This window comes from Agarivorans sp. Alg241-V36 (assembly GCF_900537085.1).
GTDB lineage: Bacteria > Pseudomonadota > Gammaproteobacteria > Enterobacterales > Celerinatantimonadaceae > Agarivorans.
Genome location: NZ_UNRE01000008.1, coordinates 1 through 57,671 on the forward strand (window position 1 = coordinate 1; position 57,671 = coordinate 57,671).

The 57,671-nt window shown below is 43.4% G+C and carries 50 protein-coding genes (1 of these 50 running past the window's edge); 33 read left to right on the top strand and 17 right to left on the bottom strand.

What is annotated here, in order from left to right; translation table 11 throughout:
• A protein-coding gene (locus tag G6R11_RS17400; RefSeq protein ID WP_163134348.1) for an IS3 family transposase occupies positions 1-1,147 on the bottom strand; the annotation gives its coding sequence in 2 pieces (ribosomal slippage) (positions 1-796 and positions 796-1,147; 1,148 coding nt annotated over the 2 pieces). This gene is flagged as partial in the annotation.
• A 103-nt stretch (positions 1,148-1,250) separates the two neighbouring features.
• Positions 1,251-4,181 (bottom strand): ribonuclease E, encoded by a 2,931-nt coding sequence (gene rne / locus G6R11_RS17405; protein ID WP_163134349.1) that lies wholly within the window; start codon positions 4,179-4,181, stop codon positions 1,251-1,253.
• A gap of 413 nt (positions 4,182-4,594) precedes the next feature.
• Between rne and rluC the strand changes: the two genes are divergently transcribed.
• Positions 4,595-5,545: a 23S rRNA pseudouridine(955/2504/2580) synthase RluC gene (gene rluC / locus G6R11_RS17410; protein WP_163134350.1), complete on the top strand. Its 951-nt coding sequence runs from the start codon at positions 4,595-4,597 to the stop codon at positions 5,543-5,545.
• 42 nt (positions 5,546-5,587) lie between these two features.
• On the opposite strand, the gene G6R11_RS17415 is transcribed toward rluC, so the two are convergent.
• Complete coding sequence (locus tag G6R11_RS17415) at positions 5,588-6,172, bottom strand: nucleoside triphosphate pyrophosphatase (RefSeq protein WP_163134351.1); 585 nt, start codon at positions 6,170-6,172, stop codon at positions 5,588-5,590.
• Between the two features lie 130 nt (positions 6,173-6,302).
• Here G6R11_RS17415 and yceD point away from each other — a divergent pair, with 130 nt between their 5' ends.
• The 13 genes from yceD (at position 6,303) to G6R11_RS17480 (ending at position 16,647) form a co-directional block, all read left to right on the top strand.
• Positions 6,303-6,833: a 23S rRNA accumulation protein YceD gene (yceD, locus tag G6R11_RS17420; protein ID WP_163134352.1), complete on the top strand. Its 531-nt coding sequence runs from the start codon at positions 6,303-6,305 to the stop codon at positions 6,831-6,833.
• A 12-nt stretch (positions 6,834-6,845) separates the two neighbouring features.
• A complete protein-coding gene (gene rpmF / locus G6R11_RS17425; protein WP_016403344.1) occupies positions 6,846-7,019 on the top strand; it encodes a 50S ribosomal protein L32 in 174 nt (57 codons plus the stop codon).
• Positions 7,020-7,030: 11 nt separating this feature from the next.
• On the top strand, positions 7,031-8,056 hold the full coding sequence (gene plsX / locus G6R11_RS17430; RefSeq protein WP_163134353.1) for a phosphate acyltransferase PlsX: 1,026 nt from the start codon (positions 7,031-7,033) through the stop codon (positions 8,054-8,056).
• Between the two features lie 7 nt (positions 8,057-8,063).
• Positions 8,064-9,023, top strand: coding sequence for a beta-ketoacyl-ACP synthase III (locus tag G6R11_RS17435; RefSeq protein WP_163134354.1), 960 nt, complete (start codon positions 8,064-8,066; stop codon positions 9,021-9,023).
• A 15-nt stretch (positions 9,024-9,038) separates the two neighbouring features.
• Positions 9,039-9,971: an ACP S-malonyltransferase gene (gene fabD, locus G6R11_RS17440; protein WP_163134355.1), complete on the top strand. Its 933-nt coding sequence runs from the start codon at positions 9,039-9,041 to the stop codon at positions 9,969-9,971.
• 13 nt (positions 9,972-9,984) lie between these two features.
• Entirely contained in the window at positions 9,985-10,719 is a 735-nt protein-coding gene (fabG, locus tag G6R11_RS17445; protein ID WP_163134356.1) for a 3-oxoacyl-ACP reductase FabG, read from the top strand.
• A gap of 165 nt (positions 10,720-10,884) precedes the next feature.
• Positions 10,885-11,121 carry an acyl carrier protein gene (acpP, locus tag G6R11_RS17450; RefSeq protein ID WP_016403339.1) on the top strand — a complete coding sequence of 79 codons (237 nt, stop codon included), beginning with the start codon at positions 10,885-10,887 and terminating at the stop codon, positions 11,119-11,121.
• A 75-nt stretch (positions 11,122-11,196) separates the two neighbouring features.
• Complete coding sequence (gene fabF, locus G6R11_RS17455) at positions 11,197-12,441, top strand: beta-ketoacyl-ACP synthase II (protein WP_163134357.1); 1,245 nt, start codon at positions 11,197-11,199, stop codon at positions 12,439-12,441.
• A gap of 73 nt (positions 12,442-12,514) precedes the next feature.
• Positions 12,515-13,306: an aminodeoxychorismate lyase gene (pabC, locus tag G6R11_RS17460; RefSeq protein ID WP_163134358.1), complete on the top strand. Its 792-nt coding sequence runs from the start codon at positions 12,515-12,517 to the stop codon at positions 13,304-13,306.
• Positions 13,296-14,291 carry an endolytic transglycosylase MltG gene (gene mltG, locus G6R11_RS17465; RefSeq protein WP_163134359.1) on the top strand — a complete coding sequence of 332 codons (996 nt, stop codon included), beginning with the start codon at positions 13,296-13,298 and terminating at the stop codon, positions 14,289-14,291. The genes pabC and mltG overlap by 11 nt, the downstream gene beginning before the upstream one ends.
• A 5-nt stretch (positions 14,292-14,296) precedes the next feature.
• A complete protein-coding gene (gene tmk / locus G6R11_RS17470; protein ID WP_163134360.1) occupies positions 14,297-14,926 on the top strand; it encodes a dTMP kinase in 630 nt (209 codons plus the stop codon).
• A 12-nt stretch (positions 14,927-14,938) separates the two neighbouring features.
• Positions 14,939-15,862, top strand: a complete 924-nt coding sequence (locus G6R11_RS17475) for a hypothetical protein (RefSeq protein WP_163134361.1) — start codon at positions 14,939-14,941, stop codon at positions 15,860-15,862.
• Between the two features lie 5 nt (positions 15,863-15,867).
• The gene (locus G6R11_RS17480; protein ID WP_163134362.1) at positions 15,868-16,647 is read left to right on the top strand and encodes a TatD family hydrolase; all 780 of its coding nucleotides are present in this window, start codon (positions 15,868-15,870) and stop codon (positions 16,645-16,647) included.
• 108 nt (positions 16,648-16,755) lie between these two features.
• On the opposite strand, the gene rsmF is transcribed toward G6R11_RS17480, so the two are convergent.
• The 4 genes from rsmF to G6R11_RS17500 are packed head-to-tail and all read right to left on the bottom strand — an operon-like array spanning position 16,756 to position 21,815.
• Positions 16,756-18,183, bottom strand: coding sequence for a 16S rRNA (cytosine(1407)-C(5))-methyltransferase RsmF (gene rsmF, locus G6R11_RS17485; RefSeq protein WP_163134363.1), 1,428 nt, complete (start codon positions 18,181-18,183; stop codon positions 16,756-16,758).
• Between the two features lie 12 nt (positions 18,184-18,195).
• Positions 18,196-20,796: an MlaD family protein gene (locus G6R11_RS17490; RefSeq protein WP_163134364.1), complete on the bottom strand. Its 2,601-nt coding sequence runs from the start codon at positions 20,794-20,796 to the stop codon at positions 18,196-18,198.
• Positions 20,786-21,391, bottom strand: a complete 606-nt coding sequence (locus G6R11_RS17495; protein ID WP_163134365.1) for a paraquat-inducible protein A — start codon at positions 21,389-21,391, stop codon at positions 20,786-20,788. Before G6R11_RS17495 ends, G6R11_RS17490 begins: the two co-directional genes overlap by 11 nt.
• Positions 21,375-21,815: a paraquat-inducible protein A gene (locus tag G6R11_RS17500; RefSeq protein ID WP_040307540.1), complete on the bottom strand. Its 441-nt coding sequence runs from the start codon at positions 21,813-21,815 to the stop codon at positions 21,375-21,377. The genes G6R11_RS17495 and G6R11_RS17500 overlap by 17 nt, the downstream gene beginning before the upstream one ends.
• A 293-nt stretch (positions 21,816-22,108) precedes the next feature.
• Here G6R11_RS17500 and G6R11_RS17505 point away from each other — a divergent pair, with 293 nt between their 5' ends.
• The 4 genes from G6R11_RS17505 to prc all read left to right on the top strand — a co-directional run bounded on the left by G6R11_RS17505 (position 22,109) and on the right by prc (position 25,603).
• The gene (locus G6R11_RS17505) at positions 22,109-22,369 is read left to right on the top strand and encodes a YebG family protein (RefSeq protein ID WP_163134366.1); all 261 of its coding nucleotides are present in this window, start codon (positions 22,109-22,111) and stop codon (positions 22,367-22,369) included.
• A gap of 4 nt (positions 22,370-22,373) precedes the next feature.
• On the top strand, positions 22,374-22,853 hold the full coding sequence (locus G6R11_RS17510; protein ID WP_163134367.1) for a GAF domain-containing protein: 480 nt from the start codon (positions 22,374-22,376) through the stop codon (positions 22,851-22,853).
• Between the two features lie 81 nt (positions 22,854-22,934).
• Positions 22,935-23,564, top strand: a complete 630-nt coding sequence (proQ, locus tag G6R11_RS17515; protein WP_163134368.1) for an RNA chaperone ProQ — start codon at positions 22,935-22,937, stop codon at positions 23,562-23,564.
• Between the two features lie 26 nt (positions 23,565-23,590).
• Positions 23,591-25,603, top strand: a complete 2,013-nt coding sequence (gene prc / locus G6R11_RS17520; protein WP_163134369.1) for a carboxy terminal-processing peptidase — start codon at positions 23,591-23,593, stop codon at positions 25,601-25,603.
• Positions 25,604-25,670: 67 nt separating this feature from the next.
• Here prc and G6R11_RS17525 read toward each other — a convergent pair whose 3' ends face one another.
• On the bottom strand, positions 25,671-27,596 hold the full coding sequence (locus G6R11_RS17525) for an exoribonuclease II (protein ID WP_163134370.1): 1,926 nt from the start codon (positions 27,594-27,596) through the stop codon (positions 25,671-25,673).
• A gap of 131 nt (positions 27,597-27,727) precedes the next feature.
• Here G6R11_RS17525 and cobO point away from each other — a divergent pair, with 131 nt between their 5' ends.
• The 3 genes from cobO to G6R11_RS17540 all read left to right on the top strand — a co-directional run bounded on the left by cobO (position 27,728) and on the right by G6R11_RS17540 (position 30,242).
• The gene (gene cobO / locus G6R11_RS17530) at positions 27,728-28,324 is read left to right on the top strand and encodes a cob(I)yrinic acid a,c-diamide adenosyltransferase (RefSeq protein WP_163134371.1); all 597 of its coding nucleotides are present in this window, start codon (positions 27,728-27,730) and stop codon (positions 28,322-28,324) included.
• A 181-nt stretch (positions 28,325-28,505) separates the two neighbouring features.
• Positions 28,506-29,789, top strand: coding sequence for a serine dehydratase subunit alpha family protein (locus tag G6R11_RS17535; protein ID WP_163134372.1), 1,284 nt, complete (start codon positions 28,506-28,508; stop codon positions 29,787-29,789).
• Between the two features lie 204 nt (positions 29,790-29,993).
• On the top strand, positions 29,994-30,242 hold the full coding sequence (locus tag G6R11_RS17540) for a hypothetical protein (RefSeq protein ID WP_163134373.1): 249 nt from the start codon (positions 29,994-29,996) through the stop codon (positions 30,240-30,242).
• Here G6R11_RS17540 and G6R11_RS17545 read toward each other — a convergent pair.
• Positions 30,239-31,162 (bottom strand): LysR family transcriptional regulator, encoded by a 924-nt coding sequence (locus G6R11_RS17545; protein WP_163134374.1) that lies wholly within the window; start codon positions 31,160-31,162, stop codon positions 30,239-30,241. The two genes, G6R11_RS17540 and G6R11_RS17545, sit on opposite strands and share 4 nt — an antisense overlap.
• A 103-nt stretch (positions 31,163-31,265) precedes the next feature.
• Here G6R11_RS17545 and G6R11_RS17550 point away from each other — a divergent pair, with 103 nt between their 5' ends.
• The 4 genes from G6R11_RS17550 (at position 31,266) to G6R11_RS17565 (ending at position 35,915) form a co-directional block, all read left to right on the top strand.
• Positions 31,266-32,723 (top strand): NAD-dependent succinate-semialdehyde dehydrogenase, encoded by a 1,458-nt coding sequence (locus G6R11_RS17550; protein WP_163134375.1) that lies wholly within the window; start codon positions 31,266-31,268, stop codon positions 32,721-32,723.
• Positions 32,724-32,738: 15 nt separating this feature from the next.
• Positions 32,739-34,016 carry a 4-aminobutyrate--2-oxoglutarate transaminase gene (gene gabT / locus G6R11_RS17555; RefSeq protein ID WP_163134376.1) on the top strand — a complete coding sequence of 426 codons (1,278 nt, stop codon included), beginning with the start codon at positions 32,739-32,741 and terminating at the stop codon, positions 34,014-34,016.
• 186 nt (positions 34,017-34,202) lie between these two features.
• Positions 34,203-35,561, top strand: coding sequence for a voltage-gated chloride channel family protein (locus tag G6R11_RS17560; RefSeq protein ID WP_163134377.1), 1,359 nt, complete (start codon positions 34,203-34,205; stop codon positions 35,559-35,561).
• Positions 35,562-35,915 carry a hypothetical protein gene (locus tag G6R11_RS17565; protein ID WP_163134378.1) on the top strand — a complete coding sequence of 118 codons (354 nt, stop codon included), beginning with the start codon at positions 35,562-35,564 and terminating at the stop codon, positions 35,913-35,915.
• Positions 35,916-35,926: 11 nt separating this feature from the next.
• Here the strand turns inward: G6R11_RS17565 and G6R11_RS17570 are convergent, their stop codons facing one another.
• Complete coding sequence (locus G6R11_RS17570; RefSeq protein ID WP_163134379.1) at positions 35,927-36,661, bottom strand: TetR/AcrR family transcriptional regulator; 735 nt, start codon at positions 36,659-36,661, stop codon at positions 35,927-35,929.
• 165 nt (positions 36,662-36,826) lie between these two features.
• Between G6R11_RS17570 and G6R11_RS17575 the strand changes: the two genes are divergently transcribed.
• The 3 genes from G6R11_RS17575 to G6R11_RS17585 are packed head-to-tail and all read left to right on the top strand — an operon-like array spanning position 36,827 to position 42,034.
• Complete coding sequence (locus G6R11_RS17575) at positions 36,827-37,906, top strand: efflux RND transporter periplasmic adaptor subunit (protein WP_163134380.1); 1,080 nt, start codon at positions 36,827-36,829, stop codon at positions 37,904-37,906.
• 1 nt (position 37,907) lies between these two features.
• Positions 37,908-38,972 (top strand): efflux RND transporter periplasmic adaptor subunit, encoded by a 1,065-nt coding sequence (locus G6R11_RS17580; protein WP_163134381.1) that lies wholly within the window; start codon positions 37,908-37,910, stop codon positions 38,970-38,972.
• Between the two features lie 2 nt (positions 38,973-38,974).
• Complete coding sequence (locus G6R11_RS17585; RefSeq protein WP_163134382.1) at positions 38,975-42,034, top strand: efflux RND transporter permease subunit; 3,060 nt, start codon at positions 38,975-38,977, stop codon at positions 42,032-42,034.
• Positions 42,035-42,077: 43 nt separating this feature from the next.
• Here the strand turns inward: G6R11_RS17585 and G6R11_RS17590 are convergent, their stop codons facing one another.
• Positions 42,078-42,845, bottom strand: a complete 768-nt coding sequence (locus G6R11_RS17590; RefSeq protein WP_163134383.1) for a DeoR family transcriptional regulator — start codon at positions 42,843-42,845, stop codon at positions 42,078-42,080.
• A gap of 241 nt (positions 42,846-43,086) precedes the next feature.
• On the opposite strand from G6R11_RS17590, the gene G6R11_RS17595 reads away from it, so the two are divergent.
• The 5 genes from G6R11_RS17595 to pfkB all read left to right on the top strand — a co-directional run bounded on the left by G6R11_RS17595 (position 43,087) and on the right by pfkB (position 50,451).
• Positions 43,087-43,587 carry a PTS sugar transporter subunit IIA gene (locus G6R11_RS17595; protein WP_163134384.1) on the top strand — a complete coding sequence of 167 codons (501 nt, stop codon included), beginning with the start codon at positions 43,087-43,089 and terminating at the stop codon, positions 43,585-43,587.
• 12 nt (positions 43,588-43,599) lie between these two features.
• The gene (locus G6R11_RS17600; protein ID WP_163134385.1) at positions 43,600-45,000 is read left to right on the top strand and encodes a PTS mannitol transporter subunit IICB; all 1,401 of its coding nucleotides are present in this window, start codon (positions 43,600-43,602) and stop codon (positions 44,998-45,000) included.
• Positions 45,001-45,136: 136 nt separating this feature from the next.
• Positions 45,137-47,761, top strand: coding sequence for a phosphoenolpyruvate--protein phosphotransferase (gene ptsP, locus G6R11_RS17605; RefSeq protein ID WP_163134386.1), 2,625 nt, complete (start codon positions 45,137-45,139; stop codon positions 47,759-47,761).
• A gap of 32 nt (positions 47,762-47,793) precedes the next feature.
• Positions 47,794-49,524, top strand: coding sequence for an alcohol dehydrogenase catalytic domain-containing protein (locus G6R11_RS17610; protein WP_163134387.1), 1,731 nt, complete (start codon positions 47,794-47,796; stop codon positions 49,522-49,524).
• A gap of 9 nt (positions 49,525-49,533) precedes the next feature.
• A complete protein-coding gene (gene pfkB, locus G6R11_RS17615) occupies positions 49,534-50,451 on the top strand; it encodes a 1-phosphofructokinase (RefSeq protein ID WP_163134388.1) in 918 nt (305 codons plus the stop codon).
• An 88-nt stretch (positions 50,452-50,539) separates the two neighbouring features.
• On the opposite strand, the gene G6R11_RS17620 is transcribed toward pfkB, so the two are convergent.
• The 6 genes in view from G6R11_RS17620 to G6R11_RS17645 are tightly spaced (at most 16 nt apart) and all read right to left on the bottom strand, a layout consistent with a single transcriptional unit that may run on beyond the window.
• Positions 50,540-51,451: a PstS family phosphate ABC transporter substrate-binding protein gene (locus G6R11_RS17620; RefSeq protein WP_163134389.1), complete on the bottom strand. Its 912-nt coding sequence runs from the start codon at positions 51,449-51,451 to the stop codon at positions 50,540-50,542.
• Positions 51,448-52,053, bottom strand: a complete 606-nt coding sequence (locus tag G6R11_RS17625; RefSeq protein ID WP_163134390.1) for an OmpA family protein — start codon at positions 52,051-52,053, stop codon at positions 51,448-51,450. Before G6R11_RS17625 ends, G6R11_RS17620 begins: the two co-directional genes overlap by 4 nt.
• Positions 52,050-53,366, bottom strand: coding sequence for a TolC family outer membrane protein (locus tag G6R11_RS17630; protein WP_163134391.1), 1,317 nt, complete (start codon positions 53,364-53,366; stop codon positions 52,050-52,052). Before G6R11_RS17630 ends, G6R11_RS17625 begins: the two co-directional genes overlap by 4 nt.
• Positions 53,367-53,382: 16 nt before the next feature.
• A complete protein-coding gene (locus G6R11_RS17635) occupies positions 53,383-54,702 on the bottom strand; it encodes an HlyD family type I secretion periplasmic adaptor subunit (RefSeq protein WP_163134392.1) in 1,320 nt (439 codons plus the stop codon).
• On the bottom strand, positions 54,695-56,818 hold the full coding sequence (locus G6R11_RS17640) for a type I secretion system permease/ATPase (RefSeq protein ID WP_163134393.1): 2,124 nt from the start codon (positions 56,816-56,818) through the stop codon (positions 54,695-54,697). Before G6R11_RS17640 ends, G6R11_RS17635 begins: the two co-directional genes overlap by 8 nt.
• A gap of 7 nt (positions 56,819-56,825) precedes the next feature.
• Positions 56,826-57,671, bottom strand: the final stretch of a protein-coding gene (locus G6R11_RS17645) for an RTX toxin (protein ID WP_163134394.1). 8,880 nt of this gene lie beyond the right edge of the window; the window shows 846 of its 9,726 coding nt (coding positions 8,881-9,726); its start codon lies beyond the right edge, outside the window; its stop codon occupies positions 56,826-56,828.

Here is a 57,671-nt window from a genome sequence, read left to right on the forward strand (position 1 = left end):
GCGTTGTATATCGCTATCGATTCTTTTACAAGTATCTTCATTTCTTTAAGCGTTTTACATCGGTACAGTAAAAACTCCTGCTTCAGTATTCCGTTTATCCTTTCCGCCAACGCATTTTGGTAGCAATCATAACCGTCTGTCATCGAGGGTCGAATTTGGTTTATCAACAGYTCATCCTGATAAACTGCCGAGCAGTATTGTGAGCCTCGGTCTGAGTGGTGTACCGTGTTAGCGATATAGCGCTTATCTTTAACCGCCATTTTCAGGGCCTTCACTACGCTGTCAGCTTTCATGTCCTCACTCAAGTGATGACCGACTATTTTACGAGAAGCAGCATCGGTCACCAGCGACAGATAGTGTACACCTTGGTCTGATTCAAGATAGGTTATGTCGCTAACCAGTACATGCTCTGCATCATGTAACCCTTCCTCTTTCAGCAGGTTAGGATGTTTCTTCATCCAGTGCTTGCTGAATGTCGTTTTGGTGAAGCTTCTCTTTGGTTTAACCAGCAAACCATCACGTCTCAAATAGGCAAAGAGCCCATCTCGTCCAAGTTTAATGTCGTGCTCAAGGAGTTTAGGCTTTATCAACACGTAGAGCTTGCGTACACCCAATCGCGGCATATATTTACGCCAGTACTGTACCCAGTCTTTGATGACCGATAACGTCGCTCTACGGTTTTCCATTCGGGCGACCGCCTGATAAATAGATTGCCGTGAAATACCCGCCGCGCGACATGCAGCAGCTAGGTTTATTTCGCTGTCGGTTTTCGCTTGCCAGATGTACCGGATAAGTACTTTTTTCTAAGGCCCGCTCCGTATTCATTGTCCATGATATCGACCATACCATTGAGGATTTGGTTACGTAGCTTCTCTTCGGCTAACTCACGCTCAAGGCGCTTGATTGTTTCGGCTGGCGTTTCTTTTGAATTAGGCATAAGGGGATGCTGAAATGGTTTTGACCAATCAAGCCTACCATGTTTTCTGAGCCAAACCAGTACTGTTGAACGCCCCTGAATGCCAAATCGGGCTTGAGCTTGTTTGTAAGTCATTTCGCCTTTTTCGACGCGCTCTACGACACCTAATTTAAAGGCTAAGGTGTAATCTCGTTGTGTGCGCTTAGGGCTTGAGTTAATGGGTGTTGTCATAAAGAAGTCCTCTTTATGTCAACCTATTTCCGGACGGGACAAAGAGCATTAAAAAGGCCAGCATGTTGCTGGCCTTTTTAGTTATTTATCTGTCAAAGGTCTATTAGTTTGGTTTACTCATAGGGCTTTGTGCAGAAGTACTAGAGCTGCTTGATTGCACGCGACGAGAACCAACAGTAATCGGCTTACGTACATAAGGCTTTTTAACGACTTCTTCGGTCTGTTCTGATTTAGGTGCAGGCACTACAGCAGCAGGTTTTGCCATTACTGCAGAAGCATTACCTTTACCTTCTACTTTGCTAGGCTTTAATTTGCCGCGGTTGCTACGCTTTGGCTTAACTTCAGCTTTAACCGCATCAACTTTAACTTCATCAGCTTTCGCTTCAACAACAGGCGCTTCAGCTTTGGCTTCAACTTTTGCTTCAACTGCAGGTGCTTCAGCTTTTGCTTCAACTACAGGAGCTTCAGCTTTTGCTTCAACTGCAGGTGCTTCAGCTTTCGCTTCAACTGCAGGTGCTTCAGCTTTCGCTTCAACAACAGGAGCTTCAGCTTTCGCTTCAACAACAGGAGCTTCAGCTTTTGCTTCAACTGCAGGTGCTTCAGCTTTTGCTTCAACAACAGGAGCTTCAGCTTCAACAACAGGAGCTTCAGCTTTCGCTTCAACAACAGTTGCTTCGGCTTTTGCTTCAACTGCAGGTGCTTCAGTTTTTGCTTCTACAATTGGTGCACTGGCTTCGTTTTCAGGGTAGCGAGTATCAACTGCTGATTCTTGAGCGTTAGTCTCTGCTTTTGGTAGGTCATTAAAACGCTTACGGCCAGCATTACTTGAAGAGCGACGGCGGCGCTTAGGCTTCGGCGCTTCAGCATTGTCGTTAGTTTGCGCTACAGGAGCTTCAGCTTTTGGTGAAGCCTGCTCGGCTTTCTTAGCTACTGGCTTCTCTACAATTGCTTGATCAGCTTTTTGCTCACTAGCTTCATTGTTAGGCTTTTCTGCATTTACGCGAACCTTTTTACGCAAGTTGCGACGCTCACGGCGTTCTTTAACTTGACGTTCTTTCTGCTCTTTCTGCTCTTTTGGCGCGCGTTGCTTAGTAGGCTTAGCTTCTTGTGGAGTTTCATTTTCAGCCTTGTCTCTCGCAGGCTTATTGCGTTGATCTTTACGGCGACGGTTACTGTTTGAACCTTCGTTTCGATCATTTCGCTCTTTGCGCTCAGGACGTTCTTGATTTTTGTTATTACGCTTATCACCACGTTGATTGTTGCGACGACTATTGCGTTTGTCTCGTTGGGTATTTTTGCTACGAGTTTGCTTCTTCGGAGCAGGCTTCTCTTCGCTTGCAAACATGGCACTAAAGAATGCGATGATACGGGTTAACAGCGAAGGCTCAGCAGCTTTGTTAGCTGGTTTGCTAGTTTTAGCTGGAGCACTAGGTGCCGCTGGTGAACTAAAACCTTGCAGCACAGGTTGTTCAGCCTCAATTTTCTCTTTAGCTACTTGGTTTGGTTGATAAACAGGAGAGGGGTTTTCAGCGGTAAGCTGATAGCTAGTCTCTTGAGTTTCTTCACCAGAACGAACTCGGGTTACGTCGTAGTGAGGCGTTTCCATGTGTTGATTAGGAATAATCACTAATCGAACGTTATGGCGTTTTTCAAGCTTGTTAATAGCAACGCGTTTTTCGTTAAGCAAGTAAGCTGCTACAGGCACTGGCACTTGAGCATGTACTTCTGAGGTGTTCTCTTTGAGCGCTTCTTCTTCAAACAAACGAAGAATAGATAATGCTAAAGACTCGTTGTCTCGAATTGTTCCTTGGCCGTTACAGCGAGGACAAATATGCGTGCTTGATTCACCTAGTGATGGACGTAGGCGTTGGCGAGACATTTCTAATAAACCGAAGCGTGAAATACGACCAACTTGAACACGAGCTCGGTCTTGGCGTACTGCTTCACGGAAGCGATTTTCTACTTCACGTTGGTTTTTAACCGGCGTCATATCGATAAAATCGATAACGACTAGGCCGCCTAAGTCACGCAAGCGAAGTTGGCGAGCAATTTCGTCTGATGCTTCCAAGTTGGTTTGCAGTGCTGTTTCTTCAATATCTCCGCCCTTAGTTGCACGAGCAGAGTTGATATCAATTGAGGTTAAGGCTTCAGTTGGATCAATGACAATCGAGCCGCCTGATGGAAGGCGCACTTCGCGTTGGAAAGCTGATTCGATTTGCGATTCAATCTGGTAATGATTGAACATTGGTACTTCGCCTTCGTAACGCTTTACACGGCTTACGAAGTCTGGGCGAACCAACTCAATGTGCTTTTTGGCTTGATCAAAGATGGTTTTATTATCGATGAGAATTTCGCCAACATCACGACGTAAGTAATCACGGATTGCGCGAACAATTACATTGCTTTCTTGGTGTATAAGGAAAGGAGCTGACTTAGACTCTGAAGCATCTGTAATAGCGCCCCAGTGATTAAGCAGTACTTTTAGATCCCATTGAAGCTCTTCAGCAGATTTACCAACGCCAGCAGTACGAACGATAAGTCCCATGCCATTTGGTAATTCAAGACCATTCATTGCTTCTTTAAGCTGAGTGCGTTCATCACCTTCGATACGGCGAGAAATACCACCTGCACGAGGGTTATTTGGCATTAATACTAAGTAGCTACCCGCTAAGCTTATAAAAGTAGTTAAAGCTGCGCCTTTGTTGCCACGTTCTTCTTTATCGATTTGAACGATGACTTCTTGGCCTTCTTTAACTACTTCCTTGATGCTTGGGCGTCCTTGATAGACGTAGCCTTCTGGGAAGTATTCGCGAGCAATTTCCTTCATTGGAAGGAAACCATGACGCTCTGCGCCGTAGTCAACAAATGCAGCTTCTAAACTTGGCTCTACGCGGGTAATTTTGCCTTTGTAAATATTCGCTTTTTTCTGTTCGTGACCAGGACTTTCTATGTCTAGATCGTATAGCCGTTGGCCATCGACCAATGCAACGCGCATCTCTTCTAGCTGCATTGCATTAATTAACATTCTTTTCATTTATGTTGCCTTGGGGTTTGTTTGATTTAAACAACCTCATGGACAGCAATTAACCTGCCTTAAATGGCCAGACCCTGTGTTTAATGTAAGAGCGTATAGGTAACCTCCCGGTTAGCTTCTCTAGTCCTTAGGGCGCATTTTGGCGCTTGTATAAATATGAGTCCCGCAAACTTAGCTTGCCGAACTTTACAATCTATTCTATATAGCTTTGATTTAAGGCAAATAATTGTGATTGCCTATCAGGTTGCTATGAAAATTCTTAGTTTCGACAGCGTCATAATTTACAAAATAATGCGCTTCGAATACGGTGCCAAATAAGGAAAACCTTTAAAAACGGGCACTTTAAGCCTTACAAATATAGCAAAGCTATATTTTTCCATCAAATTATTTATGAGCATGTTACAATTTTTGCTATGAATACCGAAAATAAAGCAGTTCAGATGGTCACGGTTAGTGACGACGAGGCTGGACAAAGAATAGATAACTTCCTATTAAAACGGCTAAAAGGGGTACCTAAAAGTCGTATTTATCGCATTTTGCGTAAAGGGGAGGTTAGGGTTAACAAAAAACGCGTTAAACCCGAATATAAGATAGTGGCAGAAGATATCGTCAGAATCCCGCCTATCCGTGTTTCTGAGGAAACAGGCTTACCATCTAACAAGCTCAATCAGGTTGTTCAGTTAGAACAACAAATTGTTTATGAAGATGACAGTTTACTGGTACTTAATAAGCCTTCTGGAATGGCTGTACATGGTGGCAGTGGTTTAAGCTTCGGCGTTATCGAAGCTTTGCGCTCATTACGCCAAGATTGTCGCTATTTAGAGCTGGTTCATCGAATAGACCGTGATACTTCTGGTTTGTTGGTGATTGCCAAAAAACGCAGTGCCCTGCGCGAGATGCATCGCCAGTTAAGAGAAAAGGTTGTTCAAAAAGACTATCTAACCTTAGTGCATGGTCAATGGCCAAAATCAGTAAGAACAGTAGATGCGCCATTACGTAAAAACGCAGTGGCATCGGGTGAGCGAATTGTTATTGTTGATCAAGCGGAAGGAAAGCCTTCGTTTACTCGCTATCGTATTGAGCGCAGGTTTGCCGATATGACGCTCATGAAAGCAAGCCCGGTGACTGGCAGAACGCATCAAATACGCGTGCACAGCTTATATGAAGGGCATAGCATTGCCGGAGACGATAAGTATACCGATAAGGCTTTGCTGGCCGCGACAGAGGCAAAAGGATTGAATCGTTTGTTTTTGCACGCCTGGCAAATACGCTTTGAGCACCCGGCAACCCAAAAAGAAATGCATTTAACCGCGCCTTTAGAGCCAAGTTTAAAACGCTTTTGTGATCAGCTTGATCCTTTGTAGTGGGTTTTAAAGAAAAAGGAGCTTAGCTCCTTTTTCTTTTCACTAAGCTAGTAATCTAAAACCTTGGCTTTCTAATAAACTACAAAGCTTAATTAAAGGAAGGCCAATTAAGGTATTTGGGTCGTCACCCCTTAAATGCTTGAATAACACTATTCCAGCTCCTTCACTTTTAAAGCTTCCGGCACAGTTATAGGGTTGCTCTACGTTTAAGTAATGCTCTATGAGGTTGTCGGAGAGTTCTCTAAAGCCTACTTCAAAGGTATCCACTAGGCTTTGCATTTGCTGAGTATCACTATTGTAAAGTGCTAAGCCGGTATAAAAGGTGATCGCTTGACCACTGGCTGCTTTTAATTGTGCAACCGCATTTTGATGATTACCCGGTTTACCTACAATTTCACCATTAATGCAGCAAACTTGATCAGAGCCTATAATCAGATGCTTGGGAAAGAGAGTTTGACCAGCAAGCGCTTTTTGTTCAGCTAAACGTAAAACTAATTGTTCAGGTGTTTCGCCATGCTGCGGCGATTCATCAATATCAGGATTGAAGCAATCAAATGTAGGGCAAACTTTTTGTAAGAGTTGTTTTCTGTAAGCAGAGCTTGAGGCAAGAATTAGTCGATTATCCATCGTTTTTTAACCAAAATTAACAGTCTGCTGATTTTAAACGCAATCTTTAGCGATAGCGATACTTTAAAGGCAGTAAAAAAGCACAAATTGTTTTGACTATCACTGAGTGTAACTATATTATGCGCGCCTTATGCAAAAAGTGAAATTACCAGTAGAGATTGACCCGTTTAAGACGGCTAAGCGAAAGTTAGATTATGAGGGCTTCCTCGAGATCAAACGATTGCCTCGTTTTAGCGATGCAACCTTGAAAGTGAATAGTGATGTAGACGTCTGGTTGCGCTTTGGAACTGATCCGCAAGGATTGGTTGTCGTTCAAGGCAAAGCGTTAGCTGAGGTGGAGTTAGAGTGCCAACGTTGTAGTGAAACTTTTAGTTACGCTATTGATGTTGAGTTTACTTACTCGCCAGTCTGCGATGAATCGCAAGTGGAAGAGTTACCAGAAGATTACGAACCACTACAATTAAATGAAGACAACTACTTTTTAGTGGCTGAATTGATTGAAGACGAGTTGTTATTAGCGTTGCCAATCATTCCTAAACATCCGATAGAGGATTGCAAGGTACAGCAAAACGAACAAGTATTTGGTGAAATTGACGTTGTAGAGGAAGAATCTAAACCAAATCCGTTTGCAGTGTTACAAAGTTTAAAAAAGAAAGACTAGGAGACTGGGTCAATGGCTGTTCAGAAAAGTAAAGTTACACGTTCAAGACGTGGCATGCGTCGTTCACACGATGCGATCGAAAACAATGTTGCATTAACAACTGACGCTACTTCAGGTGAGCTTCACCGTCGTCACCATGTTACTGCTGACGGTTACTACCGCGGTAACAAGGTAATCAACAAGTAAATTTTTGCATTTTGCAAAAACTTACTATTGCAGTTGATGCAATGGGGGGCGATGTTGGCCCCCATGTTACAGTGCCTGCCGTTGCGCAGGCACTTAACTATTACCCTCATTTGCATGTTACCTTAATCGGCGACAAGCACTTTATTAACTCCCTGTTAATAGAGCAGCAAATCTCTCAGCACCCTCGCTTAGAGTTTGTTCATTCCAGCCAAGTTGTTTCCGCCAACGATAAACCTATTACTGCATTGCGTTCTAGACGCCAATCTTCAATGCGCTTAGCTCTTGATTTAGTTCATCAACAACAAGCTGATGCATGCGTTAGCGCCGGTAACACAGGCGCGTTAATGGCAATGGCCAAAGTAGTTCTTAAGTTGTTACCTGGTATAGAGCGACCAGCTCTAGTGACTCATCTACCCGAAGAGAACGGCCAAGGCAGCCTGTTATTAGATTTAGGCGCTAACTCAAGTTGTGATTCGGAAGTATTAATGCAATTTGCCGTAATGGGTGCGTCATTAGCGGAAAGTGTTTGGGGCCTACCTAAACCACGAGTCGCTTTGTTAAATATTGGTGAAGAACAAATAAAGGGTAATGACGTTGTAAAACAAACCGCGCAACTTCTTGAAAACTCAAGCGCGATTAATTACATTGGCTTTGTTGAGGGGAATCAGATATTTAGTGGTAAAGCAGACGTCATCGTTTGTGATGGTTTTGTAGGCAATGTTGCGCTAAAAACAGCCGAAGGTGTTTCCCAACTGATACTGGCTAAATTAAAGAAACAATTTGACGTAAACTGGTTCGCGAGGTTTATACTCAAGTTGTTTTTGCCGAGCTTAAAATCTCAATTAAAACAGCTGAACCCCGACCAGTATAATGGAGCGAGTCTGTTAGGATTGCGCGGCATTGTAATTAAGAGTCATGGGCATGCCGATGAAAAGGCATTTTTGCAAGCTATTCACCAAGCCGTCGCCGAGATACAACAGCAAGTTCCAAGCCGTATTACCGACAAACTTGAATCTTTATTAATTGATAAGCATTAAGTCTTTTATGTACTCAAAAATATTATCTACAGGTAGTTATCTGCCAACGAATGTTAGAACTAACTCAGATCTTGAGCAAATGGTAGAAACCAGTGATCAATGGATTACTGACCGTACCGGTATTAAAGAACGCCGAATTGCTGGTAATAATGAGTCAGTTGCTGATATGGGCGCATTCGCTGCTGAATTAGCCATTGAAAGAGCCGGTATAGATAAGAACGACATCGGGCTTATTATCCTTGCCACCACCTCGAGCGAGAATGCATTTCCTGCAGCAGCTTGTGAGGTTCAGGCAAAGCTAGAACTTCCAGGAGTACCTGCTTTTGATATTGCTGCGGCATGTGCAGGATTTACTTATGCCTTAAGTGTTGCCGACCAGTACATAAAAAGTGGTTTGGTGAAAAAGGCACTGGTTATTGGTGCCGACAAGTTGTCGCACATGTGTAATCCAGAAGACCGTTCTACCATTATTTTATTTGGTGATGGTGCTGGGGCTGTGTTACTTGGTGCAAGTGAAGAGCCTGGGCTATTGTCTACACATATTCATGCAGATGGCCGTTACGGCGATTTGCTTAAACTTCCACACCCGCAACGTGGTATGTCAGGCACCGAAATGGAGTCGTATATGACCATGAGCGGTAACGAAGTCTTCAAAGTTGCGGTAACTCGCTTAAGCGAAATTGTGACAGAAACGCTTGCTGCCAACGGCATCGAAAAAGCCGAATTAGATTGGTTGGTGCCACACCAAGCCAATTTCAGAATTATTAAAGCTACCGCTAAAAAGCTTGCTATGCCGTTAGATAAAGTGGTGCTTACTTTAGACCGACATGGCAATACATCAGCGGCCTCTGTACCCATTGCTTTAGATGAAGCCGTAACCGACGGGCGTATTCAACGAGGCCAGCTAGTATTACTAGAAGCATTTGGTGGTGGTTTTGCGTGGGGCAGTGCCCTAGTTAGATTTTAATTATTAGGATAGATGATGAGTAAATTAGCATTTGTATTTCCAGGACAAGGCTCACAAAGCGTTGGCATGTTAGCCGAGCTTATTAGTGAGTATCCGGTAGTTGCTGATACCTTTAAACAAGCATCAGACGTGCTTGGTTATGATTTAGCAGGATTAATCGCCAATGGCCCTGCAGAAGATTTGAACGAAACCAGTCGCACTCAACCTGCTTTGTTAACTGCTTCTGTTGCCTTGTGGCGTTTATGGAATGAGTTAGGCGGCACCAAACCTGCCGTTTTAGCTGGCCATAGTTTAGGTGAGTACTCTGCGCTTACTTGTGCCGGTGTACTAGACTTTGCAGACGCCCTTAAGTTAGTTGAATATCGCGGTCAGTTGATGCAAAAAGCGGTTCCAGCCGGTGTTGGTGCTATGTCTGCCATTATTGGTTTAGGTAATCAGGAGATTATCGAAGCCTGTGAGAAAGCCGCTGAGGACCAAGTAGTCACTGCGGTTAACTTCAATTCTCCTGGCCAAGTGGTTATTGCTGGACATAAAGAAGCAGTAGACCGCGCCAATGTATTATGTAAAGAAGCTGGCGCTAAACGAGCATTACCACTGCCAGTAAGCGTGCCTTCGCACTGTGCCTTAATGCAACCTGCTGCAGATGAATTAGCAGGATACATTGAAGGAATTTCATTCTCTGAGCCAAAATTCGATGTGATTAACAACGTCGATGTGGCAATAGAGCGAGATGCAAAAGCAATAAAGCTAGCGCTTATCAAACAACTCTACAGCCCAGTTCGCTGGACCGAAAGTGTAGAAGCAATGGCGGCCCGTGGAATTGAAACTGTATACGAGTGTGGGCCGGGTAAAGTTCTTAGTGGCTTAGTTAAGCGGATCCACAAGCCATTAGTTGCTGCAGCGATTAATGATGTAACTTCTATTAAAACTGCTTTAGATAATAAGTAACGAGGAATATTCAATGTCTCTACAAGGTAAAGTTGCCTTAGTAACTGGCGCAAGCCGTGGTATTGGCCGAGCAACCGCTGAAACGCTGGTAGCTCGAGGCGCAACAGTTATAGGAACTGCTACTTCAGAGAAAGGTGCCGAAGCGATTGCTGCCTACCTAGGCGAAAATGGTACTGGTTTAGCCTTAGATGTAACATCAAGCGACTCAATTGCTCAATTATTTGCTGATATTAAAGCAAAGTATGGCGATATCGACATTTTAGTGAACAACGCTGGTATTACCCGCGACAACCTATTAATGCGTATGAAAGATGATGAGTGGGAAGATATTATTTCTACCAACTTAACCTCTATTTTCCGTTTAAGCAAAGCGGTGTTACGTGCAATGATGAAAAAACGCAATGGCCGTATCATTAGCATTGGTTCAGTAGTAGGTACCATGGGTAACGCTGGCCAAGCTAACTATTCAGCAGCTAAAGCCGGAGTATTAGGTTTCACTCGCTCGTTAGCGCGTGAAGTGGCTTCTCGTGGGATCACAGTAAATGCAATTGCTCCGGGTTTTATTGAAACAGATATGACTCGAGCACTTGACGAGAATCAACGTGGTGCTATCTTGTCGCAGGTGCCTATGGCGCGTTTAGGTGATGCTGAAGAAATCGCCAAAACGGTTGCTTTTTTAGCAAGCGACGATGCTGCCTATATTACTGGTGAAACTATTCACGTTAATGGCGGGATGTACATGGTTTAAGCAGTGGCTTAAAAAATGTGCAAAAAATTGATAGATCGCAAGTTTTTTATAAAAATAACTACGAAAAACGTGGTTAGACCACTACGGTTAGACTTGCAAAGTAATTCGGTTTGAATACACTATCGCAACAACGCAGAAGCGTATTTACTAAGGAAAAATATTGTCATGAGTGCAATTGAAGAACGTGTTAAAAAAATCATCATCGAGCAACTAGGTGTAAGCGAAGACGAAGTTAAAAACGAAGCTTCATTCGTTGACGATTTAGGCGCTGACTCTTTGGATACAGTTGAATTGGTTATGGCTTTAGAAGAAGAATTCGATACTGAAATCCCTGATGAAGAAGCTGAGAAGATCACAACTGTTCAAGCTGCAATTGATTACGTTCTAAATAATCAAGATTAATAAAAAAGTGGGCGGCATCAGTCGCCCATTTTGCATCCCCCTAAGATAAGTAAATCCCCCCTTGGAGGCATTTCAGTGACTAAGCGTAGAGTCGTTGTTACTGGTATTGGTGCACTATCACCAGTAGGTAATACCGCTGAATTAACTTGGCAAGCCCTTAAAGCTGGCCAAAGTGGCATTGGCCCTATCGAACACTTTGATACAGAATCTTTCCCAACCCGTTTTGCAGGTTTGGTAAAAGACTTCAATGTTGAAGAGTTCATGAGTAAGAAAGACGCACGCAAAATGGATGCGTTTATTCAATACGGAATCGCAGCAGGCCTAATGGCGTTTGATGATGCCGGTATTGAAGTTACCGAGGAAAATGCAGACAGCATTGGGGTATCAATTGGATCAGGCATTGGTGGCCTTGGTTTAATTGAACAGAATCATGAAAATTATTTAAAAAATGGACCTCGTAAGATCAGTCCGTTTTTTGTTCCATCAACCATTATTAATATGGTTGCAGGTCACCTTTCAATTATGAAAGGTCTAAAAGGCCCTAACATTGCCGTGACCACCGCTTGTACTACCGGTGCCCATGCGATTGGTCTTGCCGCGCGTATGATTGCCTATGGCGATGCTAGCGTAATGTTAGCCGGCGGTGCAGAAAAAGCCTCTACTCATCTTGGAATGGGTGGCTTTGGCGCAGCAAAAGCTTTGTCTACTCGAAATGATGACCCAACCAAAGCTAGCCGCCCTTGGGATCAAGACCGCGACGGTTTTGTATTAGGTGATGGCGCTGGTGTGGTTGTTTTAGAAGAATACGAAGCCGCTAAAGCACGTGGTGCAAAAATTTATGCCGAACTGGTTGGTTTTGGTATGAGTGGTGATGCTTACCACATGACATCGCCACCAGCAGACGGTGATGGCGCTGCTCGCTCTATGGCTGCTGCAATTAAAGATGCTGGCATCGATGCTTCAGAAATTGATTACATCAATGCTCACGGTACTTCAACGCCAGCCGGTGATGTAGCCGAGACTCAAGCTGTTAAGTCAGTTTTTGGCGAGCATGCAAAAGAAGTATTGGTTAGCTCTACCAAATCTATGACCGGTCACCTATTGGGTGCTGCAGGCGCGGTTGAAGCCATTGTGTCTATCTTGGCGATTCGCGACCAAATTGCTCCTCCAACTATTAACTTGGAAAACCCAAGTGAAGGTTGTGACTTGGATTATGTTGTAGGCAAAGCGCGCGAGGCCAAAATTGAATACGCTCTGTCTAATTCTTTTGGTTTTGGCGGCACTAATGGTTCATTGGTATTCAAGAAAATTGATGCCTAATCAACTTACAGCGCTATAGCAAATGAAAGCCTGATGTTATCATCGGGCTTTTTTATATCTAGGATTGTTGAGTTTGTCAGACGCTTCTTTGTCAAAGTTTGACCGTGGCTTAAACTATGGTGACGGTTTTTTCACTAGTATGCTGGTACAGTCTGGTGAAGTAAAACTGTGGAATTATCACCAACAACGTTTACAAGGTGCCCAGCAGCAGCTTGCTTTTCCTGACCTCGATTTTGTTCAGATTAAACAACAAGCTGATAGGCTTGCCAGTGACAAAAGTCATGCTGTATTAAAAATAGTGGTAACTCGAGGTGAAGGCGGAAGGGGCTACGGACTACCTGAACTCGTACAACCGAATGTTTTGATGACCTTGTCTGACTTTCCAGAAAGTTATTTGAGCCTTAGAGACAAAGGGATTACTCTCGGTATTGCCAAGCAGCGTTTAGCTAGCGGTAGCGCATTTTCGTCGATAAAAACGCTTAATCGTTTAGAACAAGTGCAATTAAAAAGAGAAGCCGATCTAGCAGAACTTTCCGATTTGGTTTGTTGTGATATTTTTGATCGCGTTGTAGAGGGTGTTGCTTCTAACTTATTCTGGATTAAGGGTAAAGTTATATATACCAGTGATCTTGATGGCGCCGGCGTGGCCGGTGTGCAGCGCCAGTTTTTGCTTGATAATGTGGCTGATTCTCCCTATCAAATGAGCGTCGGTAAATTTCAACTAGCAGATTTACAGTCTGCCGATGAAATATTTGTCAGCAACGCTGTACTGCAGTTTGCACCCGTTAATACCTTTAACCAGCGCAACTATCAGCGCTTTCCTGTTTGTCGTTGGTTCCAAAATTTGGTGACACATGCTTCGTAAAGTAATACTTGGTTTTATCAGCTTTTCGCTAATTGCTGGTTTCTTTTCATATAAGTGGTTTGATAATTATTTAGTTGAGCAATGGGAGTTGCCCAGAACTAGCCAAGTTCAACAGATTTCAGTTGGAGCTGGCTCCAATATTTATCGGGCGGCCCAGCAAGTATTCGCTGATGCTGAGCAAGATACCTGGTGGCTACGTGTATGGTTTAAGCTTCATCCTCAGCATAGCGCGATTAAAAAAGGTTTGTACCAGCTAGATGAAGAGCTTAGTTATGCTCAGTTAAGCCAAATACTCGCCAGCGGCAAAGTGGTGCAATTTAAAGTAAGCCTCATTGAAGGTGAAACTTTTCAGCAGTTTTGGGAAAAGTTAAATCAAACCAAAGGCATCACACCTAGCGATAAAACAGAGCAAGAACTATTAGCCTGGCTTGAAGTAGAGCAGGGCAAATTAGAAGGTTTGTTGTTACCCGAAACATACTTCTTTGTTAACAATACCTCCGCCGAAAAGATCGTAAGACGCGCTAAGCTAGCTTTGGATAAAGTATTAGCGGAGCAATGGGATAAACGTAACCAAGAGGTTCCGCTTAAAAATCCCTATGAAGCACTGATTCTGGCATCAATTATCGAAAAAGAAACAGGCGCTAAGTTTGAGCGACCACGAATTGCTTCGGTCTTTGTAAATCGTCTTAATAAAGGCATGCGCTTGCAAACCGACCCTACGGTTATCTACGGCATGGGAGATCGTTACGACGGTAATATTCGTCGCAAAGATTTACGTGAAGCGACGCCTTACAATACCTATGTTATTCGTGCTCTTCCGCCAACGCCTATTGCCATGGCCAGCGAAGACGCGATTATCGCGGCGTTAAATCCCGAGCAATCTAATTACTACTATTTTGTGGCTAAAGGTGGTGGTGAGCATTATTTTTCTAAAAATTTGGCTGAGCATAATCGCGCAGTTAGAAAATACATATTAAAGAAATAACTATTATGACGCGTGGAAAATTTGTAGTAATTGAAGGCTTAGAAGGTGCAGGTAAAAGCACTGCTGTAGCAGCGATTCAAGCTTTGTTAACACAACAGGGTATAGAATTTATTAATACCCGTGAGCCCGGTGGTACTCCTATTGCTGAATCTTTACGCACAATTGTTAAGCAGGGCGTTGATGGTGAGCAGGTGTGCGACTGTACTGAGCTGCTACTAATGTATGCTGCTCGAGCACAGTTGGTTGAAACCCGCATTAAACCTGCTTTAGCGGCAGGGAAATGGGTAGTTGGCGATCGCCATGATTTGAGCTCTCAAGCTTATCAAGGTGGCGGCAGAGAGCTAGGTGTAGACAAGCTTAGCGCCATTAAGCAGATTGCTATTGGTGACTTTGAACCAGACTTAACTTTATATCTAGATATTGAACCTAGTTTGGGACTAAGCCGCGCCAGAAGCCGTGGTGAGTTAGATAGAATTGAGCAGCAAGCCTTGAGCTTTTTTGAACGCAGCCGTGCAGTTTATCTTAGGCAGGCGGAATCAAAAGACAACATCCTTAAGATTGATGCTAGCCAAAGCATAGAGAAAGTCGCAGCAGACATTCATGCTGCACTCAATAACTATCTAGTCGCACTTTAAACGGTTGATATAATGAGTTCACCTTGGTTAGGTCAGGCATGGAAACAGCTATCACATCAGCTTAGTGAAGATAGCTTTCCGCAAAGCCTTTTGCTTCGTGGGGAAAAAGGCTTAGGCAAATTACAGTTAGCAAAGTTTGTAGCTAAAACTATTTTATGCAGTGAGCAAAAGCATCAAGCTTGTAATCAATGTCATAGTTGCCAGTTGGTAGAATCAGGTGCCCACGGAAGTTTGTTTTTGCTAGAGCAGGAAAAACCTAAAGTAGATGACATTCGTGCATTGAGCCTATGGGCTAACCAAACCAGCAGTTTTGGCTCTTCAAAGGTTGCCATCATCAGTGACATTAGTTTGCTAAACAGCGCTTCAAATAATGCCTTGTTAAAAACCTTAGAAGAACCGGTAGCATCAACTCATTTCATTTTAATTAATCATTTACCCTTTAAAGCGATGCCGACCATTTTGAGCCGCTGTCAGGTGTTAAGTATTAGTACTCCAGAGCAGATCTGGGTTAAACAATGGTTGATAAAACAAAAGGTGAGGGTAGATGAAAACTTTGCGCTCATTTATCGTTTTTGTAATGGTTCACCGATTCAAGTTAAAGAGTTTTATCGCGAGCAGCAGTTTTCTCAACTAGAGCAGTTTATTCATCAGTACCAACTTATGGTTGATGCAAAACCCAATAAACTTGCCGATTTGATCCACAAACAAGCTAGTTGTTTACAATGGTTAGGTCACTGTTTAATGCTGTCTTTTAGCCTAGCTAAGGGCTTAGCGGTTAAAGAAGATTTCCCTCAGTTTGCGGTAACCAATACAACAGATAAAACCATTGACTTAGCTTATCAAGATTGGCTTAAGCTAGTTAAACAAATAGAAGAGTATCCAGGCCTAAATGTTGGCCAACAGCTATACCCGCTGTTCGCACGATTTAAGGATTAAAGGACGTGTTAGTAGATTCACATTGCCATTTAGACAGACTTGATTATCAAGGTAAGCATGTAAACGTAGCAGATGCTTTAGCTAAAGCAAAAGATGCTGGCGTGGATTACTGCCTTGCCGTGGCTATCTCACCAGAAAAATTCCCAAGCATGATGGAAAAAGTGCAAGACTTTGATCAAGTTTTTGCTTCTTGCGGTATGCATCCACTTTACGTTCAGGACCAAGAGTTTGATCTTGATAAAATGGAAGCCTATTTATCGCATCCCAAAGTGGTTGCTGTTGGTGAAACAGGCTTAGATTACTTTTATGCTAAAGAACATAAAGAGTTACAGCAGCGAGTTTTTATTGAGCAAATAAAGCTAGCGGTTAAACACAATAAACCGTTAATTATTCATACTCGCGATGCCAGAGAAGATACCTTACGATTGCTTAAGGAACACAAAGCAGAGCAATGTAAGGGCGTTCTTCACTGTTTTACTGAGAGCTTAGAAATGGCTGAAGCAGCCATTGAGATGGGTTTTTATATATCAGCTTCTGGGATTATTAGTTTTAACTCTGCAAAAGAGTTGCAACAAACCTTTAAGCAAATTCCACTAGATAGGATTTTAGTAGAAACCGACAGCCCGTATTTAGCGCCAATCCCTTTTAGAGGTGAAGAAAATCAACCTGCTTATACGCGTCAGGTTGCTGAGTGTTTAGCTAAAATAAAAGGGATCAGTTTAGAAGAAGTGGCGGAGCAAACCACCCAAAACTTTTTTGATTTGTTTAGCTTGGCTAAGCCTTAAAAAAACAGCTCCACTCTAGTCCCTGAGCGGAGCGTAGGGGAATGGCTCTGTGTAGAGCCTTGCGCTAATAGTCTTTTAAGTGTAGACCTAGCGGTGGGCTTTGCAAGTTCAGGCTAGTCCTTTGTCTTTCACCAGCTCTCTTGGGTAAGAGTTTTTAACTTTGTTTCTTACCCATTTACCCAAGCCAATAACATAGCCTTGATAACTTAAGGCTACTTCGCCTTTATTGGTATTGGGGTAAGCTATGTCTTTCCCTTGATAAAAATGATGAGCTTGTTCTGCATCTAATTCCACTCTGTTCTTTGAGACCAAATGCCCAAGTGCAGTTATGGCATAGTGGCTTGTTCTAAAGCCATGTTTAAACTCTTCAGCTAGCTTAAGCCCAACTCGCTCAAATCGCATTTCATCTTTTACTGGTAAAAAGCTATCGGGAAGTAACCAATAATCGTTAGCTTTGGTAAATACACTATAGTTTTCGGGAAAAGTAACTCCAAACTGAGAGCTAAAGTGCTGCGCTATTGTAACTTGTTGTTTTTTAGTTGCTGGTTGGTAGGAAAAAGGCTTAATACGCTTGTTAATCATCGGAGTATCAATGCTGCCTGTATTTTTGCGAAGTGCTGCTACAAAAAAACCTTCACTGTCATAGTATTGCGGCCAAACATGCAAATAGCCCTCGGGGGTAAGTGCTTTGTTGCTATTTTCAAACAGCCCTTCGAGGTTGACTGTTGAAAAACTGTCTGGGTATTTGTCGGCAATATTGTTGATGACTTGCTGATTTTCTTGTTGATTTAAGGTACAGGTTGAATAGACAAGCAAGCCTTCGGGCTTTAAAGCTTGCAGTGCACTTTCTAGTAAGTCGGTTTGAAGCTTCGAAATCTCATCAACATGTTGCTCACTCCAGTTGTCTAAGGCTTGAGGATCTTTTCGTAAAGTTCCTTCGCCAGAGCAGGGGGCGTCGAGCAAAATGGCATCGAATTGCTCACTCATCCAAGTACCAAATACTTCAGCGCTAAAGTGGGTAACAGCTACATTTCTTACCCCGCAGCGCAATAAATTGGCGCTAAGTACTTTTACTCGACTGGCAGAATATTCATTGGCAACAATCGCGCCTCTACCTTGAAGCTCAGCAGCAATTTGTGTGGTTTTTGAACCTGGCGCTGCCGCAGCATCCAGCAATAAGCTATTTTCATCTGCTTGATAACAATGAAATAGCGCGCTTACTGGCAACATGGAACTGGCTTCTTGAATATAGAACAAGCCTGCTTGGTGCTCAGCGGTGTTGCCAAGCGAGAGTGATTCATCCTCTCGGGTGATCCAAAAACCAGTAGAGCACCATGGTATAGGTTCTAGCTGCCATTGATTGCTATTAGCTAACTGCAAAAACTCTTTAACGCTAATTTTTAGAGTATTCACCCTGATGCTTTTACGCATCTCTTGCTGGCAAATTTCTTTGAAGCTAGCCAAGCTTAAATCATCGGGGAGATCTTTCTCGATGCGTTCAATAAACTTGGCAGGAAAATTTATAGATTTAGTCAAAATGCAGGTGTTCTATGGCTCAATGGAAGGGCTCCATTGTAACCATTTTCCATCGTAAATGGCTTGCAGATCGAACTTATCTTGATCCTTAGCCGGCTTGGCAAGCGGCTCTTCGTCGGGAGTTGCAAAAGCAATTCCTCCGGTTAATAGCGTTTCCATTGAATCAAGCCGGATATTTGCTCCACCTAGGCCTAGTTTTACATCAACGCCAGAGGCGTTCCAAAACACACTATTTTCACGTACTAAGTGGCGATAGGCTGAATCAATATTCAAGCGAGCCATAATTTTCGAACCGTCCATGGCCAGTTGGGCATCGTCTACGTAACCCACAGGATATTGTTTATAGAGTACCGGGCTGCCCACTTTTAGAGAACCAAAGTGACTGCTACTTAACCAAATATGCAAAGCTTTAGTGTCAGTATTAGGAGGCTGTTTTTGTAAAGAGAATTGTTGTGCGGGTTTCCCTTTACCGGGCAGGGCGTTAATAAAGTCACCTCTTACTAAGGTATCTAAGTTTTTAACTTCCGATAAACTAATTGACGCCGTTTCTTGCCAATATAAACTGCCGCTTCGGGCGAAGTTTCGATAGTAAGGGAAGTCTAATTCGGCATCAGCTTGTAGCGTTGATAGGTCATCATTAAAACTTAAACCTGTAACCTTACCAATTTGTTGGCCTTTATATTTAATCGGCATATTTTTGTACAGGCCGTGACTATCACTTGTAGACAGCTGAATAGCAAGATGACGCTTAGTCGCATCTTCTTTGGATTTATGAATGGTTCGAACACTTTCTTTCGCTAAGTCTTCAAAATGATCAAAACTAATGCCGCCCATAACCAAAGACTTTAGCGATTCACTGTTTACTGATAAGCCCTCAAAACTGGCTTTTATCTCAAGACCCGAGGCATGCCAGAAGCGACTATTGTCAGTAACCAAGTGCCGGTAATTGCCATGAATGTTTAGTCTAAGGTCAATACTGCCATCTTTTAATAATGTGTAATGTTCAACTTCACCCACGGGTACTCGTCTAAATAGAACTGGCGCACCTTCTGCTAAAGAGCCTAAATACTGGGTATTCAAACGAAGTGTTAACGGTTTTTCGACCTTAGATTTAGATAATAAGGCCGCTTGTTTATTTTGATGTAGGGCATACTGAGTTTGACTACTTTGTTTATTGCTATGTCCGGGCATCAAAATGATTGGTGAACTAATAAAGCCGCTAAGCCCACTGCTTTCAACACTTATACCGTTTAAATCTGCTTCTAGTGCTAAGGGACTTTGATTGTAAAAACGACTACCTTGAGTAAGTAATTTGCTGTATTCAGGGTTGATGAATGCTGTTAACTCAAAGCTTCTATCAACTAAGTTTATTTCCGTTAACCTACCAATGGTGAGCCCACTGTATACGATGGGGCTATTAGTGCTCAAGCCTTTTACATTGTCGCTGGTAAAGCTTATAGCTTTGCTTCCAAGGGGAGGCTTAGGCGATGTGGTAAGCGTAAACTCTGTTTGAAGCTCACCTTGTTCTGCAATCACTTCTATTTGTTTAGCGCCGATTAACGCACCTAGATTTTTAACCCCATTTAGTCCTATTTCGGGCCTTATTAGAACTAATTGAGTGGTATCGTTAAATAGATCTTCATATTTAGGTTCGACTAACGCTTTGGCTAAAAAGTGATCGTGACTTCCGGTATTTTGAATGTCATTCACAAATCCGATTACCGCACCTCGGTAGATGAGTTTGCTGCGGTCTGCGACCAAGCCATGCTGTTGTTGCATGGTAATTTGTATCGCTTTGCCTCGCTGAGAATCTTTTAGGTTGTTATATAGGGTAAAGTTTTGGCCTTTGTCAGCCTTAGCAGATTGAAGCGGGCTGTCAAAACTCACCCCTCCAGAAATAACGCTAGCCAGACTTTCGCTAGATATTTGCATTCCATCGAGGGAAATATCAGCTTCGAAGCCACTTACATTCCAAAACCGGGTATCTATTTTAACCAAGTGGGCGAATTGAGGCTTAATTTGAATGTCGAATTCAACTTGGTGTTGGTCATTTAGTTGATAGCGCTGAACTTCACCCACAGTTATTTTTTTAAAATAAACAGGTGAGCCAATATTGAGAGAGCCTAAGTCACTTGAAGTGAGACGAACATTTAGGCCGTTACCTCTAATGATATTGGGTGGTTCATTTAACGCTACAAATCTATCCGCCGATTTCCCTTTGCCCGGATTTAACTCAATATAGTTACCAGATACGAGGGCGTCTAAGCCGCTAATTTCAGTAATCGAGGCTTTGGGCGTAACCAGCCAAAATTGACTATCTTCCTTTAGCAGCTGTTCTGCTTCTCGTTTCACTTCGGCAACAACAATCACACCATCTAGTTTGGGAGTAAGTTCAACAGTTTTCACTACGCCGATATCTAAGCCTTGATAAAACAGCTGGGTTTGTCCGGCGGTAATACCTTTTGCACTATCAAATTCAATGTTTATTTTAACGCCGGCTTCAGACCATGCTTTAAACAACAACCAAGCACCTAATAGCACAGCCAAGATCGGCAATAGCCAAATAGGGGAGATTACCTTCTCTTTTTTAAGTTCCGGTTTACTAGCGTTCAAGTTGTTTATCCCAAATTAGTCTTGTATCGAATGATTTTGCTGCAAAAAGCGTTAATAAAACTACTGCGCCAAATGCAGTGGCGCCAGGGCCTGCTTCTACGCCCACCAAATTATTGCGTTCAAATACTGCAATCATGATCGAAAGCACAAACAGATCGAGCATTGACCACTTGCCAATAATGTCAATTATTCTATAAATAACAATCCGTTGTCGATTATTAAGGTTCAGTTTGAATTGCAGGCTCAATAAGATAACTATTAAACCTACTAACTTCATTACCGGGACCACAATACTGGCAACAAACACCACAATGGCAATACCCACCATGTCATCTTTGATTAGGCTAATTACCCCAGACATAATGGTTTCATATTGAGGCGCTCCGCGAGTACTTAATACGGTAATTGGCATTAGGTTGGCAGGGAACAGGCCTACGGTAGCGGCAATGATAAAAGCCCAACATTTTTGCAGGCTTTGCGGTGTTCTTGAATGCACTCGCATATGGCAGCGCGGACAGTGGCTTTGCTCCTCGGGCATCGATAATTTGCAATGCCTGCATTGTTTTAAGCCTACCTGCTTAGCGGATGTGTACATAACGCTCCCAATATTCAGCGGGTTCAATCCGCTGAATTAAGCGAGTAGAAAGCAGTAAGGTAATACAAATACACCAAAGCCCATAACCTAAGTCAATATCAGCATACTCAACCAGTTTTACCAAAGCGACTAAAAAGCTAACGATGTAGACTTCAATCATACTCCAGTGAATCAGGTCATCTTGAAAGTGCAAGGCTGTCGCGAGAAAGGGCGCTTTCCAACCCTTGCTTAAGGACAAAGAGGTATAGCAAATCAAGCTAAACAGCAGGATAGGCGCAATAAAACTGGCTAACACCACGCTAAAGCCTACAAGGTAATAGCCGTTTTCTAATAATAAAACGGTACCGCGCAAGATATTGGCGGAACTAGGGATCCCAAGAAAGGTGAAACTTAACAAGGGGTAGGTATTTGCTAGAGTCACCATTATTAAACAAGTTAGCGCTAAGGCAAATTGACTAGAGAAACGAGCCCTACGCCCGCGTGCCAGAGTATGTTTGCAGCGTGGGCAAATGAGTACATTTCCGGCTCTACAGTGAGCCTGGGTGTCGACCAGCAAATCACAACTTGGGCAGATGGATAGCTTTGATAACTCACAAGATTTCATAGAGTATATATTAGCTAAGTCACACCAACTATGCTGTAAAAATTTGTCACTAGTAGTTTAAAAGTGAATGATGCATACTATCCTGTATATAAAAACAGTAAATGGAGGCAGCGGTGGCTGTAATTATCAAATATGTCGTCGAACGTAACGGTGTAGAGAAAATGACTTTTAGTTCAAAAAAAGAAGCCGACAATTACGATAAAATGTTAGACGTAGCTGATCAGCTTACATTAATGATAAAACATGCAGAGCCTAAGATGAACGAGCAACAAGCTGAAAACCTAGGTTTTTATCTTTCATCACAACGCAATGCATTGCAGCAAGTGCTTAAAGGCCAAGAGTTTGATGCAACGATGATCCAAGACGAGGAGTAACAGAGTGCTTGATGTATCTTCTCGTTATCTAACATTAGCTAAACAACTAGAAGCCATATTAGACAAAGACTTACCTTATATATCTAATTTAGCGAACTTTTCGGCACTTATGTGGCTTGAGCTAGAAGAGATTAACTGGGTAGGCTGCTATCTCGCAAACCAATCAAAAAGTCAGTTATTTCTAGGGCCGTTTCAAGGGAAGCCAGCTTGTACAACCATACAGGTTGGTAAAGGCGTTTGTGGTTCAGCCTATGAGCAGCAGCAAACTTTACGAGTTGAAAACGTACATGACTTTCCTGGGCATATTGCTTGTGACAGTGCCAGCGAATCTGAGATTGTGGTTCCCTTGTACCTTAATAATGAGCTGTTCGGTGTGATTGATATTGATAGTCCACGTCTTAATCGTTTTGATTCAAGCGATCAAATTGGCATCGAGTATTTGGTTAAGGTCTTGGAAAATAAACTAAGTGATGTGCATTTTTAATGGCTTTTCAATATACGCTCACTATAATAGCCGAAATCAGCCCTGTCGCTGTACCAGTAAAGATGTATAAGAAAGGTCATCATGGAACAAACTAACAAACTGAAAAATAGCAAAGAAGTCATTCAATATTTGGCGACACAATTCCCAAACTGTTTTTCTACAGAAGGTGAAGCCAAGCCACTTAAAATTGGTATTTTTCAGGACTTAGCTGAACGTCTAAAAGAAGACGAAAAAGTAAGTAACACCGTATTGCGTTCAGCTCTGCGTCAATACACCTCTAGCTGGCGCTATCTTCATGGCGTAAAAGTTGGCTCTAAACGCGTTGACTTAGACGGCGTTGAAGGTGCAGAGATCGAACAAGAGCATGTAGAACATGCACAAAAAACCTTAAAAGAAAGCAAAGATAAAGCCTTTGCTAACAAAAAGGCTCAAGCTGAAAAAGCTGATAAAAACAAAGCTGCTGCGCGTAAACCAAAAGCTGACTTTAAGCGTACTAGTAAACCTAAAACTAGTGATAGCAAACCAGCAGCAGAGCAGAAGCCGATTGAAAAAATCGACAGTAAAGATTTAGTTGCAGGGAAGGAAGTTCGTGTATTGGTTGGAAAAACACCAATGCCGGGTCAGATCTCAGAAGTAACAAAAGATGGCATTGCTGTTACACTTAAAAGCGGTATGTTAGTTAAAGTTAAAGCAGAACATATCGTTGCATAATTGATTTAGTAGTGAGATAGGTGCCTATGAAATATTTGAGCCGTCCGTGGCTATTTTTTTTAACGCTTAGTTACTCAACTCTGTTGTTGGCTCAAACGCCTACATTAGGACAAGATGCGCTACCCACTTTAAGCCAGCAAAGCCAACATGCTACCGCTGCAAAACGTATTAGCGCATTATATACCCGCTCTCATTACCGCAGTGTCGCCTTTGATGACGAACTCTCCAGTGAAATCTTCGATAAATTTATTCAACAGCTCGACTACAACCGTAGCTTGTTTCTGGAAGAAGATTTCCTAAGGTTTGAACGTTACCGCTACAGCTTGGATCAAGACATTCCAGCCGGACGGTTAGAACCGCTTTATTCAATGTTCGACCTGTCGCTTAAACGTCGCTATCAGCAATTAGTTTACTCCTTGCAGGTACTCGACGAGCCAATGGACTTTACTAAAAACGAGGATTTTCAATTCGACCGTAGTGAAGCTGATTGGCCAAAAACGCAAACTGAGATTAAAGAGCTTTGGCGCCTAAAAGTTAAATACGATGCGCTTAACTTAAAACTCGCTGGTCGTGAACACGACAAGATAGTTGAAGTTTTAGCTAAACGTTATAACAGTGCGATTAAACGCTTAGTTCAAACTGGTAGCGAAGATGTTTTCCAAACTGCCATGAACGCTTATTCACGCGCTATTGAACCACATACTAGTTACCTTTCACCTCGTACAGCAGAACGTTTCAAAATGGAAATGAACCTTTCTTTAGAAGGGATTGGTGCTGTACTTCAAGGTGAAGACGAATACACGGTAATTCGTAGTTTGGTTCCTGGTGGCCCAGCCGCACTAAGTAATCAATTAGGTCCAGAAGACAAAATTGTTGGTGTTGCCCAAGGCGAAGATGAAATTGTCGATATTATTGGCTGGCGCTTAGATGATGTTGTTGACCTTATTAAGGGGCCTAAAGGCACCACTGTAAGGCTAGAGATTCTTGCGTCTGGCGGTAAAGTGGATGGTAAAACTAAGATCGTAGATATTATCCGCGATAAAGTTCGCCTAGAAGACCGTGCAGCCAAAAGTGAAGTACTTGAAATAGAAGACAAGAAAGTAGGGGTGCTCAACGTTCCTAGTTTCTATGTGAATTTAAGTGAAGATGCCAGTAAAGAACTTCGTAAACTTGATGAAGAAAATATCAGTTCTTTGATCGTAGATTTACGCGGCAATGGTGGTGGCGCGCTTACAGAAGCCACTGCGTTAACTGGTCTGTTCATTCCGCAAGGTCCGGTGGTACAAGTGCGTGATCAGCTAGGGCGCATTACTGTAAATAACGATACCAGTAATTCGGTAACTTACAGTGGTCCAATGGTTATCTTAATTGACCGTTACAGTGCTTCTGCGTCAGAGATTTTTGCCGCTGCCTTACAAGACTATGGCAGAGCGATTGTTATAGGTGAGCAGAGTTACGGTAAAGGTACCGTGCAACAGCACCGAGGTTTAGGTCGAATTTACGATTTATACGAAAATGAGCTAGGCCACGTGCAGTACACCATTGCTAAGTTCTATCGAATTAACGGTGGCAGCACTCAGCACCGCGGTGTGATTCCAGACATTTCTTATCCTTCAGCCTTATTACCTGAAGAAACGGGTGAGAGTGTTGAAGATAACGCCTTACCTTGGGACAAAATTAAAGCCGCTAACTACAAGTTACTTGGAGATGTTAGCCCTTATATTGAAGCCCTTGATAAGAAGCACCAAGCTCGCATAGCAAATGATCCAGAGTTTCAATATATCATTAGCGATATTGCTGATTACCGTAAAGACAAAGATATGAAATCAGTAAGTCTTAATGAGAAAGCTCGAATCTCACAGCGTGACGATAAAGAACAAAAGCAGTTGGCTCGCCTTAACGAACGCTTAACTCGCTTGGGCGAAGAACCAGTTAAGGATTTAGAAGATGCACCTAAAGATATTGATTTAGACGACGCCTTCTTAACTGAAGCAGCAGAAATAGCGATTGATTACCTAGAAATTCGTAATCCTAGCTAAGCTAGCCTTGTTATAGATATGAAAAAGCCAGCTAATCGCTGGCTTTTTTATTGCGAAAGCAAAGTGTTTAGCAAGGTGCAGCAACTATTGATTGTTGTAACTTTTTCACTTCGATTATCTTAACCGAGATGGTATCACCTACACTGTAGCGTATGTCTTTGGTTGCCAAGCTACCCAATTCACTATCTATGGTGAGTTCCTCATCTTTGCCTGCCAGTTTAGTTTTAGGCACAAATGCAGAAGCACCGCTATTTAGTAAACGAATGTTTAAGCCACCGCGATTTACATTACTGATCTCTGCACTTAAGCAAGTATTTGGGTCTTGTTCTGCAAAGTATTCACAATACAGGTAATTCGCCATTTCACGTTCGGCAAACTTTTGCTTTTTACGATTGTCACTAAGGTGCTCAGACAATTCTTCGGATAATGGGGAATCAGGCGTCTGCCCATTTATTACTGACTTAATAAGACGGTGATTTAATAAATCACTGTATTTACGAATCGGCGAAGTCCAAGTGGCATACTTTGCTTCACCTAAGCCAAAGTGCGGGAGACATTTGTCACTGTAAACTCCAAAGTTGAAATGGCGTTTTACTAGTTGGTCTAGACACTTGTTACCAGTAGCGGCAATGTCTCTTCTTAGCTGGCAAAAGTAATCGAGATCGCTAAGTTTTTCGCGTTCAACTTGCATCTCAAATTTAGCCAGTAGCTCTACTAGCCCATCCAGTTTTTCTTCTTTGAAACCGGAGTGGCAGGCAAATACACCAAAGCTAAGTTTTTCGTCTAAGAAGCGGCCGCCACAAATATTGGCTGCAACCATAGCTTCTTCGATCATTCGGTTTGCGCTGCGGCGCGATTGGCGCAGAATGTCGATGACCTGGCCTTTGTTGTCTAATACAAATTCGTAATCAGCTTGGTCTCCAAACACTGAGGTATTTTCTGCTCGCCATTGATTACGCTGTTCACTAAACAAGTGAAGCTCTTTTAAAGCTTTAGTGAGTTCTTCATCAGAGTTTAGGTCATCAGACTTCTGTTCAATGAAGTCTGAGACTTGATTGTAGCTAAGTCGATGTTTTGATTGCACTGTTGCTAGGTAAAACTCAGCATTGTTTTGTAGTTCGCCATCAAACCCTATTTTCATTTCACAAACTAGAGCAGGGCGCACTTGGTTTGCTACTAGTGAGCAATGTTCATTTGCGAGTTTGCTCGGCATCATCGGTACAGTGCGAGCAGGCAAATACAAGGTAAATGCACGTTGTTTTGCCGCTTTTTCAAGCTCACTATCACTGTTTATGTAAGCGCTAGGGTCGGCGATAGCAACTTTTAGTGTCCAATGATCAGCTTCTCGAGAAATAGAAACGGCATCATCCATATCTTTGGTGTTTTCACCATCAATGGTGAAGAGCAGCTCGTCACTTAGATCGCGGCGAGTTATTTGCTGGTCGATAATAGCTAAGTCTTCAGTGAGTTCGGGTTGGTCCCAAGCTAGCTGATGCTTTTTAGTTGTGGCTTTCCAGCGAGCGAAGTTATCGTCGCTCTCAGCAATAAACTCGATGATTTCAGCCTGAAAGTATTGCTCTTTAAGCGCGTGCTTAACCAAGCGAGCTAACACCCAATCACCTTGCTTAATAGAGAAGCCGCTGTCTTTTATAACTTTAGCGCTCAAAAGCTGATTAATTAGTGGGTGATCAACTTGCAGTTTAGTTCGTTTATCAACAAATTTAACCCGTGCCACAAAAGTCTCTAAGGCCGGTTCTACCAGGGTTTCTGGCTCAGCAGCTTCTTTGCCATTGTTTTCACGAATAGCCGCGCTAATGCGGTCACCATGGATAAGCTTTTTCATCATTGGTGGAGCAATGAAGTAGCTTTTTTTGTTGTCAGTTTGAAGGAAACCGAAGTTTTTTTCGGTAGCTTTAACTACCCCTTCAACAGTTGGAATAGTCTCTCTAATTTGCTGCTTCAACTGAGCTAATAGAGGGTTATCTTTAAGCATAAAGGCTTCCATTTTTTATAGTGAAAGCACTATACCCAAAGGTTTATCGCGATTCTAGAGAAACAGTACTGGTTTATTAGGTTTAGCTCGAGCTAAACTTGCAAACAAACTGATAACAATGAAGAGCAGGGATGAGTAAAGATCAAGAAAAGCATCAACAGCGTCAGGAAAAGTTGAAAGCTAGTGTTGATGCAAAGGTAGAAGATTCACAAATCGAGAAAGGTTTGTTGTTAGTGATTACCGGTAACGGAAAAGGTAAATCTACAGCCGGTTTCGGTAACGTAGCACGCGCTACCGGCCATGGTTATAAAGCAACCGTTGCACAGTTTATTAAAGGCGGCTGGGAGTGTGGTGAGCGCAACTTGTTGCAGAACAGCGGTGTAGAGTTTGCCACTATGGCTACTGGATTCACATGGGAAACACAAAACCGAGAGCTTGATACCCAAGCGGCACAAGAAGTTTGGCAAAAGTGTAAACAGTGGTTAGCCGATCCATCAATCTATTTGGTGTTGTTAGACGAAATCACTTACATGCTTAGCTATGACTATCTTGATGTTGAAGAAGTAGTTGCAGCCATTCAACAGCGACCAGCTGAGCAGAGCGTGGTGGTTACTGGCCGTGCTTGTCACCGCAAAGTAATGGATATTGCAGATACCATTTCCGAGGTGAAAAATGTTAAGCACGCATTTGAGTCAGGTATTAAGGCTCGTCAAGGCATAGATTGGTAAACCCGAAAGGTGGCTTTAGAGCCACCTTATTCCTCCACATCCTTTTTTAAGAATGATTTTCTACCAAATCCAAAAAAGTTAGAAAACACATTCCGTTTCCAGCCAGTCTAAAAAAAATACGCCAAATTTTTCCAATCGCTTATTTGTACACTAAATCTATCGCAAACAGCAGAGATAGACCATGGAACAGTGGCAACAATATATAGATTTAGTTCAGTCAGAAGTTGTACCAGCGCTAGGTTGCACCGAACCGGTGACCGTTGCCTTGGCGAGCGCCAAAGCTGCTGAATTATTGGGTGGTTTACCTGATTCAATTCAAGTGAAAGTAACCCCTAATCTGTATAAAAATGGTATGGGGGTATTTGTTCCCGGTACCGGTAAAGCCGGTTTGCCTATTGCAGCAGCTGTTGGGGCAAGTGCTGGCGATGCAAGCAAAGGTTTAGAAGTACTTGCGACAATCTCTGAGGATGCTTTAAACCTAGCGAAGCAGATGCTTAGTCAGCGCAAGGTTAGTGTATCAATGGTGAGTAATGATGACGTTCTGCACACCGTGGTTAATGCCAGCCGTAATCAAGATAAAGTTGAAGTATGTATCGCGAAATCTCACACTCGTTTTGAATACATTGTTAAGAACGGAGAAGTGGTAGAGCAAGCCGATGCTGTGCAATGTGCTCCTGCGTCTGAAACTCATCACCTAGAATTATCGATAGACAGAATTGTAGACTTCGTTGAGCAGGTGCCGGTTAGTCAAATCGAGTTTATTAAAAGAGCTGCTAGTTTAAACAGAGCCCTAGCAGAAACCGGTTTAACTGGAGACTATGGCTTAGCTCTTGGGGCTAGCTTGCAAGCGCAGGTTAAACAAGGGCTGCTGTCCGATGATCTTATCAACCGTTCGATGCGACTAGGTGCTGCAGCATCAGATGCTCGAATGGGTGGTGCGCTGCAAGCCGCAATGAGTAATTCGGGCAGCGGTAATCAAGGGATTGCAGCGACCATGCCTGTGGTTGCTTATGCAGAAATAAAAGATTTAGACAATGACACCTTTGTGCGTGCGCTAATGCTCAGTCATTTAATCGCCATTTATGTAAAGTCTAAGCAAAACAAATTGTCAGCGCTATGCGCAGCAACAACAGCAGCAATGGGCGCGAGTGCAGCTTTAACCTGGTTGATGGAAGGGGATCTCGCGGCGATTCACCGGGCGATAAACTCTATGGTTGGTGACGTTTCCGGCGTATTTTGTGATGGTGCTAAAGCCGGCTGTGCAATGAAGGTATCAACGGGTGCCAGCAGCGCGGTTAAGTCGGCAATATTAGCCGTAGCCGGTAATTGTGTTTCAGCACAACAGGGAATTGTGTTTGAGTCTGCTGATGATAGCATCGTGCAACTTGGAGTGATGTCTAAAACAGCCATGCTGCCTACCGATGAAGCAATCATTGCAACTATGCAGAATAAACAGGCAAGCTAAGTATCTGAATGTCTTTTTATAACTGAGCTTTTTTTCTTAGTTTAGGAAAGCTCTTTTTGCTAGTCTGTAACTATGAATCTATGGCACTTGTTCCCAACAAAAATCTTGGTCTTTGAGCAGATACTTTATTTGCCGTATTTGCTCATTCCTAGCTATGCATACTTAATTTATGCTGCAACTCGTTTTCAAAGAGTTCGTAAACCAATGCTAATGTTTCTGTTGTTATCTGGTTTTGTTTGCGGCTTGATGATTGTGAGCTTTGGCCCAAATATGGGAAAGGTACTGCCACCGTTAATGCTTTTAGCTTCGCCCTTATTTCCACTGTTTAATTTGTTCACGGCTTTGCGCCAAACTAACGCAAGCATCAAATGGATTTGGTTTGTCGCAAGCTTGGCTAGCTTAGTGCTAAGCCTAAGCTGGACAGTTTGGTTTGTGGCTCTGGCTAACTCTTAGTGGGTGCAAAACTCAGCTTGTAAAGCCTCCATGGCTAGTAAAACCTTTTGCTTTTCATTGGGATTAATTTTGTGCACTAAACTCAGCTCGAAGGGGTAGCTATATTGCTCAGGCTTAAGTAATCGCACTAGCCTCTGCTCGATATAAGGTTTTGCTTCGCTTATGGGCAAGTAGCCAATATAAGCGCCTGATAGAATTAGCGCTATACGGCTATCAAACTGGTACCCCTTTGCACCAAAATTCAATTGCTGAAGCTGCGAACGGCCTTTGGGGTTGAGCTCGATTCCCGGATGAACAGCCGCATGTTTTGCTAAAAGATCGGTGTCCATTAGTTGCTCGTCAATGTCATACAGGGGTGATGACTTGCCAGCGCACAAATAAATAGACTCACTAAATACCACTTCACTAACAAGACCATCGATGTTTCGATAGGCCGGGTAAAATCCTACGTGGGCTTGGTTGTTGATCAAGGCAGACTCAATATTAGCCACAGATTCCATGTTTAAAGAGATGCATAGCTTTGGTGCTTGCTGCTTTATACTGGCCACAGCCTTGCCGATGTTGGCTATGCTTTTGTGATCAAGCAGATCGGAATAGAGGATAACAAGTTCACCTGTGAGCGGTTTGCCTAAATTATCCACCAGCGAAGCGAACTCTTGAATTGATGAAAATAGCTGTAAACAAGCTTGATATACTGTTTGGCCACGCTCAGTAAGAGCAAACCCGCTTCTTCCTCTAACACACAGTTTAATGTTCATTCTGCTTTCTAGGCTAGACATATGCACGCTAATGGTTGAGCGCGTGATCCCCAAACTGTGCTCTGCAGCAGCAAAACCGCCATGTTCAACAACTGCCTTAAATACCCTTAACAGTCTTAAGTCATATTCGCTGAGTTGTTTTCCTGATAATGGGTCTAACATTGTTTTAATAACACCAAACTAAAGTTTTATTGTTTGATATTTAACATCGTTTTAGATTGGTATTCAATGAACATAATTATGCGGCTAAAGGAATAGAGCAACTATGGAAGCTATCCAATACTCTAGTTTGGTTAAAACTCAATCGTACATAAACGGTGGCTGGCGCTCTTCAAATCAGCGCTTTCCGATATTTAATCCAGCTAATCAACAGTGTTTGCTTGAGGTAGAAGACTGCGGATCGTTAGGCGTAGAGCAAGCCATTCAAGCCGCTAAAGCCGCGCACAAAGCTTGGGCTGCTAAGTCTGCTAACGAGCGAGGCAGTTTAATGCGCACTTGGTATCAACTTGTTATGCAGCACCAAGATGATCTCGCAAGTATTCTTACTCAAGAGCAGGGCAAGCCCTTTGCTGAAGCAAAAGGCGAAATCGGCTACGGCGCTGCGTTTTTAGATTGGTTTGCTGAAGAAGGCAAGCGCTGTTACGGAGATGTAATACCAGCCCCAGCAGGCGATAAAAGGATAATTGTAGTAAAACAGCCAGTTGGCGTAGTCGCAGCTGTTACTCCTTGGAACTTTCCTAACGCAATGATTGCACGTAAAGCTGCTGCAGCTTTAGCTGCCGGCTGTTGCTTTGTGGTGAGACCTGCTCAACTTACACCTGTATCTGCACTGGCCTTAGCACAATTAGCAGACGAAGCTGGTATTCCGCCAGGTGTGTTTAATGTAGTGGTTGGCGAAGATGCTAAAGGCATGGGCAAAGTGCTTACACAAAGCGCAGATGTAGCGAAATTTACTTTTACTGGTTCAACCGCTGTCGGTAAACAACTGATTGCCCAATGTGCTTCTACGGTTAAAAAAGTATCAATGGAGTTGGGTGGAAACGCGCCCTTTATAGTATTTGATGATGCTGATATTGACGCGGCAGTGCAGGGCGCTATCGCTTCAAAATACCGCAACGCTGGGCAAACCTGTGTTTGTGCCAATAGATTTCTAGTGCAAAAGGGCGTCTATCAACAGTTTTCTGAGAAGCTTGCCGACGCGTTAAGAAAGCTAAAGGTTGGCGATGGCATGCAGGCAAACATTGACATAGGGCCGATGATCAGTGAACAGGCAAAAGACGCAGTGCATCAGCTGGTAACTCAATCTTTAGATGCTGGAGCCAAAGTATTGTGCGGTGGACAAGCTCATGAGGCTGGGAATCAGTTCTATCAGCCCACCATTATGACTGACGTTAGCAATGATATGCCGATCGCCAAAAATGAAATATTTGGTCCAGTTGCGCCACTTATCATGTTTGAAGATGAGCAGCAGGCGATAGAGCTAGCCAATGATACAGAATATGGCTTAGCAGCGTATTTTTATACTCGTGATATTGGTCGAGTATGGCGAGTTGGCGAAGCACTAGAGTACGGCATGGTAGGGATAAACGAAGGAATTATTTCTAACGCTGCAGCGCCATTTGGCGGGATTAAACAATCAGGTAATGGTCGTGAAGGCTCGCACTATGGTTTAGATGATTACACTGAAATTAAGTATTTATGCATGGGCGGCGTTAACAGCTAGATAAAGGAGACAGCGATGAATAACCAGCAACTTCAAGAAAGAAAACAAAGCGTTATAGCGCGCGGCCAAGGCAATGTATATCCGGTTTATGTAGAACGCGCACTTAATGCAGAATTATGGGATGTAGAGGGTAAGCGTTATATCGATTTTGCCACCGGCATTGCGGTGTGTAATACCGGCCATAGCCATCCAAAGGTGGTTGCAGCTGTAAAGCAGCAGTTAGACAAGTTTAGCCATACCTGTGTGATGATTAACCCCTATGAAAGCGCTGTGGAGCTGGCTGAAAAGTTGGTAGCGCTTGCGCCTGGTAACAGTGACAAAAAGGCCATGTTTGTTACAACAGGTGCAGAAGCAGTAGAAAATGCCGTAAAGATCGCTCGCGCATCAACAGGTCGTCGCGGCGTTATTGCGTTTAATGGTGGCTTTCACGGAAGAACCAATCTCACAATGGCTTTAACTGGAAAGATAACGCCTTATAAGCATCAATTTGGCCCTTTTGCTGGGGATATTTATCATGCTCCGTTTCCCATGAAGGCTCATGGCATCAGCACAGAGCAAAGCCTACAAGCACTGAAAAATATTTTTAAAGTTGACATCTCTGTTGAAGATGTTGCTGCCATCATTGTTGAGCCCATTCAAGGCGAAGGCGGTTTTTATCCCGCGCCTAAAGAGTTTTTACAAGCGCTTAGGGCGCTCTGTGATCAGCACGGTATTGTGCTAATTATGGATGAGATTCAAACTGGATTTGGCAGAACCGGTAAGATGTTTAACTGTGAATACGCCGATGTTGAGCCTGATTTAATAACTATGGCTAAAGGTATTGCTGGCGGATTTCCCTTATCCGCGGTGGTGGGCAAAGCTTCTATTATGGACGCGCCACTACCGGGTGGATTGGGTGGAACCTACGGTGGTTCACCGGTGGCATGTAGTGCTGCTTTAGCAGTATTAAAGGTGATTGAAGAGCAAGATTTAGTGGCTCGCGCTAATCACATTGGCCAGCAATTCGGAGAATATCTAGAGTCTTTACAACGGGAGTTTCCAGAGATCATCGCCGATATTCGAATTTCAGGCGCGATGATTGCTATAGAGCTAATCGAAAACGGTGACCCAAACAGTCCTAATACCCAGTTAACTCAAGCTCTAATCGCCAGGGCAGCAGATTACGGTTTGGTGTTATTAGCTTGTGGCTTCTATGGCAATGTCATTCGTTTTCTACCAGCATTAACAATTGAAAATGAGATTATTGATGAAGGCATGCAGCTGTTCTGTCGGTTGTTCAAATCTTTGGCGTAAGTTAAAAAAGCTTTGCGCTTAGTTTGTTAAAGCAGTGCACACCTTGCACTGCTTTTTGTTATTTAAAAGCTATACAAGCGCTTGCAGCTTAGCTATGTTGTTATCTAAGGTCATGATTAAAAGCAATGTTTTGTGTTAGCCTCGCATCCCAATTTGCTTAAGTAACAACATTTTATAGGAAATAAAATGCCGCACCCACTTCCCAATACCCCAAGTTCGCTATTCATCTTACTAAGGTGGTTGTTGCTGTTGATCCCCTTGGCTCTGGTCGTTGGGTCCTTAAATGCTTTGTTTTTGTACTTGCTTGATTACGCGAGCCATACTCGAGCCGACAACCCCTACCTATTGTACTTTCTACCGCTGGCCGGGGTAGTGGTGGTGTTTATTTATCGCCGCTTTGGCAAAAACTCAGAATCGGGTAATAACCTGATTATTGATGAGATTCATCAACCGGGAGCAGGCATACCAGCGCGTATGGCGCCATTAGTGCTTATATCTACGGTTGTCACACATTTGTTTGGTGGCTCTGCCGGGCGCGAGGGCACTGCAGTGCAAATTGGTGGTGCGTGCAGTGCAGCTTATGGAAAGCTATTCAAGCTAAGTGGTAGAGATTATCAAATACTGCTTAGTGCTGGTGTAGCCGCCGGATTTTCGGCACTGTTTAGTACGCCCTTAGCTGCCACTATTTTTGCTATTGAGGTGTTAGCTGTAGGCCGCATTCGTTTTGACTCAGTCATTCCCGCTTTATTTGCCGCCATTTTAGCGGATGTGGTTTGTACCGCTTGGGGGACACCACACACTCAGTACAAAATCGATTTTCTAGAACATGTGATGTTGTTTGAACATGTTGTACATGTTGATTTGCTAATGCTAGGTAAAGTGCTTATTGCAGCTATTGCTTTCGGTATTACCGGTTATCTGTTTGGCGAAACAGTATTTGTACTTAAAGATATCTTTAAGCATGTATTTAAGAATCCCTATTTGATTGCAATCATCGGCGGCCTAATTGTGATTGGCATTGTTAGCCTCATCGGCAATCAAGATTATATTGGCCTTGGGGTGAACAGTTATCGAGAAGGCGGGGTAAGTATTATAAGCGCCTTTGAAGAGGGCGGAGCAGAGTGGTACAGCTGGATGCTAAAACTGCTGCTTACTGCAATTACCCTTGCCGCTGGTTTCAAAGGTGGCGAAGTAACCCCCTTGTTCTTTATAGGCGCAACTTTAGGAAATACCTTGGCCTGGATAATGGGGGCTCCGGTAGATTTATTTGCAGCCATTGGTTTTATAGCGGTATTTGCGGCAGCAACTAATACACCTTTGGCATGTACCATTATGGGCGTTGAGTTGTTTGGTTCAGATCACCTACTGTATTTTGCTGTAGCTTGTTTTGTGGCTTATTACTTTAGTGGTCATACAGGTATTTATTCTTCGCAACGGGTTGCAGTGCCTAAGTCCACAAACTTTGCTGCTCATGAGAAAACCTTAGGCGAAATTAGGGCGGCGAATAACCGTTTGGTGTCTTGGCTCAAAAAGCGAAGTAAGTAAATGACCTATAAGGTTTATCCAGTTTTTGCTGCTTTGGCCATATTGTTATGGCCAAGTTGCGCACTGGCTTATCCTGGGAATCTGACTACTCATTTTGAAGGCGAAGAATTAAAGGCCACGGTAACGTCGAATACTGATAGGCCAATACGCTGTCAGCTTTCTGCAGGGCCTGATATTGTTTGGATGGAGATTGACGACAAACAAGAGAACTTTAAGTTTGCAAAAGGATACAAAACCCATCACCTTAGTTTGTACTGCAAGATCATAGAACAAAAAACTAAGGCAAGGCCTTGGCGTTTAAACCCTTACAATACGCCTATTCCTGAGTGGAATAAGGTCATCTTTCCAGATTAAAACCAGTAATACTAAGTGGATTCTAAGGCTTGTCGCTTGGCTTTAAATGGGCAAGGTGACCCATCAATGACCAAATCACTTAGTCTCTCCGGATTAGGGATGTCTTTCTCTTCAATTTCTAATTGGCTAGCTAATAAGCGGCTAAACATTTGCCAGCTTTTTAGCTGGCAAAACTCATAATTTTCGCCTGGATAAGGTTTTGCAAGCAGTGGAGCCAGAGTAGAAGACGAAGTAGCAAAAATTGTGAGCAACCATTTAAGCTCACCAATATTGAAGTGTTTCACATAACCTTGTTTATGACATTCGATGACCAGGTCCTCGAGAATTTTTCGCACTTGGTCATCCTCTTCTAAGAAATACTCAAACAATTCTTGTTCATTGTTCACCGCATCGTTAAGCAAACGAACCGGTTGAGGGTCAACTTGAAGTGCAGCCAAAATCTTAATCAGTAAATCGAATAACTGATGGCGACAAGACAAACCTTGTTCTTGCTCGGCAACCAGCAAATTTACATAGTCTAGGAACTGCTGGTGCATACAGTCACAAATGTGCTGCCAAATCTGTAGCTTAGAACCAAAGTGGTGACGGATAAGGGTATGAGACACGCCAGCTTGTTCACTAATTGCGCGCAGTGATACAACGGCATAGCCTTTACTGGCAAAAAGATCTGCAGCAGCTATCAAAATATTGGTGCGGGTTTCTTCTGCTACTTTGGCGCTTTTACGTCCGGTGCGTTTTTCAGTCATCTTCTATAATTACTTCACTCTAATTCACAGTACTTACTGAACGAGTCGCTAGTCTATCATAAATATACTTTCCATGTGGAAAGTAAAGCTTGATCGACAGCTAAGTGATCAATATACTTTCCGCCTGGAAAGTATAGATGACTGTTTGTTCAACTGGAGCAATTGATGAGAACAAATTTAACAAACATGGCTGTTTGGCAGCGCCTTAGTGTTGTAGGCGTGCTAATGCTGTTTTTGCAAGCCTGCGAACCAGCCCACTCAGAGCCGGTTAAGGAAATAGTAAAACCGGTGAAATTGCTAGAAGTGCCTGAGACCTTTAACGCAGTAGACTACAACTTTGTTGCGCAGGTTCAGGCGACGAGCCGCGCTCAATTAGCCTTTCAAGTGTCGGGTGAAATTCAGCAAGTGAACGTGAGAATGGGGCAGTTTGTTAAAAAAGGTGATTTGTTAGCAGCGCTTGACCCCCATGATTTTCAATTGGCTGTTAATGCCCGTAAAGCGCAGTTCGAGCTAGAAAAAGCGCGTAAGAAACGTTCTGAACAGTTGTTTGCTAAGAAACTCATTTCTGAAGATAACTATGACCAAGTGCTAACCGCTTTTACCGAAGCACAAGCTAATTTAGATCAAGCAGTTACCGATTTAGCCTATACCAAGTTATTAGCACCGTTTTCTGGTGTGGTTTCGCTTACCTACGCTAAGCAATATCAATTTGCTGGCGCCAAGCAGCCGGTATTAAGTTTGTTGGGCAATGAGCAGCTAGATCTGGTATTTAATTTGCCAGTAACCATTACTGAGCGTTTGAATTTAGCAGAGTTACGAGAAGCAAAACTTTGGGTCACTCTCGGTAACTTTAAGGGTGTAGAGCTGCCTGCTCGTTTTAAAGAAATCTCAACGCAACCTGATCCCGATACCAACAGCTATACCGTTACTTTAACCATTGTTAGGCCAGAGCATCTAAACATTCTTCCTGGTATGTCTGGCGCGGTTTATGTGCGTAATGAATCTGAGGCAGATAACGGTTTAGCCTTGCCTAAAGGGGCATTTATTCTAATCAATGAACAACAAGCTCAAGTGTGGCGAGTTGTTCCAGAAACCATGCGAATAGAAGCTGTGGATGTTCAACTTAATCAACAAGGGCTGGTAATTAGTGGCTTAGAAGCAGGTGATAGCATAGTTGCCGCTGGAGCTAAATCCTTAAGCGCAGGCCAAATTATTCGACCTTGGCAACGTGAAGGAGGTATCTAAGATGTTGTTTAAAACTCATACTTTACTTGCTTTAACACTTACTTCTTTACTTACCGCTTGTAGTGAACCTGCAGAAACCGTAAGTAAACCTACGTTGTCTGTGCTCACTATTAGTATTACTGATTCGGCAGCGCAGCCAGAGCGCGAATTTAACGCGCGAGTAGAGCCCGCTGAACTAACGCCTCTGTCTTTTCGGATTGCCGGTGAGCTCACTAACATGTCTATCAAGCCCGGCCAGCATGTGCAAAAAGGCCAGTTGTTGGCAGAGTTAGATAATAGAAAATTGAAGCAACAAGTCGATGACGCGCAAGCCTCGTTTAGACTTGCTGAGCGCCAGTTAAACCGAGCCGAAGGCTTGGTAGGTAAAAGTTTGTTATCCCAAGAAGAGTACGATGTACTTAAAGCAAATTTCCAGCTTGCTGGGGTAGATTATCAACTGGCTAAAGCGCAGCTTAAATACAGCCAACTGCGTGCTCCGTTTGAAGGCTTAATTGCAGAAGTGCCAAAACAATCTTTCGAGAATGTCACGCCTGGAGAAACTGCGGTTTCAATCTATCAGGATCACTTGGTGTATGTGCGTCTGCAGTTGCCTGATAATTTGTTGGCTCAAATCGACCCAACCGAGCGTAATTACACTTACCAGCCAAAGGCTAAATACGCAGGTAACGATACCCTTTATCCCATCACCTTTTTAGAACATACCTCTGAGCCTAATCCAGAAACTCAGGCCTTTGAAGTATGGATGAGCATGCCGCAAGTTGAGCCAGCCATTCTACCTGGTACCTCTGTAACTATGTTTGTTGATTTAGAGGCTGCGGGCTTAGTGGGACGCAGTGGATACTTATTGCCAATGACAGCTTTAGAGGCAGGCAATAGCAATCAACAGTTTTACGTGTGGAAAGTTATCGAAGGTTTAGCGCAAAAGGTTGAAGTGCAAGTCGCTCAAATCCATACCGACGGTGTATTGGTGAGTGAAGGTTTAAGCCAAGGTGATCAAATTATTGTTTCTAGCTTAGCCAAGCTTCGAAATGGACTGTCTGTTACTACTAATTCGCAGGAGCAATAAGTGTGACCATTGCTGAGTACTCAATTAAAAATAAAGTTATAAGCTGGATGTTTTTGGTCATTCTGGCGATTGGTGGCGTAGTATCTTTTGCTGATCTTGGTCGCTTAGAAGACCCAGCGTTTACCGTAAAAGATGCCATGGTAATTACTTCTTACCCTGGCGCTACTTCGACAGAAGTAGAAGAAGAAGTGACTTATCCTTTGGAAAAGGCGATTCGCCAACTACCTTATTTGGATAAAGTAACGTCTACCTCATCAGCAGGTTTATCGCAGATTATGGTAAGCATGAAGATGGACTATGGCCCAGATGAGCTGCCACAAATTTGGGATGAGTTACGTAGAAAAGTAAACGACTTAGAACCATCGCTACCACCGGGTGTAAACCCTGTACAGGTGATGGATGACTTTGGCGATGTGTATGGCGTAATGCTCATGGTCACTGGTGAAAACTATTCTTACGTTGAACTTAAACGCTACGTTGACTATTTAACCCGTGAGTTAGAAGTGGTTGATGGCGTGGGTAAAATTAGTTTAGCCGGTGATCAACAAGAACAGTTGTTTGTGGAAATGTCGCTTAAGCGTGTAGCCGCGCTTAACTTAGACATGAATACCGTAGCGGGTTTACTGGCGCAACAAAATGCTGTGATCAGTGCTGGTGAAGTAACGGTTAATTCTCAACAACTTAAGCTACGACCAACCGGTGAACTCAATTCTATCGAGACCTTCGAGAACCTTATTATTCATGGGCGCGATACAGGTAACCTTATTCGTTTAAAAGATGTCGCTACGGTGACTCGTGATGTTCAAGAAGTGCCTGGAAACTTGCTTAACTACAATGGTGAGCCGGCTCTTAACTTAGGTATCTCGTTCTCCTCTGGGGTGAATGTGGTTAAGGTAGGCGAGGCGGTTGATGCTCGTTTAGCAGAGCTGGAAAACATTAAACCTGCCGGTATCCAAATCCACACCCTCTATAACCAAGCCAAAGAAGTTGAGCAATCGGTAAACGGTTTTGTGCTTAGTTTAGCCGAAGCGGTGGGTATCGTAATTGTGGTGCTGTTGTTTACCATGGGTTTGCGCAGTGGAGTGATTATTGGTGCAGTGCTGCTGCTAACCGTGATGGGCACCTTCATCTTGATGAGTATCTACGATATCGAGTTGCAGCGGATCTCGCTAGGTGCACTGATTATTGCCTTGGGTATGTTAGTAGACAACGCGATCGTTGTGGTTGAAGGCATTTTAGTTGGTATGCAACGCGGTAGAAGCAAAGTTGAAGCTGCTAAAGACATTGTAGAGCAAACTAAGTGGCCATTACTTGGCGCAACAGTGATTGCGATTGTGGCTTTCGCACCAATTGGTCTTTCGCCCGATGCTACCGGTGAGTTCATGGGCTCATTGTTTTGGGTGCTTTGTTTCTCACTATTCTTGAGTTGGATTACCGCTATTACACTTACGCCATTTTTGGCTGACTTGTTGTTGTCTTCAAAAAGCAGTGAAAAACAACAAAGCAACGATGACCCATACAAAGGGCTACTGTTTGTAGTATTTGGCAAACTACTTAAGTTCTGTTTGCGTTTTAGAATGCTAACAGTGGTAGTGATGGTTATGATGTTGGCGGGAGCATTTTACGGCTTTAGTTTAGTGAAAAACTCATTCTTCCCACCTTCAAATACGCCAATGTTTTATGTAGACATGTGGATGCCTGAGGGCACCGACATTCGTGACACCTACAAGCAAGTGCAAAAAGTAGAAGACTTCTTGTTAGACAAGGAACAAGTAGAGTTTGTTACCTCTACAACAGGCCAAGGTCTACAGCGATTTAGTCTTACCTACAGCCCAGAAAAAAGCTATCAAGCCTTTGCCCAGTTGCAAGTAAGGGTTAATGATCGTGAACAAATGCTCGATTTGATGCGTGTATTAGACACCGACTTACGTGACGCCTTTAGACAAGTGAGCTTTCAATTTCGCTTAATGGAGATTGGACCTTCACCCGCATCTAAGATTGAAGCAAGAATCATTGGCTCCGACCCTCAGGTACTGCGCGATATAGCCACACAAGTTGAAGATATCTTTAATGCTGACTCAGGTGCTCGAAACATTCGCCATGATTGGCGTGAGCGAACCAAAGATTTGTTGCCGCAGTTTAATGAGTCTCAAGCCCGTCGTTTAGGCATATCAAAACAAGACTTAGCAGATACCTTACAAATGGCCTTTGGCGGCAGTGCAATTGGCTTGTTTAGAGATGGCACAGAAATGCTGCCGATTGTAGTGCGTTTGCCTGAAGATGAACGGGTCGATTTTTCTACGGTGCAAAACCTCAAGCTTTGGAGCCCAGCGCTGCAAACCTATGTACCTATTCAACAAGTAGTGGATGACATCAGCTTAGATTGGGTTGAACCTCTTATCCAACGTCAAGACCGCAAACGTACGTTAACCGTACTGGCAGACCACGACATACTAGGTGACGAAACAGCCGCGAGTCTATTTTCGCGTTTACGCCCGCAAGTAGAAGCTATTCCTTTGCCTGTTGGCTACTCACTAGAGTGGGGCGGGGAGTACGAATCTTCCAACGATGCACAAGAAGCACTGTTTAGTTCGCTACCTATGGGCTATCTGTTTATGTTCATCATTACCGTGTTCCTGTTTAACTCGATTCGCCAACCCATCGTTATTTGGCTCACAGTGCCTTTAGCGGTAATTGGTGTAGCAGTTGGTTTGCTAGCAACCAACTCAGCATTTAGCTTTACGGCTTTGCTTGGTGTATTGAGCTTAAGCGGTATGGTGCTTAAAAACGGCATTGTATTGATGGATCAAATCAATATTGAGACGCATTCAGGCAAGGATCAATACCAAGCAGTGGTAGACAGCGCCATTAGTCGAGTGAGGCCAGTAAGTATGGCTGCCCTAACCACCATTCTTGGTATGATGCCGTTAGTATTTGATGCCTTCTTTGGCTCTATGGCGGTAACCATTATGTTTGGTTTGGGCTTCGCGACTGTATTGACCTTAGTTATTGTTCCAGTGTTATATGCTTTGTTCTATGGAATAAAACCCACTAACGCATAAGTAAAAAGGGCGCATATAGCGCCCTTTTTTCTGCCTATAGTTTCTATACCAAATACACTTGAATATTATTGCTTCTAAGTAGCTCAATCATGCTGGGGTCAGCATTTTCTCCGGTAATTACAATATCTATCTCATCTAAGCTGAACAGCGACAAGCCACCAAATACGCCAACCTTATCTGCTGATACCATGGCGACTACCTTGTCGGCATATTGCAGCATTTTCTTTTCTTCCATAAAGGTTAATAAAGCAGATTTTGTTAAACCGGCTTCGGTAAGACCGTCGCCACTCACGATTAAATAGCGGCCCTGATAAGAAGTATGGTTATCGGGAGACACCAACAAGCTTTGGCTCTTTATATATTGTCCGCCCAAAACAACTAGGTGAGGGTAGCTTTGTGAAATCAAATAAGTGAGTAGCGGCAAATAGTTCGAGTAAACATGTACGTGAGTATCGGTTAGGTATTTGCCCATTAAGAATGGTATTTGTCCTTCACCAACAAAGATGTTGTCTCTTACTTCACACAAATCTACCGCTTTTTGCGCAATACGGTCGGATTCTTCGTAATTTTCGTAGTCAGATATGTTTGGGTAGAAGCCTACCATTCCCGGTGAACTAACCACATTCGGCGAGAGTATCTTTTCTGCGCCATTTCGTATCTTTTTTAACTTCCCCTGAGTATCCAAGTCGATAATATCTCGCCGAACAGTAGCGGGAGAGCAGTCTAATAGCTCTACCAATTGTTGAACACTAGCCACAGTATTCTCTTGGAGGTGGTCTAAAATCTTGTTATGACGAAGCTTGGCTGGCATTTGAAGACTCTTGAAAACTGTGTGATTAAAAACGATTGTAATTGATTGCGTTTTGAAAACTTTTACCCCGATCACAGAGTTTTTGATTACGAATGACTGCCTATGACTGCCTTTGATTACATTAATAGCGGTGTTGCCGTTTTGTTAATGGCAATCGTTATATGACGTCAAATCTAATCAGCCGCTTTGACACATAAATTTCACTTTCTATACTCGGCTTAACGTGATGCGAGGGATAAAAATGAATCAGGATCTGATAACAAAACAAACCATATTGCTCGACTTTGAAGCTGAGTCGAAAGATGAAGCTTTATATAGCATATGTGCCCAATTGTTTTTGTTACGCAAAACCACAGACCCCACTGGCTTATATAACGACATAAACAAACGCGAGAACATTGTTAGTACATTTGCCGGACAACATACTGCTATTCCCCACGTTATTACTCAACACATCAATGAACCGGTGTTGTGTTTCGTTCGAGTAAAGGGTGATGAGTTTTACTGGAACGAAGAGGATGAGGATGTTCGCATCATCTTCTTACTTGCTGTACCTCTAAAAGAAAATCTAAAAAAGCTTAGAGAGTCTCAGTCATATGTATTTTCGTCGATTGCTCAATTAATGACAGATCCTTCGATGATAGATCTATGGCTAACAACAAATGAAGAGCGAGTGATACTCGACAGCTTGAACTTGGCCTTTGAGTCAAATTTCAAAGCAACTACGAGCATAAAGGAATAAGGAGTTAGACTAATGTCTGCTAACAATTTAAAGGTTGGCGTTCAGTCAATCGGACGTTTTTTGAGTGCGATGGTTATGCCAAATATCGGGGCATTTATCGCGTGGGGTTTAATTACCGCATTGTTTATCCCAACAGGCTGGCTACCAAATGAGAGCTTGGCAGCCTTAGTTGGACCAATGATCTTGTATTTACTACCGCTGCTAATTGGTTATACCGGCGGTAAAATTGTCGGCGGAGATCGCGGCGCTGTTGCTGGTGCAGTAACTACCATGGGTGTAATTGTGGGTACCGACATTCCCATGTTTATGGGCGCGATGATAGTAGGTCCCTTAGGTGGTCTTGCAATCGCCAAGTTTGATACTTGGGTACATGGCAAAATCAAACCAGGCTTTGAGATGTTGGTAAACAACTTCTCACTGGGGATCATCGGCATGATCATGGCGATGGTTGCCTATGTGATTATTGGCCCAGTGGTTTCTGTATTAACTACCGCTTTAGGCGATGGAGTTGGCTGGATTGTTGACCGCTCATTGTTGCCATTGGTATCTATTATTGTAGAGCCAGCTAAGATCTTGTTCTTAAACAATGCGATTAACCACGGCGTATTTACACCACTTGGTGCTGAGCAATCTGCAGAAGTTGGCGCTTCGATTTTCTATTTGATTGAAACTAACCCAGGTCCTGGCTTAGGTATTTTGCTTGCGTACATGGTTGTAGGTAAAGGTACCGCTCAAAAATCAGCTTACGGCGCATCAATTATCCACTTCTTTGGTGGTATCCACGAAATCTACTTCCCATACATCTTAATGAAACCACGCCTAATCATCGCAGTAATCGCTGGTGGTATGGCAGGTGTTGCTTTCAATATGATTACCGGTAATGCCTTAGTAGGTCCGCCGTCTCCTGGTTCGGTATTTGCCTTAGTGCTTATGTCTACTGGTGGTATGGGCATTATCTTAACCCTTGGATCTATTGCTGTGGCTGCGACAACTTCATTTTTGGTGGCATCGGTAATTATCCGCGGTGATGCAACAGAGACCGACGACTTAGAAGCCGCTCAAGCTGCTGTTGACGCTAACAAAGCTGAATCTAAAGGCCAAATTCCTGCTGGGGCTAGCGCTTCTGTAGCTGCAAACGGTGAAGTGAAATCTATCGTTGTAGCATGTGATGCGGGTATGGGCTCATCGGCCATGGGCGCTACGGTGCTAAGAGGCAAGATTAAAGATGCAGGCTTAGATATTAATGTGACTAATTCGGCGATTAACGATTTGCACGATGCCGACATTGTGATTACTCAACAAGAGTTGTCTGCCAGAGCCAAAGAGAAGTTACCGAGCGCTCGTCATGTAAGCATTGGAAACTTTATGGATGCTAGCTTCTACGACAAATTGGTGGCAAGCCTTAAAGCCTAAGTTTTTGTAATTCAATAGGAAGCGCCTACAGCGCAGCGGTATAACGCTGTAGGTCGCATCTTCATTAACCATTTACGTCAAGTTGCCCAGCCTAAGCGGCAAGGTACTTTGCTAAATCAAACAAAACGAGATAAGCATGTCCTTTTTTAAAAGTTTATTCGCTTCCAGTGAGAAAGAGACAGAGGTTGCCTCTCAACCAGAATTGGTGCAGTCAGCCACTATTGAGCAGCCAGTCGCTGCTAATGAAGAGCCAGATTCGCTTACTGTAGAACCCAAGCAAATCTACTTAAACCAAAGCTTTACTAGCAAAGAGCAAGTATTGCGTTTTGTATCTGAACAAATGTTAGCGCTTGGTTTAGTTAACGCAGACTACTTCGACGCTCTACTCGCTAGAGAGCAAAAGGTGAGCACCTACCTAATCAATGGTGTTGCTATTCCACATGGGGTGAACGAAGCCAAATCTCTAGTCGCCAAAAGTGGTGTGGTGATAGTTCAAATCCCGCAGGGAATTACTTGGAATGACAATGGCGACAGCGTAAAGCTGGTTGTTGGCATTGCCGCAAAAGGTGAAGATCATTTAAGCCTATTGCAAACCTTAACCACCGTAGTGATGGATGAAGACTTATCGGCTAAGTTGGCGATCACCTGTGACAAACATCAAATCATTACTGCCTTGGGCGCCGCTGCTTCTAAAGAAGCCGTGGTTGAGGACGACTTTGCTATTAATCAAAGCGCACTCATTGTGGATGAAGCGGGTATGCATGCGCGCCCAGCAAGTTTGCTTAGCGAACGAGCCGCTAGCTTTGCCAATACTCAGATACGAATTCGCAATGGTGAGCAAAGCGCAAATGCTAAATCTATGGCTGCTTTGTTAGCCATGGGGGCAAAATTAGGCGATTCAGTGGTGGTTTCAGCCGAAGGCGAACATGCTGAACCAGCCGTTGCGCAACTAGCAGAAATGATAAAAGCCGGTCTCGATAACGAAGACGACAACGCAAACGCCGAGTTCAATCCATTGGCCGGTTTGCCTGCTTTGTCTAATGCGTCAGGTGATGCGGTACTTCAAGGTATGGCAGCTTCTCCTGGCATAGCTGCTGCACCAGTATTTGTATTACACCCATGCAATTTAGCTGTTACTCAGCAGGCCGATAATGCCGAGGCTGAAAAACAGGCTTTAACAGCAGCGTTAAATAAAGCGGCAGAGCAAAGCGATGAACTGCATAACAAGCTAGTTGAAAAAGCCCCGCAAGAGGCTGCCATTCTAAAGGCTCAAAAACAATTATTAGCCGATGAAGCCATTAACCAAGAATGTCTAAGCTACATCGAGCAGGGTAACAGTGCAGCCTGGGCTTGGCAGCAAGCTTTAGCTTCACAAGTTGAAGCTTTGTCAAAAGTGGAAGACGAAAGGTTAAAAGCGCGGATTGCTGACTTAAATGATGTGAGCGAGCGCGTTATCGCAATTTTGTTGTCGGCTGATACGCTTCAATTCCCTGACGAAGAGTTTGTGTTGTTAGCTAAAGATCTCACGCCTTCACAAACAGCGGGTTTAGAAGGTAAAGCGGTTAAAGCAATTGCTACTGAGTTAGGCGGACCAAATAGTCACATGGCGATTCTTGCCAGAGGCCTAGGCATACCCGCTGTAGTGGGCGTTGGAGCAGGCAACTTATGTGAAGTTACAGACCAACAAATGGCAGTGGTCGATCCGCAAAGCGCTAGTGTAGTGATTAACCCTAGCCAAGCTACGCTTGAGCAAGCAAACCAAAATATCGACACTTGGTTACAAATGCGCTTAGCAGAAGCTGAGCACCAACACGAACCTGCAGTGACTAAAGATGGTCGCCATATTGATGTAGTTTGTAACATTGCTAAACCAAAAGACGCACCAAGTATTTTAGAAAATGGTGGAGAAGGCGCTGGATTGCTAAGAACAGAGTTTTTGTTTGAAGCTTCTAGTGAAGAACCATCGATTGACCAGCAAATCGATGCCTTAAAAAGCATTGCTAAAGAGTTGGGCGATCGTCAACTAGTGGTTCGTACCGCAGATATTGGTGGTGATAAACCCGTTTCTTGGATGGACATGCCGCATGAGGACAACCCATTTTTAGGGGTTCGTGGTGTACGTTTATCATTTAAACACCCTGCGATGTTTGAACGCCAACTAGAAGCAATATACCGCACGGCCATTTGGCAAGTAGAGCAATTTGGCAAGTCCGGGATCCACATTATGTTCCCAATGATCGCCAAAATGTCTGAGTGGACAAAAGCTAGAGAAATGGCCGAAAAAATCCGGGTTTCTTTAAACGCGCCGGTATTGCCTTTAGGCATTATGGTTGAAGTGCCTTCTGCTGCATTAGTGGCGGATACTCTCGCTAAACAGGTCGATTTCTTCTCTATTGGTTCTAACGATTTAACCCAATACACGCTGGCAATGGACAGATTAAATCCAGAACTTTGTTGCGAAGCCGACAGTTATCACCCGGGTTTATTAAGGCTGATTTCAATGACCGTTAAAGCAGCTACAGCCAACGGTAAGTGGGTTGGAGTATGCGGAAACATGGCGGCTGACCCTAACATTGCTTGTTTGTTAGTGGGCATGGGTGTTCAAGAGCTATCGGTAAGTCCTGCCAATGTACCGGCAGTGAAAAACATTATTCGTTCGGTGTCTTACAGCAAGTTGCAGGAAAAAGCAGAAAAAGCCCTGCAAATGTGTAGCTCCGAAAAAGTCATGGCGATGTACAAAAACCATGATGATCTTATTTAGCAAATAACAGAATATTAATAGTAGGTATTAAGATGACTAGTCAATACGAAAAATATCAACAAATAGACCAAAACACACCAAACACTACCAGCACTTGGAACATGTACGGCGCTGGCGTGGAAAACATTGGTAAAGATAACCAACCAGAATTATTTAACGTGCCAGAGCCAGCAGAAAATCAACTGCTAGTGCGGGTAGATGCAGTAGGCCTTTGTTTCTCTGATGTGAAGCTAATTAACCAAGGCAGCTCTCACCCTAAACTATATAACCGAGACTTACGTAAAGAGCCAACTCGCTTAGGTCATGAAGCAACCCTAACGGTAGTTAAAGTTGGCGAAAAGCTTGAAGGTGACTTTAAAGTTGGTGAGCGTTACGCCATGCAACCAGACATTTACCAAAACGGTAAAAGTACTGCGTATGGTTACACGGTGCCAGGCGGACTAACCCAATACCACTTAGTGGGCCCAGAAGTATTAGAAACCGATACAGGCTCTTGTTTGCTTAAAGTATCCGACGAGTTAGGTTTTGCTGAAGCTGCATTGCTAGAGCCTTGGGGCTGTGTATGGGCGTCTTACACACAACGCCGCCGTTTAGAGCCTAAACAAGGCGGTGTAATGTGGATTACTGGTCAGGCTGACGATCAAGTTACTTACGGCTTTTCTAAAGGCTTAGAGGCACCGGCTACGGTAATATTGAGTAATGTGCCAGATAGCTTCCGTAGCTTGGTAGAAAGCAAAGCCAAAAACGTACTTATTCGAAATGACATTAATGCCGATAATCTTGAGCAAGCTGCTGCTGAATTTACCGATGGGGTAGGCTTTGATGACATCGTTGTACTTGCCCCGCAATCAGCTGATGAACTCACGCGCATTGCTACTCACGTAGCCCGTCGCGGCACCATGAATATGGTAGGTAAAAAACCAGTTGATGGTTTGGTAAATGCAGATGTAGGTCGCTTGCACTATGACTATGTAGCGTTTATTGGCAATAACGGTGTAGATGTTGCCGACTCATACGGCGAACAACGCAACCGCTGTGATCTTCGTAAAGATGGCTTCGCGGTATTTGTAGGCGCTGGTGGTCCAATGGGGCAAATGCACGTACAACGCGCCATCGAGCTAAAAGATGGTCCTCGCCAAGTAATCGTTACCGACATTAATGATCAACGCTTAGCCGAAATCGAAGCGCGTTTTGCCAGCTTAACCGAAAGCAACAACTGTGAATTGGTCACTTACAACCCAATTAATAACCCAGTAAGTTTGCCAGAGTTTGTAGACAATCACAGCAAAGGAAAGCTCGCAGATGATGTAGTTGTATGTGTGCCAAACGCAGACATTATGGCCGAGTCTGCAACCTTCATGAAAGACGATGGCATGTTAGTTCTGTTTGCTGGTGTACCAAATGGCACGCTCGCACCGGTAGATTTTAGTTCTGTTTACCTAAGCAACGCACAATACACTGGGACTTCTGGACTAACCATTGAAGACCAAACCGTAGTAATGGATAACACTGTGGCTGGCAATATTGCTCCTGCAATTTGTGTTGCGGCAATTGGCGGTATGAATGTCGCTAAAGATGGTATTGAAGCGATGATCGACGCTAAATACCCAGGCAAGATTCTAATCTTCCCACAGCTAGAAGATTTACCGCTATTAGGTTTAGATGAGCTAACCGAGCAACTACCAAGTGTTGCTGAAGCCCTAGGCAAAGGAAATACTTGGAACATTGCCGCCGAAAAAGCACTATTCGAAGCTTACTTATAAGGAACGCTAATGATTTACACATTAACTTTAAACCCAGCTGCTGACTTAGAGCTGCAAATTGATGAGTTTGCCTTTGATAGTGTAAGTCGCGCCAACAGCTCACGTTTAGATTGTGGTGGTAAAGGATTCAATGTTTCGCGAATGCTTAACAATCTAGGTGTAGAGAGTATCGCAATGGGCTTTATTGGAGGCTTTACCGGACAGCGTTTGGCCAGTGAATTAGGCAAAATGAACATTCAATGCCAATTCACCCAAATTGCTGGTGAAACCCGCACCAATGTCACGGTGGTTGAGGCAGGCAATAAACGCCATATCAAAGTGAATGAAGCCGGGCCTAATATTAGCACCGAGGAACTAAGCAACTTAGTTGAGCAAGTTAAGCAAAACTTAAACGCCGGTGACTGGTGGGTATTAGGCGGCAGTTTACCGAAAGGGGTGAGCGCTAGTTTTTATGCTGAGCTAATCACTCTAATCGAAAATGCTGGTGCACATGCGGTGTTGGATACCAGTGGCGAAGCGCTACGAGAAGGTATACTCGCACAGCCGAGCTTAGTGAAGCCAAACTTAGAAGAAGCCCAAGAGTTGTTGGGTTTAAGTAGCGAAGAGCTCACTCAAACTCAAGGTTGGACTCAAGCGCTGTTAGCAATGGGACCAAAAAACTTAGTGGTCTCTTTAGGTAAAAAAGGCGCCATGATAGCCGATGAGCATCAGTGCGCCGAGTTCACTAGCCCAACTATTGTTGAAGCCAATCCAATTGGAGCAGGGGATTCAATGGTCGCAGGTTTGGTTTGGCGCTTAAGTTTAGGTGAAACCTTAACTGAAGCCTTACCCTATGGTCTAGCGTGTGGTGCTGCTTCAGCGAGCCGACAGGGCACTGATTTAGGTTCACTTGATCAAGTAGAGCAACTTAGAAAAGAAATAAACTAAGTGTTAGAAACTACTGCAAAAAGGCTTATCGAATGATAAGCCTTTTTTATTGGGTTAATTGAAACTTACTTCAAGCTAAGCGCTGCATCTATTTGTATCCCCCCGCTATTTCTGGTTCTACTTGTTTTAGGGTAACTAAATTGCGTTGTATGGCTTCTTCTGGCAGTGGAATAAAGCCGTATTTTCTCATTCGTTGTTGCGCTTCTTGAGTCTGAACATATTGAACAAACTGTTTAAAAGCGGGGGCGGGGTAACTGCCACTAGGTGCCAAATTTACGTACATATAATAGACGTTGGCGAGGGGGTAACGACCTGACAAAATAGTTTCGTGGTTTAGGTCAAAATAGTCGCCGCTAGCATCAATAAGCTGAAGGGCTTTAGCTTGGTCGAAGTTGCTCTGATATAGGGTATAGGCAATAGCATTTGGCGTTTGGTTTAGAGTATCTAAAAGTTGCGCTACTTCAAGCTGCTTTACTGAGCTTTGTTGTTCGCCTTCGCAAGTAACAAGATCGGTAAACTTCTTGTGTTGCTTGAGTTCGTTTAATCCTGCGTAAGTTTGGACTTGATCTTCACTGGAGCTTAATTTTAAAGCACTCCAGCTCGGTGAGGTGTTTGTATCGTTACATGCAAATAGCTTCGCTAGAGAGGGCATATCTATGGCGTTAACCGGGTTCTCTGGGTGAACTAGTATTGCTGCTGCATCGGAACTGAAAAACAGTTCGGTGGGTTGGTAACCATAACGCCTAACAAACTCTGCCATGTCGCTGTCTAACCAACGTTCAGAGCTAATGCCAATGTAGCCTTTACCTTGAATAAAGCTGTGCGCAACACTATTAGTTTTGATGATGCCAAGTTGCTTACTTAGTTGAGCATGTTTAACTAGCTCTATTACTGGCTCTACGAGTTCGTTTTCAACAATTACGCGATGATGATTATTAGCTTGAGCATAAAAGTGAAACAGAAAACACACAGATACAAGAATGCTGCGAGATAGAATCATTGTTTAACTCCTTGTTGGTTCGTGCCTTGTTCTGAGCTGTATATGGTCCACTGTTGTTGGGCTTGCAATTGTTGCTCTTTAAATACTGCTATCACTCGTCGTTCTCGTTGTTCTAGTTTCGCGGTATATTCAGTTTCTTGGTAGTACTCTTGCACCAGAATTTGGTCTGGGTTTATGCCTTTATCGTAGAGCTCTTGGCAAATGGCATTGGTGCGCTTTACGGCTAGTTGGTGATTGTAATCTTCGCTACCTTCACTACTGGTATCACCGATTAAGGTAACTTGCAGTGTGGGGTTGTGTTTAAGCTGAAGAGCAATTTTTTGTAATGTTTCTGTTTGATCATTCCTGAAAGTCGCGCTATCCAGGTCAAATAGAATACTTTGAACCAGATAGCTTTGGTGATTAAGCCAAACAGCACAACCATTGTTGTCGACAATGGTACCCGCTTGGGTGTTTCGGCACTTGTCTCGTTGGTTGATAACTCCGTCGCTGTCGTGATCTCGTAGATCATCAATTTGGTGTCGACTTAGCCTAGTGTCTGGTTGGTGGGAGCAAGCTATCAATAAGCTGGCACTAAACACAGTTGCGATAAGTTTAATCATTTATTGTTCGCTCCTGTTTGCCATTGTTCGGGATACTCAACTCGTAATGCGTATGTTAATCGTCCCATTGCATTTAGGATCCGATAAGCTGCTAGGGTGTGTTCGTAATCGGTTTCTATATAGGTTTTGCGGGCTAGAAACACTTCTACTTTGGCATCTAATACGTCTAACAAGCTGCGCCTTCCTACATTAAACTGTTCGATATACCCCAGCTCTGCGGCTTTTGCTGCGTCTACATTTACTTGTAATAGCTGTTTTTGTTGAGCCAGAAGCTCGTAGGCGTGCCAAGCTAAAGTTGTGCCTTCTACTACTTCACGTTGGGCGCGAATTCTAGTATTTCTGGCTTGTTCGCTACGCCATGCTGCTGCTTCGGTATTGGCTATGGTTCTACCACCGCTAAAAATGTCGTAACTCATGGTGAGCATGATTCGAGCATCGCGATCAGGACCTCTTAATCCGCCCACGTTTTCATTGCGATTGGCCACTGCTTCGATATTAAACTCTGGGTAGTAATTACCTTTTTCGCGGCGAGTTTCCTGGTGAGCGGCTTCAATGTCAGCCATTGCTGATTGGATTTCTGGGTGCGCGTCAATACCTTGCTGAATGGCAATGTCTTTATTGGCTGGAATAAGTTGATAATCGAATTGCGGTTTTACAAGGTTATCAGGAGATTTTCCGACTAAACGGGTGTATTGCGTGCGCAAATCGTAGAGATTATTGGTTGCTGCAATCATCGAACTTTTTGAAGTGGCCACACGAGCAGATATTTGTGCAAGGTCTGAGTTACTGCTTAAACCTTTTTGAGTACGTTCCAAAATATCGTCATAAATTTCTTCATGCTCTACAACATTTCGCTGGCTTAACTCTAATACAGTTTGAGCTTTTAAAGTATTTAGATAAACGCGTATTACATCTAATGCAACGTTTTCAGCGTCTGATAACAGCAATAAACGTTCAGATTCAGCCTCAAAGCTTAATCGAGATATATTGGCGTTGGTTTTTAAACCGTCAAATATTAATTGCGACGCTTTAATGCCTACCTCAGTTCGGTTCATGTTTCGCTCGTCGCTGGGTATTTGTACACCACTGTTATAGTAGGTGTCTTCGTAACCAGCCGCGGCGTAAACATTAAGCTGCGGCAAATAGTCTGCTTGAGCGCCGTCTACATCGCGCAACACAGATTGAAAGCGTGCGTATTGCCCAGCAATGTCTGGGCTGTAATCAATAGCGTAAGCTACCGACTGTTCTAATGACAACGCTGCGGCATTTGCGCTAAATAGGCAAGCAACAGCGGTTATTACAGATGATCGCATTCCTTTTCCTCATCCGTTAGGGTTCACGAAGAGCGTTAGCTTTAGCCCGCAATAAAGGTTTCAGCCAATAGCTCAATACAGATTTTTCCCCGGTTAGTATGTCCACCATAGCTTGCATACCGGGGATCACCTGCAAGTTAGTGTTGTTTGTTTGGTCTAATTGAATATGGGCTTGGTAATAGGTGCTGCCATCTTCGTCCTGAAGGGCATCTGGGCTAACGTAGCTCACAACACCTAGTTGGCCGCCGTACACCACAAAATCAAAGGCGGTAAACTTCACCATGGCGGGCAAGCCTGTCCGGATGAAGCCGATATCTTTAGGTGCAATTTTGGTTTCAATTATTAATTGACTATCTTTCGGGACAATTTCCATTATTGCTTCACCTGGGCGAATCACGCCACCGACAGATCTAACTAGAATATCCTTAACGGTCCCGTCTATAGGAGCAACCAGCTTGGTTCTATTTAGTTGATCAGCGACAGCGTGCTGGCTTTCATCTAATTGAGCGAGATTTGCTGATACCTCGTTAAGCTGTGCTTGTGCTTTGGTTCTAAATTCAACGGCTATATTGCGACGCTCTAAGATTGCTTCGTTAATAGCAGCCTTCAGTTTACTGGCCATCAGTTGTGCGCTTGCGATATCCCCATCTAGCTGAATTTTGTCGCGTTGTAGCTTTAGTAACTCGACTTTTGCAACAGCACCGCTAGCAACTACGTCTTCTAACATTGATATTTCTTGTGCAACTACGGCTAAGCTGTGTTGTAGAGTTTGTTGATTTCCGAGCGCCTCATTAAGTGCTTGGGTTTGTTGTTCTATTGCTAAAGTTGCTTCTTCTAATTGAGCGTTAAGTTGGCGGATCCGTTGTTGGTAGTTTGCGGTAGCATTAGTTTGAGCCCGTTGGTTTTGGTTAATAAAGCTTAACTCAAGAGGTTTAACTAACACTTGGTTCGTCCAATTGTTACTAGCATTGTTTATACTAACGCTGGCTAACTCGGCTATTAGGCGAGTTTCTTGAGCGAGTAGGGTGCTACGTTGTTGCTCGCTCTCTTGAAAAGCGGCTCTAAAACGGGTGTCTTCTAAAGATAATAGATGTTGGCCTCGGCTTACTTGATCACCCACTTCTACATTTAGCTGTTTAACAATACCGCCTTCTAAACTTTGAATTTTGCTAATGGCAGATGAAGGTACAACTTTGCCATTACCCACAATAACTTCATCTAAAGTAGCCAATGCAGCCCATACAACTAAGCAGGTGATAAGGCTTCCACAAAGCCATATTATGTGCCTAGATTGTTGCGCTAAGTGTTGTTGTTGCCAAGCAAGTTGGTTAGTCATGTTTGGCCTCTCTTACCACACTAACAGAGTGACGTTTTTTGCTTTGAAGCCCTAGGATTACATCGGCCTTATCATTGGCAACGATATGACCCCTTTCCAATACGATGATCCGATCACAAATACTAAGTATGCTTTGTTGGTGCGAACTTATGACAATGCTCATGTCACGGGGGAGTTTAGCTAAGCTTTGTTTCACTAAACTTTGGCTGTTGTTATCTAAGGCGCTTACGGGCTCATCTAACAGCAGTAATTTGGGTTTACGGTATAAAGCTCTGGCTAGAGCAACTGCTTGCCTCTGGCCTCCTGATAACAACATACCGCGTTCGCCCACTTGGCTTTCTAGTCCGTTACTCATTCTGCTTAAATGGGCCTGTAAACCAGAATGTTGAACCGCCCAGTTTAGTTTTTCTTCATCTAGCGATGTGGTACCTAGCAAAATGTTTTGTATTACCGTGCCAAACACCAATACCGGGTCTTGTCCTAACCACCCTATGTGTTGGCGTAATACTGTTGGTGCCCACAATGAGGCATCGATATCTTGGTAACTGATTTGGCCAGAGCTAGGTGCATATTGATTAGCCATTAATGAAATAAGGCTAGACTTACCTGAGCCCGCGTTGCCAATTAGCCCCAAGCGCTCACCGGGCATTAATTGTAAGTTAATGTCACTTAAGGCATTAAAATTTTGCTCTGGATAACAAAAACTCACTTTTTCAAAACTGATTTTCCCTTCAAAGTTGTTTGCTTGGACTTTATGCTCTGCTTGATGTTCTTGCGGTAATGCCATCACTTGCTCTAGCCCTTGTATTGCTGCTCGGCATTGTTGGTAACGTAAAATAAGCATAGATAACTGGTTAATTGAACCTGCTGCTCTTCCGCTTAACATTACAATTGCGATTAATCCGCCCATACTCAGTAATCCCTCTGAGATACGGTAAACACCAATAACCACCAGCCCAATGGTGACAACTTGTTGGCTAGTAACTATCGAGTGGCTGATTAGATTGCTGAGATGGCGAGAGCGAATTTGCCAGTCGCCCATTTGGCTAGTTGTTTGCTCCCACTTTCGCTGGTTGACTCCTTCTGCGTTAAATTGTTTGAGCTCGGTAAGGGTAGTGAGACTTTCAAAAAGCTCTGCCTGTCGTTGGGTAGAAAGTTTTGCACTTTGTTCCATACTGGCAGCGATTCTAGCTTTCATTATCAAACTAAAGACAATTAAACCGCTTAACACAGTTAGTGGAACAAACACCATTGGGCCACCGAGCCATGCAATCAAGGCTAAGAAAAACAGCGTGAAGGGAAGGTCAACCAAGGTGACTAAAGTTACCGAGGTGAAAAAATCTCTTACACTATCAAAGTCTTGTATTTGCCGAGAAAACGCACCCACTGATTGTGGTTTGTTTTCTAAACGCATGCCTAATACCTTCTCCATAATGCTAGCTGAGATGGTGTTATCTATTTGCTTGCCTGCCATGTCGGTGATGTTGCTACGCGCCTTTCGTAGCAACCAATCAAATATCAGCGCAATAGTTACACCTATGGCAAGTGTCCATAGGGTATTAAAGGCTTGGTTAGGCACCACTCGGTCGTAAACATTCATGGTAAACAACGGAACTACCATGGCTAATAGATTGATAAAGATAGACGCTACCAGTAAATCTCTAAACCATGGTTTTGCTTGTTCAAGGGCCTTATAGATCCAATGCGTTTTTTTACCTTGGTGTAATTGTTCAACTCTTTGATCGGTGTTTTGTAGTGGGGTGATCAACCAAGCTTGTTCGGTAGCTTCTGCCATAAAGTCTGCGATAGCTTGTTGCTGGTTATTGGGATGGTTTGGGTTTTGAAAGATAGCTACTTCTTTCGTGATCGAAGAGACGATGCGTAACTGTTGCTGTTTATCAACCACCAACAATAGTCCGGTGAATTGCTTAAGTTGAATAAGTTTTATCGGTGTGGCTGAAAGTCCCGCCTGTACACAAGCTCGTGCATAGTAGTCAGCTTCTAGCTTGCCGTTTGCAAGGGGCAAGCCTCTAACAGTCACCGACTTATTAAAATGGAGACCTAAATAATTGCATAGCCACTCTATGCTTTCTAGCCAAGCATCCTGCTTATCCATGTAGTTATTAACTCACTATTAGATTTTGGTCATCAATCATTTTTTGAAGTAAATCTGATTGGTCTGCAAGGCTAGCGTCGCCTTTGTAAAGTTCATCCAAACTCACGCCCGATAACTGGATACTTTGGGTGACGTTTGTGGTGTCAGGCTTTATTTCTAATAGGGTAGAGCCTGATTGTTCGCTAAGCTGAATGTATGTTTCGGCGCTACTTCCGTTGTTAACTCCTAAACCATGTAAAATACTGCTCAGGTCTATGGCATCTGCATTATCTGCAGCGTTAAAATCACTAATGGTATCGAGGTTTGGATTGCCAGTGCTGCCAAGATCTTCTGTTCTAAAAGCAAAAACATCATTATTTAATCCACCTGATAGTAGGTCGTTACCGGCACCGCCAATAATTAGATCCTGTTGAATTCCTCCATCTAAAGTATTATCGCCAACAGGGCTTAGTGATATTTCGAGTTCTTGGCTAATACCTTCAGCTTTGTTGTCATCTAGCGTAGCTGAACTGTCGATTAGTAACGTGAAATTGGTTGCTGAGTTTTGACCGCCAGTAATGGCTAAGTCTGCAACTTCATTCATCATAAATTCTAGCTGACCGTTATTGCCCAATTGGCCAGCTATTTCTATGCCATCGGGGATCCCTGAAATAGTAATTTTGCCTTCCTCCCCAGCGGCTGGGTTAATTAAATCTATACTTATTCCTAGAGGAATATCGCCACTTTGCTCAGCATAAATATGAGAATACTGCAGTTCTACAATGGGAGGATCAGGCAAGGGGCTGATGTTAATAGTCAGATTTTTTGTGGTTACATCGCCTAAATCACTCACTTCGCTACCTAGTACAAATGC

Excerpts from the sequence above, each read along its gene's own strand:
- G6R11_RS17610 (WP_163134387.1), top strand. The coding sequence starts at position 47,794 with ATGACTAGTCAATACGAAAAATATCAACAAATAGACCAAAACACACCA.
- proQ (WP_163134368.1), top strand. The coding sequence starts at position 22,935 with ATGGAACAAACTAACAAACTGAAAAATAGCAAAGAAGTCATTCAATAT.
- G6R11_RS17545 (WP_163134374.1), bottom strand. The coding sequence starts at position 31,162 with ATGTTAGACCCATTATCAGGAAAACAACTCAGCGAATATGACTTAAGA.
- G6R11_RS17525 (WP_163134370.1), bottom strand. The coding sequence starts at position 27,596 with ATGCTTAAAGATAACCCTCTATTAGCTCAGTTGAAGCAGCAAATTAGA.
- G6R11_RS17565 (WP_163134378.1), top strand. The coding sequence starts at position 35,562 with ATGACCTATAAGGTTTATCCAGTTTTTGCTGCTTTGGCCATATTGTTA.
- G6R11_RS17475 (WP_163134361.1), top strand. The coding sequence starts at position 14,939 with ATGAGTTCACCTTGGTTAGGTCAGGCATGGAAACAGCTATCACATCAG.
- G6R11_RS17550 (WP_163134375.1), top strand. The coding sequence starts at position 31,266 with ATGGAAGCTATCCAATACTCTAGTTTGGTTAAAACTCAATCGTACATA.
- gabT (WP_163134376.1), top strand. The coding sequence starts at position 32,739 with ATGAATAACCAGCAACTTCAAGAAAGAAAACAAAGCGTTATAGCGCGC.
- rpmF (WP_016403344.1), top strand. The coding sequence starts at position 6,846 with ATGGCTGTTCAGAAAAGTAAAGTTACACGTTCAAGACGTGGCATGCGT.
- G6R11_RS17595 (WP_163134384.1), top strand. The coding sequence starts at position 43,087 with ATGAATCAGGATCTGATAACAAAACAAACCATATTGCTCGACTTTGAA.
- G6R11_RS17435 (WP_163134354.1), top strand. The coding sequence starts at position 8,064 with ATGTACTCAAAAATATTATCTACAGGTAGTTATCTGCCAACGAATGTT.
- tmk (WP_163134360.1), top strand. The coding sequence starts at position 14,297 with ATGACGCGTGGAAAATTTGTAGTAATTGAAGGCTTAGAAGGTGCAGGT.
- G6R11_RS17495 (WP_163134365.1), bottom strand. The coding sequence starts at position 21,391 with ATGTACACATCCGCTAAGCAGGTAGGCTTAAAACAATGCAGGCATTGC.
- G6R11_RS17415 (WP_163134351.1), bottom strand. The coding sequence starts at position 6,172 with ATGGATAATCGACTAATTCTTGCCTCAAGCTCTGCTTACAGAAAACAA.
- G6R11_RS17570 (WP_163134379.1), bottom strand. The coding sequence starts at position 36,661 with ATGACTGAAAAACGCACCGGACGTAAAAGCGCCAAAGTAGCAGAAGAA.
- G6R11_RS17535 (WP_163134372.1), top strand. The coding sequence starts at position 28,506 with ATGGAACAGTGGCAACAATATATAGATTTAGTTCAGTCAGAAGTTGTA.
- fabD (WP_163134355.1), top strand. The coding sequence starts at position 9,039 with ATGAGTAAATTAGCATTTGTATTTCCAGGACAAGGCTCACAAAGCGTT.
- pfkB (WP_163134388.1), top strand. The coding sequence starts at position 49,534 with ATGATTTACACATTAACTTTAAACCCAGCTGCTGACTTAGAGCTGCAA.
- ptsP (WP_163134386.1), top strand. The coding sequence starts at position 45,137 with ATGTCCTTTTTTAAAAGTTTATTCGCTTCCAGTGAGAAAGAGACAGAG.
- G6R11_RS17620 (WP_163134389.1), bottom strand. The coding sequence starts at position 51,451 with ATGATTCTATCTCGCAGCATTCTTGTATCTGTGTGTTTTCTGTTTCAC.
- prc (WP_163134369.1), top strand. The coding sequence starts at position 23,591 with ATGAAATATTTGAGCCGTCCGTGGCTATTTTTTTTAACGCTTAGTTAC.
- G6R11_RS17625 (WP_163134390.1), bottom strand. The coding sequence starts at position 52,053 with ATGATTAAACTTATCGCAACTGTGTTTAGTGCCAGCTTATTGATAGCT.
- G6R11_RS17540 (WP_163134373.1), top strand. The coding sequence starts at position 29,994 with ATGCTAATGTTTCTGTTGTTATCTGGTTTTGTTTGCGGCTTGATGATT.
- cobO (WP_163134371.1), top strand. The coding sequence starts at position 27,728 with ATGAGTAAAGATCAAGAAAAGCATCAACAGCGTCAGGAAAAGTTGAAA.
- G6R11_RS17575 (WP_163134380.1), top strand. The coding sequence starts at position 36,827 with ATGAGAACAAATTTAACAAACATGGCTGTTTGGCAGCGCCTTAGTGTT.
- rluC (WP_163134350.1), top strand. The coding sequence starts at position 4,595 with ATGAATACCGAAAATAAAGCAGTTCAGATGGTCACGGTTAGTGACGAC.
- G6R11_RS17600 (WP_163134385.1), top strand. The coding sequence starts at position 43,600 with ATGTCTGCTAACAATTTAAAGGTTGGCGTTCAGTCAATCGGACGTTTT.
- G6R11_RS17635 (WP_163134392.1), bottom strand. The coding sequence starts at position 54,702 with ATGACTAACCAACTTGCTTGGCAACAACAACACTTAGCGCAACAATCT.
- acpP (WP_016403339.1), top strand. The coding sequence starts at position 10,885 with ATGAGTGCAATTGAAGAACGTGTTAAAAAAATCATCATCGAGCAACTA.
- G6R11_RS17630 (WP_163134391.1), bottom strand. The coding sequence starts at position 53,366 with ATGCGATCATCTGTAATAACCGCTGTTGCTTGCCTATTTAGCGCAAAT.
- mltG (WP_163134359.1), top strand. The coding sequence starts at position 13,296 with ATGCTTCGTAAAGTAATACTTGGTTTTATCAGCTTTTCGCTAATTGCT.
- G6R11_RS17500 (WP_040307540.1), bottom strand. The coding sequence starts at position 21,815 with ATGGTGACTCTAGCAAATACCTACCCCTTGTTAAGTTTCACCTTTCTT.
- G6R11_RS17560 (WP_163134377.1), top strand. The coding sequence starts at position 34,203 with ATGCCGCACCCACTTCCCAATACCCCAAGTTCGCTATTCATCTTACTA.
- fabG (WP_163134356.1), top strand. The coding sequence starts at position 9,985 with ATGTCTCTACAAGGTAAAGTTGCCTTAGTAACTGGCGCAAGCCGTGGT.
- G6R11_RS17640 (WP_163134393.1), bottom strand. The coding sequence starts at position 56,818 with ATGGATAAGCAGGATGCTTGGCTAGAAAGCATAGAGTGGCTATGCAAT.
- rne (WP_163134349.1), bottom strand. The coding sequence starts at position 4,181 with ATGAAAAGAATGTTAATTAATGCAATGCAGCTAGAAGAGATGCGCGTT.
- G6R11_RS17590 (WP_163134383.1), bottom strand. The coding sequence starts at position 42,845 with ATGCCAGCCAAGCTTCGTCATAACAAGATTTTAGACCACCTCCAAGAG.
- G6R11_RS17580 (WP_163134381.1), top strand. The coding sequence starts at position 37,908 with ATGTTGTTTAAAACTCATACTTTACTTGCTTTAACACTTACTTCTTTA.
- yceD (WP_163134352.1), top strand. The coding sequence starts at position 6,303 with ATGCAAAAAGTGAAATTACCAGTAGAGATTGACCCGTTTAAGACGGCT.